Consider the following 56718-nt stretch of genomic DNA (forward strand, 5'->3'; position numbering starts at 1 on the left):
CGTCGCGGTTCGGGGGGAGTACGTAAACGCGCTCGAACGGCGATTCCTCGATTATGTCGGGATCTGATACGTCGTTACCTTGGGTCATATAGTCGGACATTTTTTGTTTTAGTTTGCTAATGTGTTCGCTCGCCGGTTCGTCGTCAATGGTGATCTTAATCACGCAAATCACCCGTACGGAAAACCGCGCGTGGATCGGTGGCTTCGGTGTGATTGTTCCCACGCCTGATGTCCGAAGTGAAGCTAGCCGCGTCCCCAAACCTTGAGATCGACATTAAGGGACTTGGATTTCTCGAAGCCACCGGGCAAATAGCCTCACGGTGATTTGCCAAAACCCCGATCATCGGCAGATACATCTATTCAGTCACCTCCGTGAACCATGTGAACCCCGTGTGTACCTCTCTGGCCAAAGATTCACGGAGTAAAACCGCAACACGGGAGCCGTATTGGCATGCCGCGTGAACCATGTGAATCTTATTAGCACATGACCGGAGGGGGTGGCCCGAACCGTGTGTATCTCTCTTGTTTACAACCACCATATCCATATCCAAGAAAGGTACACAAGGTTCACACAAAAGACTAACCGGCCTCACGTCATGCGGTTTTGTGGTGTGAACCATAGCGGCCAAAGGTTCACAGAGGTTCACGGGGTTCACACGTTCCGGGTTCATAGGCCACCTCTTAGCACACGGTAACCGCTATCCGTCTTTTCTAGGAGTCGCGTCTCTGTGGCCAAGTCGTCTAATGCTGTTCGGGTGTTCTCCTCTCCCGCGCCAACAAGTTCCGCAACTTCATCCGGGCTGGCCGTTGCTCCCGGACCATAACGCTCTTCTTTGAGTTTGTCTTTGATCCGTGTCTTCAACCGTCTAGTATCGACTGAACCGCCGGGGTTAGACGGTTGAGGATCGGCTTCCGCGCTATCGCTAGACTCCCACTTGAGGTTATGCTCCTCACAGAGTTGCTGAAGTTTGGAACCAAGCTCCGGATCTTGTATTACTGTTCCGTCGCGCTTCCGTTCTTTCTCAAAGTCTAGTCGATCACGGATATGGCCAACCCATGAAGCCGACTTTTCAACCCCGCATACGTCCTCATATTGATCTACAATATCGGTGTATGGAACAGCAACAGCCGCAAACGGATCGCCGTCCGTGAGGATCGTCGTCTCCTCAATCTCTTCAAGTGCCAAGTCCCGCAACACTTGGACAAATCGGGCGTCTTCGCTGTTCGCAACGGCTTCCTGATCGTGTTCACACACGGCGTTTATGAACGGCTCAAAGGAGTCTAGTTCGTCCCAGAGGATAGCAACGGTAATCAGGGAGAGTAACTTTTCGCGCGTTCTCCCGGTGATATTGTTGGCCTCAAGATAACCGTAGGCTCTATGTTCAGCCTCTTCCCATTCGTTACTGTTCAAGAGCCGAAAGCGGGCATATAACAGCCGGTTCCGAATCTCCTTGGCCCGCGTGTCGTCTAGTGTTGCGGGCATATCCCGGTTCTCCGGTGAGGATCGAACTTGGATACACCGATTAACAATATCATCCTCCGGGGTGTATTGAGTCGCTATCGCTATGTGAGAGAACGGATCAAACACTTTCGGCTCAAAGCCGGTGTGTGACTGTTCCGCCCGTGTGACGATTTCTCCCTCTTTTTGTCCCGCTCGAACCACATTATCAAGCTCTCTCTGTTCATCCGGGCCTAAGCCGTGATATTCGCTCACAAAGTAGGAAACATCATATGCGTCAATCATGCGGAACATGGAAGCCGGAGTCGCGCTCGCGGCCACAACCGCCCGATACGACACACGGGCTAACGTGTTGAGGAGTCGCGTCTTTCCGCCCGTTGTTTTGCCCATTAGCATGAGGTGAGGGACAAAGGTGAGATTAGGCCGGAGCCATGTCGAAAGCGCATAGGCTGTTAGGCCGTTGTAAATCTCTGGCTCCTTTGCGTCCCAATGATCACGGATGAACGCTCTTACATCGTCCCACAAGTCGCTGTATCCCTCTTTAGCGTGATCGCCCGGAGGATACCACATATCGCCCGCTCGAACAGCCGCCTGAACTTGAGCCGGTGAAAGTTCTCCTTCGTGTTCCCAGCTTCCCTGTTTGTCACAACCCTCACATTCGTTAGGCGGGCTAACCTCGCCGTTCTGGGGTGGGTTCTCATTTACTGTACCACATGAGTGTCTCCAAACCCCCAGATTCACACGCTTGGCTTGATTCGGGATAATCACCTGAATCGATCCATCGTCATGTACGACGGGTTCAGCTGGCCCGGTGAGATTAACGTCGGTGTGGCTCCCGTCGTCGAGGATCTCGATCGCGCCTTGGCCCGCCAGCCTATCAAGCGGGATATCCTCCTTCGGGCCTTTGTATCGGTTTCCAATACGGTTTTTATGAGTCTCCGGGATCGGAACCGACTGATCTTTCACCCGATATTCAACCGTAGTATTATCACTATCCGACTCGTACTGTTCGGTGACGGCTTTCCCCCCGTCGTTGCGGGCGTTGCTCCCGCCCGCACTTTCGTTTTGACTCATTCGTTAGTTGTGACTTTCAGTTAGTTCGAGGAGCGCTTCGGCGTGATCGGCCATAGGATACTCCGACTTTGCCACCCGCTCCAAAGCCTCACGTTTGGCTTCAATCGCCGTTAGCGCGTCGTGAGAGGCGTTCGCTGTCGGCTTGGAGTCGCTGGGGCTTTCGGCTTGAGACACTATTCAGCCCCCTCAAGCGGTTTAACGTCAATCTGTACGATATCGCCGTATGAGAGACTAAGCTGTTCACGTACTGGCTCCGGGACCGTAACCCGTCCGTCTTTGAGAACGCGGGCGGTCGCGCTTCCTTTGGTACTCATCTACGTTTACTTACGACCGTTGTATTTAATAGTAGTCACACCGTGACATCTTTTATATGGCCGGAGATATCAACCGGGAACAGCATAGCTTACTACGATCAGACTGGCGAGCATATCTCAAGGAGGGGCTGGGAACAACCGATAACGACCGGAAGCTTCGAGAACGGATCAGGGATCGTGTCGTAACTGGCTTATACGACGTTGCGATTCTCAATCAATACGCCCGTGACGACGATATCAAACAGATCTTTGGGCGATTGTCTAATGACCTAACAGAGAACACCGAACAATCCGATATCGTCAATGGGGAAGATAGGGAACTACCCGAAACGCACTTTGTCGCCGCTAGCGCGTTAGTCTCGCTCGCTTGGCGCGGACTCCGTGAATGTGGTATCGATAGGGATCGGATATTCAATCAAGTAGTGGTTCGTAGTATAGAAAGGGCGGAAGCGGATTATCAAGGCGTTCCTCACGGGAGGATTGAATCCGACATCTCTCTCTCAAAACTTGAGACACATGGTGATGTTGAAGAAATGGATCCGATTGATAAATGGAAGCGGGGGCTTGGCCTCACTGGAGAGGATTTACGCACGCTTCATAACCGCGTAAGCGATCACCCGGAGGTGGAAACTACTTCGGGCGAAGATATTGGAGAGTTGATTGACGAATACCTAGTTAAAGGCGACGGTCGAAGCGACTAATCTTCTTGGAGTTTCTCAATTAGCGCTTTCTTGATAGCGGGATCCTCAAGTAGTTCATCAACATCTTCAATGTCGTCTATGGCTTGGCTATCGCCCGCTCTCCCAGCCTCCTTGTAAGACTCCTTCATATCGCTCTCAATTTGGTCCTTAGCGCTTTTTGCGTCCGGGGTGTAGACTGTTCCACACCGCGGGCACGCTTTCGCGTCCGGACCAAGCGGCTCCCCACAATGGCAAATGTCGGGTGAAAGACTGCTTTTGTCGTCTGGCTCCCGAATCCCTGCAGCCTCCTCGGCGGCACGAATGTGATCCTCATCGGAAAGATGCGAATACGTCGTTTCCATAACGTCCGAATCCGGCGCGTGGCCGATAAGGTGTTTCACCGTCGCATCGTCCATCTTGTATTCGCGTTTTGCGATCGTCACAAAGTTGTGTCTCACCGCGTGGGGGTTGAGCGGCTTATCAATCCCCGCCTCCTCCTTGAGATTCTTTAGAGCGTACTGCATGGTATTCCGGGATACCATGCTGTCGGGTTCGGGGTTGCTATACCGTGGTTTCGGCGTAATGAGGTACGCATCCGGATTATCAGGGAAGGGGTGATATCGCAACCACTCACGGATCGAACCAACAGCACCCAAGAGCGGCCGTTTTGTGCCGTTCTCATCGGCACCTTTCAACCCGTCACTATCCGTATTCAGGTAATACACTCCCTCATCAAGATCCACGTCTTTGAGCCGGAGTGACCGAATCGCCGTGTTCCGTTGCCCGGTGTATAGCAACAGGTCAAAAATCGCTAAGTCCCGAGGGTGGTCGGCGGCGTCCCTGATGTTCGTAATCTCCTCTTTGGTTAGCATATCCCGATCGTCAACGTGGGTCTTATCGCCGCTAATCAGGGTGATATCGTTCGGGTCGATCCCCAAGTCGGTATGATATCGGTAGAACCGACGGACGCACCCTTGCTCATTCCGGATCGTGTTATTTGCTAAACCGCCGTCCTTCACGTCCGGGTGTCGCCCGGTCCGCAAGTCGGTCATCAACTGGTTGATATCCTGTGCCGAAGCGTCACTCAACGACGTGTTGTATGGGTCGTACTGCAGGCGTTCGGATACGCGCTTGAGGTGTTGCATCCAGTATAGCAACGTGTTGGCCTTTTTCGGCTTGGTGTCGTTGGCGTATTCCCCGGTTGACGGCAAGGAAACCGTCATGTTCTCCGGATCGAACGCGTTACATAGCTCACGGATGAGATCGGCGTCGGACGCGATCACCTCTCCGCGTTCAACTCCTCGCTGTAACGTCCCTTGCGCTTCCCGGTAGTTCTCCCGCGGTGTCGTCATACTCAATCCAATTCAAGCGCACCGTCTTATATCTGTGGGGACTTTGCTCAAGGTAGTGTCGGTAGTGTACCACACCCACTTCATGTGCAACCGGACGTTCATCCACCAGTACGAGTACCTCTGGCCGTACCTGCGTGATCTGTACGGGACGCCGGGCATCACAGAGACGGTGAACATGGACCACATCAAGGAACACTACTACACGACCCACCCGGACGTGACGCCGACCGGGATCATCGCGCGCGGCCCCGACCTCGACTGGGACGCCCCACACGACCGTGACCGGCTGACGGGATCGCCACCGACGCCTCACGCCGGCGACTGAACCCGCGAAAACGGCCGAACGCGACCGTAACGGTCGGTTTTAAAACGACCGTGAGCGGCTGCGACGATAGGCTATAAATGAACGATGCGGTGGCAGCAACACTACTCGTTGCCTTATAAACGGCCACTACACCGTGTTGCGAGCCCCGTCCCCGATATCGATCACCGGGCGTCCCGTAGCGACCGGGCGCTTCAGGCGAGAATCCGTCCGGAAAGCGAGTTTCCGACGGACTCCCGTTTATATATTACTGGCCGACTCATGCCGTCGGAAGACGACCGGTACCGCTTATAAGAGCTCGTCGAACTCTTTGTACCGGGTGATCTCGACGCCATCGTCGGTGACGACGGCGACGTTGATCCCGTTGCCGGACGCCAGATCCCGCTCGACGGCGGACTGGATCGCCTTCGCGGCGATGGTCTTCGCCTCGTCGACGGTGACGTCGTCGTGGTACTCCTGTTCGAGGACACCGAGTGCGTACTGCGACCCGGAGCCGGTGACGGTGTACTCCTCCTCGGTCGTGCCGCCGAGGGCGTCGATGGAGTAGATGTGTGCGCCTTCGTCGTCGACGCCGCCCAGGATCGGCTGGACGATGAAAAAGGCCCCAGTCCGGAGCAGGTTGCCGGTGAGCGTCGAGAGCGCCTCCATCGACATGTCCTTGCCGCGGCGAGCCTCGTAGAGGTTGCTCTCGGCTTTGAGCGTCGAGATGAGGTTCTGTGCGGCCGAGACGGAGCCGGCGATGGTGAGGGCACCACGGGGGTGGACCTCCTCCACCTTCTGGACGTCCTTCGAGGAGACCATGCCACCGAGGGAGGCGCGCATGTCCGTCGCCATCACGACGCCGTCGCCGGCGCGGATGCCGACGGTGGTGGTCCCGGTCTTCATTTCGCCCTCGCCGTCGGCCTGTGCCGCACGGCGCTCGCTGTGTTCGAACTCGCCGAGTTCCGGCCCGAAGACGGGCTGGTCGCGGCCGAGTTCGACGGATGGACCGTCCGAGAGATCGTCAGTCGGTGTTCGCATTAGCGGCACGTTCGCTCCTCGCGCCCATAAAGGCAGCCTTTCGGGGACCGACCGCCGGTTCCGATGCCCATATCCCGGGCAGGCGGAGTCGCAACTCGTTGGCGGGAACGACTGGGTCAAAACGGCGGGTCTCGTTCCTACTCGTCGACGTTCTCGTACGCCTCGCCGGTGGTCTCGACGAGTCGGTGAACCGGGACGTTGATACCGAGCCGGTCGCGGGCGAACACGGCGACGGGGAACAGCGAGATCCCGATGGCGATGGCCGCCTGGTGGAGACCGAACAGCGTCGTCGAGCGGATGCGGTCGAACATGGGTCTTCGATACCTCCCAGCAGAGACGTATATATAAGCCTTGTGTGCGGCAGATCGGGGTTTTCCCCCGCAGTCATGCGGTTTGTAAATCGTTTCGGACGTTCGAAACGTTCTCCGATACGGCCGGTGAGACGCGTATCTCAGGCCGAGTTCATCGGATTCGTTTCCATAACTTATGTGAATCCTCTGTCGGGCATGCGCCTACCTGTGGCGCGGATGAAGAGTCGACACACGGCCGGGTAGGGGATCGAACGGGATATTACAGTCCGAGCGCGTATCCGGTTCCGTGCAAAACGTCACCGACCGGACGCGAAACCCGTTCGGCATGGCACCGGATTGCCCCTCGTTCGTTCCCGGATACGGCGACGCGAACGCCGACTTTCACGTGATCGGCGATCACCCCGGGATCCACGGCGGTGTCGACGACGGGATCCCGTTTACCGGGAACGCATGGTCGCACGTCCTTCTCAACGCACTCGTCGACGCCGGACTGCTCGCCGAGGCCGACCCGGTACGGACGGATCGGACGTACCTCTCGTACCTCCACATGTGCGTTCCCGAGGGAGAGCCGACCGACGACGACTACGACGACATGGAGCGCTTCTTCGACGCCGAACTCCGTGCGATCGCCGCCCACGTCCTGTTGCCGGTCGGGGCTCGGGCGACCGAACACGTCCTCGAATCGTACACCGCACGGGCGTGGAAGACCGAGATCGACATGGACGCGCTTCACGCCGAGGAACTGCTCGGCTCGGGATGGCTCGTCCTCCCGATAAAAGAGCCCGCGGCGTGGACCGACGGCGACGCGGAGCGGTTGGTGGCGGCACTCCGCGAACTCCGATCGACCGACTTCCGGCGTGAGAGCGACCTCGGCCGGTTCATCGCCGGAAGCGACCCCTACCTCGTTCGGTGAGCCGGAGTCGTTCACGTCGAGCCCCGTCGATCCGAACCCCCTGACTCGGGCGACAATCGAGAACCGTCGAATTCCGTCGATCCGAACGCGACGTATCTTTACGATCGGTGTCCTCGTCGATCATATATCCGACGTTCGTCCCGATAACTCCCGATCGGAGAGGTTATATTTGTCACTACTCCGTGGATTTTATACGATACCGGTCTATCAGTAGGTAGACGCCCCGATCGAACGGGCGTCGGCCGCAGGACTGGTACTCCAACGCGGCAGCTTGGTCAGTTCCGGCCTCCACGGGCCGGTTTTTCCCGTCACGACGAGTTTCGTAAGCGGCGGCGGCGAGAGACCGAAGCGGGCGGCGGGCGACCGTGCTCACGTCGCGAGCAACGACTCGATGTACTGGCCGACGTGGTCGTCCATTCGCCGTTTGAACCCGTTCTGTCGTGCGAGCCGATCGATCTCTCGGGCGACGTACGTGCCGTACTGGACCGCCTTCTTGTCCGCGCTCCACACCGGCTCGGGGAGACGTTGGGCCGCGGTTCGACGAAGCGCGACCTTCCGTTGGTCGGGGGTAGCGAGGAGTTCGCCGGGCAGTCGGAGCGCGGCGTCGACGACGCGGTCGTCCAACAGCGGTGCGAGGGGCTCGACCCCGGCGGCACGCAGCGCGAGGACGTCGCGTTCGAGCTGGGCGGGTAGCGTGTGGACGGTCTCGGTGCGCGCACCCCGGACGGTGTCGGCGTCGACGCGGTGGTCCTCGGCCGGTTCGACCACCTTGCTGTACCCGCCGAACAGCTCGTCCGCTCCCTGTCCGACCGCGAGTCGGTCGACCCCGTCGTCCGCGGCGGCCTCCGCGGTCAGGTACAGCGGGACGGCGATGTTCAGGTCCATGGGGTTCCGGCGGCCCGTCGCGGCCGCGATCTCGGGGATCACCCGGCGGAGATCCTCGTGTGTGATCTCGACGACACGTACGTCGAGACTCATGGTCTCCGCGGCCGCGCGTGCGGCGGCGACGTCGTGACACGCCTCGAAGCCGGCGACGTAACACGGTGCGTCGGGGACCGCGCTCGCGACGAGCCCGGAGTCGACGCCACCGGAAAAGGCGACCGCGAGCCGCCCGTCGGAGTCCGTCCCGGTGTCGGTTCCGGGGCCGGATCCGAGGTCGACCAGCGCCCCGTCGATCGCGTCGTCGACGGCCGTCTGCGCGACGGCCGGATCGTCGGGCCCCGACGTCTGGAGCGACCAGATCCGCCGGATCTCCGGGCCGGCTCCGGGATCGACCCCGGTACCCGTCTCTGCGTCCGACACGACCGACCCTGCCGGAACCGCCACGGGATCGTCGAGTCCCGTCAGGTCAAACCCCCACGCGCTGGACCGGATCGGGTCGTCAGCGTCGCGCTCGACGAAGAGGGGTTGTCGTCCGAGGACGTCGCGGACGAGCACCGGGGCGATTTCGTCCGGCGGATCCGCGAGCAGTCCGGCGAACCCGCACGTTCCGGGGAAGGGGTCCCCCGTCCGGATCGCGTCGGCGACGAGCGCGGCGGACGCGCCGCGGAGTCGGTCGTTGGGTTCGGCATCAACGGTCTCGTCGCTCACGACTCGACCACCCGAATCACCTGAGCCCGTTGACGGCCCGGAAGGCGCGTCGTTTCGCCCCGCCGGCGAACTGGCGGATCGAGACGCGCCACGGCGTCCGCTTGCCAACGACGCTTGTCCGCCCGTCAGCGATCGCGGACAGGATCGCCTCCGCGGAACGGTCGTCCGCGCCGACCTCGGTGACCGCCTGCCCGACCATTTCGGAGATGTGCGCGTCGCTGCCGGCGGTCATCGGGAGGTTCCGCCGGATCGCAAACTTCTCCGCCTGTCGGTTCGAGCGCCCGGTGAACAGCCGGGAGTTATACACCTCGATGGCGTCCGCGCTCGCGAGCTGCTCGTCCGTGATATGCGCGGCGACGCCGTGGCGCGACTTCTGGAAGGGATGGGGGATCACGGCGATCCCGCCCTGAGCGTGGATCCGGTCGAGCGTCTCATCGAAGGGGAGCCCGCTCTCGACGATCTCGTCGATACCGAACGCGAGCACGTGGCCGGCCGCACACGTTACCTCCATGCCGACGATACCGACGAGTCCGTAGTCGGCGGCCATCTCGGCCGCCTCGATGCTGGCGTCGATCTCGTCGTGGTCCGTGACGGCGAGCGCGTCGAGCCCGACCGCGGCCGCCTGCTCCAAGAGGAGTTCGACCGGGTCGCGCCCGTCGTGGGACAGCTCGGAGTGGGTATGCAGCTCGACCGATAACACGGGTGTTCGTTCGTGGCTAGCAGTAAAAAGCGACCCGGTACGACGCGCGAACATGGCCGGGGATTGATACGGTCTGCCGGTAAACCGATAGGCATGGTCTCCCGCGATACGAAGGTCCACCTCGGAACCGTCGGGATCACCCTTCTGGTCCTTTTGAGTGTTGAGTACGCCGGACTGCTGCCGGAGTCCGAGTCCACGATAGGAGTCATTGCTCTCGCGTCGTACGGCGCGATATTCGGCGGCGCACACCTCTATCTCGCGATCCGCGGCGACGACGGGATGGTGCCGGCGGCGGCGCGGTGGCGGTACGTCGCGACGCTCGCCGTCGTGTTGGTGGCAGGGGTCGTCTACGTCGTTGCCGGCAGTGTCGTCGTCGGTCCGGTCACCATCGGGACGGTCGCACTTGCCGTCGCCGGCGTCGCGGCTGCCACGTACCTCGTGACCGAGTCGATCGACGCGTATCGGTCGTCGTCGGTATAAGTCATTGCTGGCGCGGTGAACACGTCCGAAGCCCTCGGCTACCCCGTCGAGTCCGACCCTACACCAAAACCGCACCGCACCTCACGCCTCCCCAGCCTCGTCGGGCGGCCTCGCTTCGCTTCGGCCGCCCGACTCCCTCGCGGTCCGCTCGCGCCCTGATAAGGGCGCTCGCGGGCGCGCCCGTTATCAGATCCGGATGAGGTCGACGTGGCGGAAGCCGGGACCGCATCGTCGACGTGGCGGAAGCCGGGACCGCATCGTCGACGTGGCGGAAGCCGGACCGCATCGTCGACGTGGCGGAATCGGAAGTGCGTCGACCCACAAGAACACCCTTAAGAGGAGTGACGGCGAGTGGTTTCATGGGAACAGCACAGCTGCGGATCCGACGCGCCGGGGTCTTTTCGCCCACGGCTTGGGAACGTAGCAGTGCACCGCCGCCTCCGACGACGGGGCCGAGGCGTCCGCTCGCGCGGTCGTCTCCCGAAGTCGCTCGCGTTCGCGAGCGGTTTCGGTCACGCCCCCTCGCGCGGAGTCGCGGTCACGTCTCGCGGTTGTGCCGTTCCAATTTACAACAATGGCACGAATGCACACGCGCCGTCGCGGGTCGTCCGGTTCGGACAACCCGGCGACGGACGAGAACCCGGAGTGGAGCGACGTCGACGCCGAGGATATCGAGTCCCGCGTCGTCGAACTGGCAGAACAGGGCCACGATCCCAGCGTCATCGGCATCAAACTCCGTGACGAGGGCGTCAAGGGCGTCCCGATCCCGGACGTCAAGCTGGCGACCGGCAAGAAACTCACCGAGATCCTCGAGGACCACGACGCGGACGCCGACGTTCCCGAGGACATCCGCAGCTTGATGGCCCGCGCGATCCGGCTGCGCGAGCACATGGCCGACAACGGACAGGACCACCAGAACAAGCGCGCGCTACAGAACACGGAAGCGAAGATCCGCCGCCTTGCGGACTACTACCGCGGCGACGAACTCGACGAGGAGTTCAGGTACACCTACGAGAACGCCGTCGAGCTGCTGGAAGAGTAATCCGATACACACACCGATCATCCCACTCGTGACCGAAACCGCAACCGCCACGCCCACGCCCGACGCGCTCGCCAGCGTCCTCGCCGACGCGCCGTTCGTCCGGCTCGTCGCGACCGACGACGGCGACGCGGTCGCGGCCACGGGGCTGCTCGCCGGAGCGCTCCGGGAGCGTGCGGTGCCGTTTCAGGCGCGAGTCTCGCGTGACCCCCTCCCCGAGACGGGCGACGACGAGGTCGCGGTGACGGTCGGCGTCGATGCCGGCCCGCACTCGCTCCCGGGAGGGGGCTGCCCGGCGAGCACGACCGCCTTCGCGGTCGCTCGCGAACTGGGCGTCGATCCCGACCCGGTGGTCGCGCTGGCCGGCGGCGTCGCTGCGGGGTCGATCCCCGGCACCGACGGCACGGGCGACGCGCTCGAAGCCGCCGAGCGCGCCGCCGACGTTACGAGACGTCCCGGTGTCGGGATCCCGTGTGTGGATCTCGCGGACGGACTCTCGGCCTCGACGCTGCTCCGAACGCCGTACTCCGGCGATCCGGAGGCGACGCGGGCGACGATCGCGACGCTCGGCCTCCCGGCGACGCTCGACGAGGACGCGCACCGACGACTCGCGTCGTTGGTCGCCGTCGACGTCGCGGCCGCGGAGGGGGCGAGCGATCGGGCGGCCTCGGCGGTCGAGCGCGCGCTCCGACCGTACGCGATCGCCAGCACGACGCCGGGCGCTCCGTTCGAGACGGTCGGCGGCTACGCAGACGTCCTCGACGTCCTCGCGCGCGAGGAGCCGGGAGTCGGCGTCGCGCTGGCGATCGCGACCGACCCCGGAGACGGGCTCGTGAGCGCCGCTCGCGACGCGTGGCGCGCCCACGGACTGGCGGCACATCGCGCGCTCGACGCGGCGACGACCGGCCGATACGACGGCTGTGTCGTCGCCCGGGTCGACGCGCCCGCGTCGACGATTCCCACGATCGCCCGGATCGTCCGGGACTTCCGGTCGCCGGAGCCGGTCGCGGTCGTTCTCGACGAGTCGTCGGGGCGGATCGCGGCGGCCGCGACCGAGTCGATGGGGCTCGGCGATGTCTGCCGGTCGGTCGCCGCCGAACTCGGCGGCGAGGGCTGGGGGGCGGACGCACGCGGCGGAGTCGATACGACGGCCGACCCGACGGACGCCCTCGCGGCGCTCCGGGAGGCACTATGAGCGACGATCCCAAGGGATCCGAGACGACGGCAGACCCGACGGAGCGGTCGGAGCCGACGCGGACCGCGACGGTTCACACGACTCACGCGGACGCGGGGGTCGTCGCAGCCGCGCTCGCGCCCGACGACACCGAGTCGATGTCGGTTGCCGTCGACGGCGACACGATCGAGGCGCGGATCGAACGACCCACGACCGGCGGAGTTCGGTCGACGGTCGACGACTACATCGTGAACTTGCGGGTCGCTGACCGGGTGATCGAGAGCACGGAGACGAACGGGGAGACGACGAACGAGGAGACGACGAACGCGACGAACACGAACGCGAACGACACCACCTATACCAACACATGAGCGAACGATCAGTATCCAAGAGCAGAGGACAGAAGCGCTGGTACGACGTACTGGCACCGGAACAGTTCGACCGACAGGTTCTCGGCGAGACGCTCGCCGAGGAGCCCGACCAAGTGGTCGGCCGAACGATCACGACCACGCTGGGCGAACTCACCGGCGACTCCGGCGCGAACAACACGAAGCTCACGTTCAAGATCACGGACGTGGGCAGCGACACGGCCTACACCGAGTTCGTCACGTACGAACTCACGCGCGATTACCTGCGCTCGCTCGTCCGCCGCGGTGCCTCGAAGGTCGAGGCGTCGATCACGGTTGTGACGACCGACGACTACCGGATCCGCGTCCAGCCCGTCGCGCTGACGACGAAGAAGGCAGATCGCTCACAGGAGAAGGCGATCCGCCGCGTCATGATCGACAAGGTCCACGCCGCCGCCGAGGAACGCACCTTCGAGGCGTTCGTGGACGCGATCATCGACGGCAACCTCTCGTCGGCCATCTACGGCGAGGCGAAGACGATCTATCCGCTGCGTCGCGTCGAAGTCCAGAAGCTGACCCTCGAAGCGCGCCCCGCGGAGATCGCCGCCGAGGAGGAGGCGGCCGTCGATGTCGACGCCGACGAAGTGGCCGTCGACGACGAGTAACGACCGTCCGAGCGAACCGCAGTTCTCCGTTTATTAGTCGCGTAGCGGCGTCGCTGGAATAGTGTGGGAATCAGCGCGGCGGCGCGCGCCCCCAAGCGCCTTATAAATAAGCGACTGGGGCGTTTGCGGTGTTCACCGCCGACCGACGGACGACCAGCTATATGAGATCGCTTCACTCCACCTCCCGCGTCAACTGCTCGCGGTACGGCTCGAACCCCTGCTTTTCGTAGAACGCCCTCGCTCGGTCGTTGTCGACGGCCACGTCGAGGCGCATCTCCGTACAGCTGTGATCGCGGGCGTCGGCCGCGGCGCGCTCGATCAGTCGATCGGCAAGGCCGGATCCGCGATACGGCTCCCTGACGTAGAGGTCGCCGACGACGAGTCGATCGGGACGGTCGAAGACGGGTGAGCACTCGTCGACACTCGTCAGGACGTGGCCGGTCAGTTCGATGTCGGGGTGTGTAGGGGATGCGGTCGCCGGGTCGAGGCCGTCGCTCTCGACGACGACCCACGCACGGTTCCCCTCAGCTTCGAACCGTTCGCGATAGAACTCGACGTTCTCTTCGATCAGTTCCTCGTCGGGGCGGTCCGCCAGCGCGTGTGCGTCAACGCTGGCTGCGAGTTCACGGTGATACGGAAGCCATAGCTCAGCGACAAAGCGTCGGAGAGCCGCCTCGGTCACCGGGAGTCGTCGGATCTCCATACGGCGTTCGTCTCGGGGGTGGACGAAAATTGTCCGGGATCGAGGTCCGACCCCGTGGGACCGAACCCGTCCGAACCGAAACCGTACGAGACCGAGATCGCGCCGGCTACGCGTTCGGTGGCGTGACGAGGGGCTCGATCTCCTCGTGGTCGAACCGGGCGAGGATCTCGCCGTCGATCGTTTTGAAGTAACTGGGGAGAACGCCCGCCTCGGCGGCCGACTCGGACATCCCCTGTGCCATCGTCATGTCGTACGAACAGGGGACGAGGATCGCCCGGTGTCCCTCGGGGTCGATGAGCTCGATAACGACGAACATGACCCCGTCGACGGACGTCCCGTACACGAGGTACTCGGAGAACGCGTCCGAGTCGTACGCCTCGGTGAACCGGTCGGCGAAGTTGTTCGGGAGCACGTGCATCAGACCGAACCGGTCGTGGTCGTTCATATCCGTGCTGACCGTGTCGGTGTGGGCGGCCATGACGTACGTCGCCTCCCACCCGTCCTCGCGCCGGTCGTCAGCCAGCATTTGCGCCTCTTCGAGGGTCCGTTTCCACGCCTCGGTGTGTCCCTCGCCGAGGCTCTGCCGACGGCTGACGAACCGATCGACTTCTTCTGATGCCATCGTTGTGTGCCCCTCGTCGGGGGCACGGCATAACTCTTTTCGAGGACGTTCGAACTCAGACGACGCCGAACCCGACTTCCATGACCAGCGAGACGAGGAGCGTGAGCACCCCGGCGAGGAACGTCTTCCCCGCCGGTCGGACCCGGTCCGTCGGCGGTGGAACGCGGATCCACCGAACCGGCGGCACCGCGCGAACGACCCGCTGGAATCGCGTTCGTCGAGTCCCCGACAGCGACTCTCGCTCGGGATCCCTGCGCTTCGGCCACAGCCGGACCGTCGCGTAGCCGACGAGAAGCCAGCCGCCGAGAAACGTTAACGTCTTTCCGCGAACGAACTCGCCGCCGGTCGCGATCCCGAGTACGATCGCGGTCGTCGTCACCACGACCGCGAGAACGAGCGCGTACCCCACCGCGTCGACCCACACGCGAAGCCGGTGCGATAGTCGGGCCGACGTGCCGGACATGTCAGTGTCGGTCGTCGAGGACGGGTGCAGGTTCACGGAACCCGTCGTCATGACGGTGGCAGTAGCTCTTCCGGTCGTTCTCGCCCACGGTATAATACTCGGGATCTATCTCCTCGTCGCTCCCGTCGGGATCGACACCGTCACAGATGCTCCCGAACTCCTCGTCGAGGGCATCGAGTGCGCGGCGTTCGTCGTGGTCGCCCGCGATGTCGGCGACGCGCTGGAGGACCTCTTCGGCCTCCGGCGGGACGTCGAGCCCGCCGAACAGCTCCTCGTACGTCTCGTCCATGGTCGCGAATCGCGTCTCCATGTCGAACCGTTCGCGGATCCGCTCACGGACCGATCGAGTAGCACGCATCCGTTCCCTGAGTATCTCCCGTAGCGCGTTGATCCCGTCCCAGACGTCGTCGTCCAAGGCCTCGTACGCCTCCGGGCGTATCCGTGCCGGACACCGCGTGCTGAACGGGCAGCCGCTCGGTGGGTACCGCGGATTCGGCGGCGTCCCGTGAAGCGTGATCCGGTCGCGCCGTTGGGTCGGGTCGGGTCTCGGGATCGCCGACAGCAACGCGTGCGTGTACGGATTGGCCGGATCGTTGAACAGCTCCTCGGTCGGCCCGATCTCCATGATGTTCCCGAGGTACATCACCGCGACCCGGTCACAGATGTGCCGGACAACTGAGAGGTCGTGTGCGATGAACAGATACGTGAGATCCAGTTCGTCCTGTAGCTCCTCAAGCAGGTTGATGATCTCCGCCTGTACCGAGACGTCGAGCGCGCTCACCGGCTCGTCGAGCACGATGAACTCCGGGTTGAGCGCGAGGGTCCGGGCAATCCCGATCCGCTGGCGCTGCCCGCCAGAGAACTGATGCGGATACCTGAAGTAGTGTTCCGCCGCGAGCCCGACCTGATCGAGCAGTTTCTTCACGCGGTTCCGCCGCTCTCGGGGTGTCTTCCAGTCGTGTACGTCGAGCGGTTCCCGAACGATCTCCCCGATCGTCATCCGGTCGTTGAGGCTCGAATCGGGGTCCTGAAACACCATCTGGGCGTTCCGTCGCCACTCGTACAGCTGATCACCGGTGAGCGAGGTGATGTCGGTGTCGTCGAACAACACCTCGCCACCGGTCGCTTCCTCCAACTGGATCAGCGTCCGACCGAGCGTCGTCTTGCCGCAGCCGGACTCGCCGACGAGCCCGAGGGTCTCGCCCCGATAGATGTCGAACGAGACGCCGTCGACCGCCTTGACCGGGGGGTTGTCGAACAGCCCGCCACCCTCGTAGTACGTCTTCAGGTCGCGGATGCTGACCATCGTGTCCCGACCTCGACTCCGTTCGTCGTCGTTCCGTTCCCCGTTCGGGGTGGTTTCGATCGTGTTTCCGCTCATTCGCCATCACCTCCGTGACTGCGGCCGCCATGTCTGGCCACCGCCTCCGCCGTCGACACGTCGTCCGGGTACAACAGACAGGCGGCCGTATGGTCGGCCTCGCCGTCCGCCTCGACCGGTATCGGGACAGGATGTACCTCGTGACACTCGTCGAAGGATTTCGGGCACCGCGGGGCGAACCGGCAGTACGTCGCCGGTTCGTTCGGCGTCGGTACGCTCCCCTCGATGGTCGAGAGTTTCTTCCCGCTCTGGTGGCCGGGGATCGATTCGAGCAACCCGCGTGTGTACGGGTGTTTCGGGTCCTCGAACAGCGGAACGACGTCCGCCGACTCGACGACCTCTCCGGCGTACATCACGTTCACTCGATCAGACACGTCCGCGATCACGCCCATATCATGCGTGATGAACATGATCGCGACGTCCCGCGACTCCTGGATCTCGGCGAGGAGATCGAGAATCTGTGCCTGTATCGTCACGTCGAGGGCGGTCGTCGGCTCGTCACAGATCAGCACCTCTGGCTCACAGGCGAGCGCCATCGCGATCACCGCTCGCTGGCGCATCCCTCCGGAGAACTGGTGGGGGTACTCGTTGACCCGCCGGCTGGCGTCCGGGATCCCGACCGCCTCGAGCAGTTCGGCCGCCTCCTGTGTCGCCGCCTTCCCGCGGATCCCTTGGTGTTGTCTGAGTGCTTCCTTGATCTGGTTTCCGACCGTGTACACCGGGTTGAGGCTCGTTAGCGGGTCCTGAAACACCATCGCGATCCGACCGCCACGCATCTTCCGCTGTGGCTCGCCCGACAGACGACTGATCTCGACGAACCCGCGCTGGATTCCCGCAGCGGAGTCCGCCGACCCGTCGGTAACGAACACGCACTCGTTCCCGCTCGTGAGCCCGAGTTCGTCGGTGTACCCGGCCGCCGCGACGTCGACGAGCGGCACCGAAGCGGGGTCGGCATAGCCGAACTCCTGAGGTGTCGCTGCCGTCGACGCGAACAGTTCTTCCGCGTCGTACGTCGCTTCGAGGTCCGCGACGTCGACCGTCCGCTTCGGGAACTCGTCCGCGAACGTCCGGACCGTATCCATGTCGCGGTAGCGAACGCTGCTGCCCCGAAGCACGCGTCCGGGAGACTCGATGAGTCCCATCAACGACCGGGCGGTAACGCTCTTGCCGCTGCCCGACTCGCCGACGATACCGACGGTCTCCCCGGGGTCGATATCGAAACTGATCCCGTCGACCGCTCGGATCGTTTCCTTCTCGGTGAAGAAGGCCGTCTGGAGGTTTCTGACGTCGATGATCGCGTCGTGGGCAGTTGCGGATCCCGCGTCGGCCGCGCTCGATGGCTCCACAGTCCGTTCGATGTCGCCGTCGGCGGCCATCAGGCACCACCCCCAGCGGTCGCGGCCTCACTCTCCTCGACATCGGCCTCGGGGTCGATCGCGTCCCGGATCGCGTCGCCGAGCGCGTTAAAGGCGACGACGACGAGAACGATCGCGATCCCGGGAATGGTTGCGACGTGCCACGACGAGGTCGCGACGTACGACTGTCCGCCGTCGATGAGTCGTCCCCATTCGGGCGTCGGCGGGTTGATGCCGAGTCCGAGGAACGTCAGCGCGGCCGTCGAAATGATGACGCCGCCGATCAGTAACGATGCGTAGATCAGGATGTATCCCGCGATGTACGGAGCCATGTGTTTTCTCATCGTTCGTAACGGTGTCTGTCCGTAGCTCTTCGCCGCGTCGACCCACTCCTGTTCGGCGACCTGTAACGAGGGCCCACGTATCGCGCGCCACATCCCTGGCCAGTACGCGAGGGCGAATATCAGTGCTAACAGGAATCCGCCGTCAAGCGGCTGGGCGATCGGATGGTTGCTCTCTTGGAAGATCACCGAGAGCAGCATGATGAGCAGCAGCGCCGGGATCGCCTGTATCGTGTCACTCGCCATCACGGTCGCGATGTCGGTGATACCCTTGTAGTACGCGGCGAGCAGCGACAACACGACCGCGATGAGTGCGCCAAGACCGATCGCCGTGATCCCGATTATGAGCGACGTACGCGCACCGTACGAGAGGTGTGTCATCATGTCCTGTCCCCTCGCAGTCGTCCCGAGCGGTGCCCATCTGTCGTAGGTATCATAGCTCATCGGGCTGACGGTGCCTTGGCCGTCGGACCGACTATCGAGGTTCGCGAAGACGTGCGTAGTCGACTCGACCTCGCCGTCATCGGTGAGATACTGGAAGTCGTGCGCGTTCGGCTGGTAGATGTTGTGTTCCGCTTGAACGGGGCTGACCGCCGGTGCCCACAACGCGAGAACGACGAACAGGAGCACGATGGCGAGTCCGAACAGCCCCCAATAGTTGCCCTTGAACCGTCGGATCGTGTCGTCGGCCGGCGTCCAGTCCGCCTGTCGGTAGTGAGTCCGATAGATCTCGAACCCCTTCCAGCCCCAGACCAGACAGACCATCGCGTAGAGGAACACGAGCGTGAGACGGATCGCCCACGCGATCGCCGGTGAGAGCCCCATGAAGGTCCCCTCCCACCCGCCGTCGGGGGCACGATACCCTTGATTGGGGATCGTCTCCCGACTCGTGAGTGCGGGAAGCGAGGACGCGAGCGAGTCGACGCCGCTGGAGACGAGCGCAGTGACACCGCCCACCGGCGAGAGTGCGAACAGCGCGGCACCTCCGGCCAACACGAGAGCCAATACGCTCCGTTTCGTCCACCGGCGTTGGTACCGAGTCAGATCCAGCCCCAGTACGTCGACCGCTCGGTCGGGGACTCGCCCCGCGAACGGAATCGACACGAGCAACAGCATCACGACCGCGGTTATCGCCGTTGTGATGCTACCGACGATACCGCCCGCCACCCCGGCGACGTTTCCGCCGACGTACCCCGGAACGCCGGCGAGGCCACCGGCGAGATACGAGACGATCCCGATCAGTTGACCGAGCCCTGCGAACGCGCGACCGATCTCAAGCAGGACCAGAATCGCCACGCCGGCGAGCCAGATGAGCGCCGGGCGGGGATTCTTTCTGATCAGGTCCACGAACAGTTCGTCGTTTTCCTCGTCCTCATACGTCTCCTCGACGTTCGTCTGTCTCGAGCTCATTTTTCATACCCCACGCGCGGGTCGATGACCGTATATAAGAAGTCCTGGAGGATGTTCAAAAAGAGGATTATCAGGGTGAAAATGAACAGTAGCGCACCGGCCATGGGGAGATCACCCTGCGTGATCGACTGGAAGAAGATCCTCCCGAGACCGTTGATGTTGAATATCTGTTCGACGATCACGGAGCCGCCGATCAGGAGGAACGCCTCGCTCGTGATCACCGGCAACAGCGGGATCAGAGAGTTCCTGAAGATATGCTTCCAGACGATCACTCGGTTAGTCAGTCCCTTCGCCTTCGCCGTCTCGACGAAGTTCGAGTTGATCGTCTCGAGCATGGCAGTCCGACCGATCCGCAACTCCGCCGCCATCGACGCGGACCCGAGGATCAGCGCGGCCGGTAGAATGAGCTTGGTATCGATCGCCAAGGCCGTCCAGTCGGCCACGTACGGGACCGGAACAAAGAGGAGATCGGTCGTCGAGATCCAGTCGAGATCCGGCGTCCCGGTGATGCTGATGCTCCGTGCCGTGAAGTCGGGACCGAACGTGTACCAGTCGAACCCGAACGGCCCGCCGCCGTCCCGGGTCCGTCTGAGGGCGGCCAGCGCCAACACACAGAGCCAGAAGTTCGGGAGTGCCTGCCAGAGTATCCCGCCGAAGGACGCCGTGTAATCCCCAAAGGAGTTCGGATTGAGTCCGGCGTAAAAGCCGAGGGGGATCCCGATGAAGAGCGGCAGCAGGATCGCCCAGAACCCCAACCAGATCGTCGCGGGAGCGGAGCTGATAACGATGTCGAGGATGTCACGCTCCGCCTGAACGACCCACGACTGACCGAAATCGAAGGTCAGGAAGCTCATGACGAAGTCGGTGTACTGCTCCCAGAGCGGGTCGTTGAGTCCGAGCCGTTCCCGCATGAGCTCCGCGTCCGTCCCGTCAGCCTCGGGACCGAGTCGGGCGGCGACCGGATCGATCGGTCCCATCCGGAGCATGACGAACAGGAACGACAGCACTAAGAACAGTACTGGGATCGTGAGGAGGACACGCTTAATGAAATACTCCCACCGAGTCATCTCGACTCACTCCCGGAGTATCGTATTGAACGTTTTCTGGAGATTACTGTATGCATGCGTCAGATCGATGTGTGGAGGATGTCGGTTACCCGGCTAAAACGTTTTGGAAATGAAAAACGTCGACCGGCTTACTGCTCTTCTTCGAGCTCGGTGTGCCAGTTGAGGTAGAAGCCGTTGGTTTCTCCCGGCATCCCCTCGGTTCGGGTGTTACGCGGCTCGAGCTGGAACGACCCGTACGGAGCGGCGGGCCAGCTCCAGATCCACCCGAGCGTGTACATCTCGAGGTCACCGTCCTCACCGCGGTTCTGTAACACCGAGAACTGCGAGACGTCGAGGTCGATGTCCGCGCCACTGCCGCTGAGTAGGTCGCGAACGAGTTCACCGGCCGTCTCGAACGCGACGTCCTCGTACGTCGTCAGGGTCAGTTCCGCGGGATCGTCAGCCGTGTATCCCGCGTCCGCAAGGACTTCCTGCGCGCTCTCGAGGTCGCTTTCCCCGCGGCTGTACGGGTAGTCGTCGACGAACGCGTCGTAGCCGTCGGCACCCGTGGGCCAGATGCCCGGGGGCAGGAAGCTGAACGCCGGGGTACCACGACCGGCGAACACCTCGTCGACGACCTGCTGTTTGTCGAGGACGTACGCGACCGCCTGACGAACCGGCGCGTCGACGTTCTCCGCGTTGAACCCGAAGTAGTACGTACTGAGCTCCGAGATTCCCACGTAGTTCACTTCCTCGTTCAGTCCGCCCGCCGGCCCGTACGTCCCGACCTCACGGTTCCGGTCGTCGGTGTCGGCGTCGACCGCGTCCTGATCGTAGAACGGCGTCGGGATCTCGAAGATGTCAGCGTTCTGTTCGAGCGCGTACGTCCAGATCGCGTCGTCGTTCTCGATGATCTCCCAGTTCAGCGCCTCGACGTCCGCGACGTCGCCGTAGTAGTCGTCGTTTCGGACGACACGAACGTCCTCGTCGGCGTTAAACTCGTCGAGCTCGAACGGACCGGTTCCGTTCGCGACCTCGGTAGTGAACTCCTGATGGGAGACTTCACCGTCGTAGCCGTCGATGTCGCCGACGTAGCCCTCGGGGATCACCGCGAAGCTGCTGTACGCGATGACGTCAAGCACATCGGGGTTCGGGCCGACGAGCTCGATCTCGAGAGTCTGATCGTCGATGACCTCGACCGCGAGCGAGTCCGGGACCGGGCCGTCGTCGTCCATCTCGACGTCGATGCCGAGCCCGACGGGCTGGTTGAGCGTGAATCCGCGGCGTTCAGTGTTGGGTGACTCCACCGACCGACGCCAGGAGTACTTCACGTCGTCCGCGGTGACGTCCCCGCCGTCGTGGAAGGTCGCGTCGTCGCGAATGGTGAACGTCCACGTCGTGCCGTCCTCGGAGACCTCGAACTCGTCGAGGAGTTGGTTCTCGACCTCGGGGACCCCGTTGGGGAACTGCGAGAGGTTCTCGTAGATCTGCGTGATGACCCGTGAGGAGGCGGTGTCCGTCGACATGATCGGGTCGAGCTCGTCGAACGTGCTGTTGATCAGGTTGAGCTCGTCCTGCCCGTCGACCTGCGTGTTGTTGTGCTGTTGCCAGTGATCGCCGAGCGCGCCGGTCAGCGGTACGTCGACGTAGTCGTACCAGAACAGCTCGGTGAAGCCGTGATAGATCGGGACGAGGACCGCGTCGTCACGGACCGCTTCCTCCATCTCGACGTACGCGTCCTGTCGGAGCCCCTCGTCCTCCGGAAGCGGGTTGTCGACCGCACGCTCCCACGCGGCCTGAGCCTTGTCAGCGTTGGTTCGCTCGGCGGTTCCTTCCTCGTCGTCCCCGTCCTCGGGGTCCTCGTCTTCGATGTCCCCGTCTTCGGGATCCTCCTCGTCGGCACAGCCGGCGAGGGCAACCGTTGCAGTTCCGCCGAGCAGCCCGAGCATACGACGACGGCTCGTGGCTTCATCGTCCGGTTTTCTGTCTGATTTCCGCATACTCCTATCTTTTAGTGAACCATCTTAAAACCTTCTCGACGTATCGGTAAGCGGTCCCTGAGTTTTTCAGTCGTCGATAGCGTACTCGGATCACACGGTTCGTGAACCGCTTGGGGGTTGAGCCCCGAGGCACTCGCCTTGCTCATCCGTAGCGAGTGGAGACGAAACCTTGAAGCGCCGTTCGGGCGGAAAGAGGGTATGGAACTGCGGGTCATCGAGAAGACCGACACGGAACTCCGTATCGAGATCGCCGGCGAGGACCACACGTTCATGAACGTTCTTAAGGGGGTGTTGCTGGAGGCCGACGACGTTGCCGCCGCAACGTACGACATGAATCCCGAACAGTCCGGAGGCCAGACCGAGCCCGTCCTCACCGTGAAATCCGAGACGGTCGATCCGCTCGACGCGTTGGAGACGGCCGCCGAGTCGATGACCGACCGGACGACGGCGCTCCGGGACACGGTGACTGCCGCCTGAGAACAGTCACGGGGGTTCCCGATCGTTCACCGTCGGCTCGTTCCGACCCAGGTCACTTTTTCACGCTCCGTGAGTCCTCTCAGTCCGCCGTTTCTCTCGGTCGTTCCGACGGAGGGCCATACCTAAGTACCGACTCGCCAATGGTGAGAGCATGTCACCGAGCGTTCTCATGCTGGGGTGGGGATACCCGCCGAACATCACCGGCGGGCTGGACGTCCACGTCGGGGAGCTGTTCTCCGGGTTACGAGACGAGTACGACGTCGACGCCAGGCTGGTGTTGCCGGCGGAGCTCGCCCCGGAGGACGAGCCCGGCGTGGAGGGCGTCGAGACGGGCGAGGGCGATGTTGCCACCCGCGTCGGCCGTCTCAGCGACCGATTCGTCGAACTCGCGCCCGACTACGACGTGATCCACACGCACGACTGGTTCGGCTACGGCCCCGGGCGCGAGGCCGCGCGGGCGTCTGACGCGACGTGGGTCTCGTCGTTCCACTCGCTCGCGAGCGACCGCAACATCGACCCGCCAAAACGCGAAGTCGAGACGGAGCGCCGGCTGGCGAACGCCGCGGACACGAATATCTCCGTCAGCGAGATCGTCCGGGAGGACGTCAAGGAGCTGTACGGCGCGGACTCCCGCGTCGTCTACAACGGGTTCTCGAAGCCAGAGTTCTCCGGAAAGGACGTGCGTGCCGACCTCGGCATCGACGGCGAGATGCTCTTCTTCGTCGGTCGTCATACCGACCAGAAGGGGATCTCACACCTGCTGTACGCGATGAAGAAGCTCCGCGGCCGCGACGTCACGCTCGTCGTCGGCGGCTCCGGCCACCAGACGGAGCAGCTGAAGCGGTTCTCGGAGCTCGTCGGGATCGAGGAGGACGTCGAGTTCGTCGGCTACGTGCCCGAAGCCGAGTTGGGCGACTACTACGCCGCCTCGGACGCGTTCGTCTCGCCGTCCTTCTCCGAGCCGTTCGGGATCACGATCACGGAGGCGCTGGAGGCGGGAACGCAGGTCGTCTCGACGCGGTGTGGAGCCGCGGAGATCCTGCCGGAGGACTGTTTGGTCGAGGTCACGCCTGACTCCGAGTCGATCGTCGACGGGCTCGTGACCGCGCTGAACCGGGAGTCGCTGCCGGAGTACGAGCGCCGCGACTGGTCCGAGGTCGCCGGCGACACGCTGGAGATATACGAAGAGGTCGCGTAGCCGACGCCTAGTTCTCGCGATACACGTCGATCTGCGCAACTGGCTCCGGGTGTCGGATCCGGAACCCGTCGGCCGTCTCGATCACGCCCCGAGTCGTCTCGACCGCGCCACGGTACGGCGTCCCGTCGCCGTCCCGTGGCTCCTCACCGCTGTACGGAGACGTGTACGGCGAGGCGTACGGGGAGTCGTCGAGGGGTTCATCGAAGCTCTCCGGCGGGAGGTATATCCGCTCACCGTCGTCGGAACGAACGATCACGGCCACGTCTCGTGTCCCTGTCACGTCGATGACCGTTCGGTTCTCCGTGACGCGCGTGTCGATGCCGACTTCAGGGGCGTCAATGTCGTCCATGTCGCTCTATGTGGGCGGGATCGGATTAACTGTGCCGACGCGAGTACGGGTCCTGTCGCCTCGTGGTCGCCCCTGGGTGGTGTGAACCCTTTTGTGCGGTCGCGTCGAACTTCGCACCGATGGACGTCAACAGCCATGCCGAGGAGCTCGCCTCCGACCTCGGCGTCGACAAAGCGGAGGTCAAAGCGGACCTCGAGAATTTACTGGAGTACAGCGTCCCGATAGACGAGGCCAAACAGAGCGTGCGGCGGAAACACGGCGGCGGTGGCGGCGGATCGAGTCCAACGCCGGACGCGGTCGATCTCGCGAACATAACCATCGACCACGGGAACGTCACCGTCACCGCCCGCGTGCTCACGCGCGGGACCCGAACGATCCGGTATCAGGGCGACGACCTCACGATCCGCGAGGGCGAGTTGGCGGACGGAACGGGGACGATTTCCTACACCGCGTGGCAGGACTTCGGGTTCGAACCCGGCGACTCCCTGACGATCGGCAACGCCGGCGTCCGTGAGTGGGACGGCTCGCCCGAACTCAACCTCAACGACTCGACCACGGTCGCCATCGCCGACGACCCGGTCAACGTCGACCACGAGGTCGGCGGCGACCGCGACCTCGTTGACATTGCGGCCGGCGATCGGGGACGCAACGTGGAGGTCCGTGTACTCGAGTGCGAGGAGAAGACCATCTCCGGGCGGGACGGCGAGACGGAGATCCTCGAAGGGGTCGTCGGCGACGAGACGGCCAAGCTCCCTTTCACCGACTGGGATCCCTCTCCCGAGCTGGAGCCCGGCGCGGACCTCCGGATCGAGGACGTGTACGTCCGCGAGTTCCGCGGCGTCCCGTCGATCAACCTCACCGAGTTCTCGACGGTGACTCTTCTTCCCAACCCGGTCACCGTCGCGGACGACGCCCCCCGACTCTCCGTCGCGGACGCCGTCGACTCCGGCGGGATGTTCGACGTCGAGCTCGTCGGGAACGTCCTCGAAGTACGTGACGGCTCCGGACTGATCGAGCGCTGTCCCGAGTGTGGGAGAGTCGTCCAGAACGGACAGTGCCGAAGCCACGGTGCGGTCGACGGCGAGGATGACCTCCGCGTGAAGGCGATCCTCGACGACGGGACCGCTACCGTCACCGTCGTGCTCGACGACGAGATCACGGCGGAGGTGTACGGCGGTGGCCTCGATGACGCCCTCTCAGCGGCAAAAGACGCGATGGACAAGGACGTGGTCGCGGACGCCATTGCGGAGGGCCTCGTCGGTGGAGCATATCGCGTCCGGGGGAGCCTCTCAGTCGACGAGTACGGCGCGACCCTCGACGCGACCGCGTTCGAGGTCGCGGACGACGACCCCGCGGACGTCGCTCGCGCGGCCCTCACAGAGGTGCGAGGATGAGCGACGACGGGCCCGGGACTCGCGAGGTCGCCCACCGGCTGTTCGCCGCGGAGTTCGACGACGCCTCGCTGTCGTATTCCGAGAGCGACGAGGAGCGCGCACCGAACTACGTGGTCACGCCGACGGGCGCGCGGGTGAACCGGCTGTTCGTCGCGGGCGTGCTCACGGAGGTCGAGCGCGTCAACGACGAGACGAGCCGCGGTCGGGTCGTCGATCCGTCGGCCGCGTTCGTCACCTACGCCGGGCAGTACCAGCCGGACGAGGCGGCGTTCCTCGAACGCGCGGGCCCGCCGACGTTCGTCGCCCTGACCGGCAAAGCGCGGACGTTCGAGCCGGAGGACTCCGACCGGGTGTTCACCTCGGTTCGCCCGGAGAGCCTCAACGAGGTCGACGCCGACGTCCGCGACCGGTGGGTCGTCTCCGCGGCCGAGGCGACGCTCGACCGGCTCGCCGTCCTCGCAAGGGCTCTCGACTCCGACCTGCGGGGTGAAGAGCTCCGCGCGGCCCTCGAGTCGGGCGGCGCGTCCGCGTCGCTCGCGGCGGGGATCCCGAAAGCGATCGACCACTACGGTACCTCGACCGCCTACGTCGAGGCGATCCGCCGGCTCGCGGTCGACGCCCTGGAGTTGATCGCTGGCGATCGCGAGGAGGTCCGGACGCCCGACATCGCCCCCGGCGAGGGTGGCGACGCCTCTGTCGGTGCCCTCCCCGATACCGACGTCCGGATCGCGACGGACGCTCCTGCCACGCACGTCGACAGCGAGAGCCTCGACGAGTCCGGCGAGGAGCCGGAAGTCGTCGATGACGAGGACGCCGGCAGAGCCGACGATGAGGGCCTGGACGGACTCAACGACGACGGACTCGGCGGTGACGACGGACTCGACGATGACTCGGACGCGGCGGTCCCGGCAGCGGAGACCGCGACTGGAGACGAGACCGAAGTGATGACCGGGACCGAAGCCGGATCGACCGAAGCCGGATCGACCGAAGCCGGATCGACCGAAGCCGGATCGACCGAAGCCGGATCGACCGGGACGGAACCGACGCTCGACGCGATCGATGACGGGAGCGACGACTTCGGCGACGACGAGGTCGGCGCATTCGACGATTCCGAAGGCAGCGACGGATCCGACATGTTGGGTGATACTGGGGGCAACGACTCCGGACTCGGGGATTTCGACGATGGCTCCGCGGAGCCCGACCTCGACGACGGGCTCGATGCGGAGACCGAGGACGGCGAGGGCTCGACTGCGGACGCCGACGCCGCAAGCGAGATGTACGAGCTCGACGACGAGGAGCGCGAGGAGATCGAATCCGAGTTCGGCACCGACTTCTCGACCGGCGGGGAGGTCGGCGATCCCGGCGAGGCCGACATCGACGTTCCGGATCCCGAGGAGCTATCGGAGACGCCGGACCCGGGCGAGACCGCAGAGACGCCCGGGACCGACCCCGGCGATGCGGACGGCGACACCGGCGGTGACGCCGACGACAGCGACGGGGACGCTGACGACAGCGACACCGGGGAGGACGACGACATCGACCTCGAAGCCGCCGCCGTCGAGACGATGACCGACCTCGACGACGGAGAGGGCGCGGACCGTGCCGCCGTCGTCGAGGCGGTGGCCTCGGAACACGGGGCGGACGAGTCGGACGTCGACGACGCGATCCGAGACGCGCTAATGAGCGGGAAGTGTTACGAGCCGGCCGACGGAGTGCTCAAGCCGATCTGATGGTCCCGGGTGAGCGGGTCGCCGTGGAGCCGGTCGTCGGCGAGCCGGCGGCCGTCGCCGACCTCGGGGGCGAGCGTGCGCTGCTCGTCGCCGACGTTCACGCCGGCATCGAGGTCGGCCTGCGCTACGAGCGCGGCGTCGAGTTGGACAGCCGTGCGACGGAGCGCCGCGAGCGACTGTGCCGGTTCGTTCGTGAGACCGACGCCGACCGGCTGGTCGTGCTCGGGGATCTGGCCCACCGGATCGGCGCGCCAGAAGGGGACGAGCGCGAGGAGATCGAAGAGCTCGTTCGGGCGATCACCGACCGCGTTCCGATGACGCTCGTGGAGGGAAACCACGACGCGGGCGTCGCCGAGGCGTTCGCGGACGTGGTCGACGTGGTCGGTCCGGGAGGCGCGCTGCTCGATCACGACGGTGTCGACGGTGACGATATCGACGGCGACGGCGGAGTCGCCGTCCTTCACGGGCATACGTGGCCCGATCCCGAGCTACTCGATGCCGACGTGATCTGCATGGGCCACGAGCACCCGCAAGTCAGGCTGGAGGACTCGGTCGGCGGATCGCGCGTCGAGCGCGCGTGGCTTCGCGGGGAAGTCGATCCACGGGCGTTTATCGAGAGCCGCGGAGAGAGGGACGCGGATGCGATCGAGGACCCACCCGAACTCGTCGTCTTCCCCGCGTTCAACGAGCGGTCCGGGGGGACGTGGGTGAACGTCGAGGGGCAGTCGTTCCTCGCACCGTTCCTCCCCGGCGCGCTCCCGGCCGGCGACGCCTACCTGCTGGACGGGACACGACTCGGGGAGTACCGACGGGTGTGACCGGATCGACTCGCTTCCGGCGTCTCACTCCTCGACCGGACGGAACCGGAACCCGTCCCACGACTGGCTCTCCGGCTCACGGATCCCCGCTCCGGGCTCGCGGAGCTCGTCGGCGTGGACCGGCTCGACGCGGTCCTCGATGGCGACGTCGAAGGTCTCACCGGAATCGTCCTCGCGCTCGGCTATCTGTCCGAGGGCGCGAACCGGTGGCCCGTCGTAGTCGTCGCCCATCTCGAACTCAACGATCGCGAGGCTGTTCGGCTCCCGCACCCCGGGCGGCGTCGCCGTCGACATCGTCCACGTGATCACGCGTGCCTCGTGCTCACGGAGGTCGACCGTCCCCACCCGTTCGGTTCCGTCCGGGCCGACCGGGTGTGGCGGGTACGACACCGCGCCGCCCGCGTACTCGGCCGCCTCGAAGATCGGTTCCTCGCCGCTTCCTGCCGTGTCGGATGCGTGGTCGCTCATTGGGTGCCCTCCAGGATCGTCGTGGTCACGCAGTTGCCGAACCCGCCGACGTTACACGCGAGGCCGGTGTCGGCCTCGACCTGCCGCGGACCGGCGTTTCCGGTGACCTGCTCGTATATCTCGTACACCTGTGCGACGCCGCTGGCTCCCAGCGGATGCCCCTTCGATTTGAGGCCACCAGAGGTGTTGATCGGTAACTCGCCGTCGCGGTCGGTGACGCCCGCCTCGACCGCCTTCCATCCCTCGCCCTTCTCGAAGAAGCCGAGGTCCTCGCTCTGGAGGAACTCGAGAATGGTGAACATATCGTGGAGCTCCGCCACGTCGACGTCGTCCGGCCCGATGCCGGCCATCTCGTAGGCGATGTCGGAGGAGTCGGCGACGCCGCCCATCGTCGTCGGGTCCGCGCGCTCGTGGACGACGTGGGTGTCGGTCGCGCCGCCGATCCCCGAAACCACGGCGTACTCGTCCTCCGGGACGTACTCGGCGGCGACGGACTCAGGGCAAAACACGAGCGCCGCGGAGCCGTCCGTGATCGGACAGAAGTCGTACAGCCGGAGGGGGTCGGCGACGACCGGCGACTCCAAGACCGTGTCGAGGTCGACCTCCTTTTGAAACTGCGCGTGTGGATTGTCGACGCCGTTCCTGTGGTTCTTGACCGCGACCTTGCCGAGGCTCTCACGGGGCGCGTCGTACTCGTCGAGGTAGAGGCGCGCGGTGAGCCCGGCGAAGGATGGGAGCGTGACGCCGTGTTTGTACTCGACCGGGTGCGTGAGCGACGCGATCACGTCGGTCGCTTCCGCGGTCGTCCGGTGGGTCATCTTTTCGCCGCCGACCAACATCGTACAGTCGCTCGCGCCGGAGGCGATCGACTGCCACGCGGCGTACACTCCCGCCCCACCCGACGAGGAGGTCTGGTCGATCCGGGCGGTGTACGCGGGCATGGCACCGAGGTCGTGGGCGAGCGCGTTCGGGACGCCGGTCTGTCCCTCGAACTCGCCGCTGGCCATGTTCGAGACGTACAGGTGATCGAGGTCGCCGCCGCCGATACCGGCGTCGTCGAGCGCGGCTTCGCCCGCCTCCGCGAGCAACTCGTTCACCCACGCGTCACGCTGCCCGAACCGGGTCATCGACGCGCCGATTATCGCTACGCGTTCCATATCCGTGGGTCCGCCGGCGGCACCTAAAACGTACCTTTCCGTAGTCGAGCGCTCCGGGCGGGCGGAGGGGTCCCGCGGTCAGTCCGCCGGGACGGACATCAGTCCGCTGGCGTCGGCGTCGGTCCCCGCTCCGACTCGGCGACCGTGACGTCGGCGAACGCCGCCCGACGGGCGTAGAAGAAGTAGACGTACGGCACCTTCGCCAACACGTCGAGGAAGACGTATGTGAACGCGATGCCGACCGCGCCGGCGAAGCCGAGCCCCTCCGGCCCCATCAGCCAGACGAAGGGGTACGCCAGCCACAGCAGGCCGATGTGGTTCTTGAGGAGGCTGAACAGCCCGAGCTGTGCCGGGTCGTCGGGGACCGACCGCGGGAACACCACGTACAGGTAGACGAACAGGCCGATGTGGAACGCGCCTGACAGGGCGAACAGCGCCCACTTGAGCGTCCCGTCTGCCACGACCGCAGCGGCACCGAAGGCGATCATCAGCGCGTCGGCGATCATCACGCCCGCGATGGCTCGGCGAGAAGCGCCGGCCACGTAGCCGACGAACCCGACGAGCAGGGGAGTCGTGACGAGCCAGTCGATGTACCGGAAGCCGACTAGTTCCGTTCCGTTAATCGTCGTCGTTCCGATCCCGAGCGCCATCGCGACGTACGAGAGTCCGGCAAAGCCCGGAATGACCGCCAGTGCGGCGAGGCGTCCCCGATGCTCAGATCCTTCGAGGCTACGGTACAGCGCCGCGGTGATTCCAACACCGACGAGGAAGGCGGCAGCGGCCACCCAGTACGCGACCGAGATGGGGTCCGTCATCGCTCACCCCCATCCGTCGTGGCCGGCGTTCCGACCGGTCCGGCGTCGAGGTCGGTGGAAGTCGTTCCGGACTCGACGGTAAAGGTCGCGACACGGTCCTGAAGCGTCGTCACAGCGTCCTGCTGGAACGCTCGGAGCGAGTCGGAGACCCGCTCGACGACCTCCTGCCCCTCCTTGATTTCGGTCGCCGCATCGGTCGCGGTGTCGGCCGTTTCGGTGCTGAGTTCGGTGATCGAATCGACCGACCCCGCAGTGTCCTGAACGGTATCGGCCTGATCCGCCGTGGTTCGCCGGATCTCCTCGAGTGACTGGTTGATCTCCTCCGCGGAGTCCGCGATGGTCTCGATGTCCGTCAACGTCGACTCGACGGTGTCGGTTCCGCTCTGGACCCGTTCCTGCGTCGACCGGATGGATACTGTCACTTCCTCGGTCTGGTCCGCGATTTCGTCTATCATCTCGTCTATCTCGTTCGCCCGCGACTGCGTCTCCTCGGCGAGGCTCTTCACCTCCTCGGCGACGACGCTGAATCCGCCGCCGTCGATGTCTCCGCCGGCTCTCGCAGCTTCGATCGACGCGTTCAACGCCAGCATGTTGGTCTGTTCGGCGATCTCTCCGATGATATCGACGATCTCGGTGATCTCACTCATGCCGGATTCGAGGCTCTCGACCCGATCGACCGCCTGTTCGGCCTCTGCCTCCACTTCTGCCATCTCGTCGAGTGCGGCCTGTGAAGAGTTTCGTGCGTCGCTGCTCGCCGTTGCGACCTCCTCGCTCCGTTCGGAGAGGTCGTCGACCGTGGCAGCGATCTCCTCGGCGGAGGCGCTGACAGCGTCGATGTCGGCCGCGATCGACTCTAACTCCTCGTGTTGTTCCTCGGCCTGTGTTCGGATCGTCGAGGCGGTCCCAACCGCGCCGCCGACGCGCTGTTCGACCTCCGTGCTCATCTGAGCCATCTCGCCGGCGTCCGTCTCGATCCGATCGGCCATCTCGGTGACCGTTTCGACGGTGGCCTGTAGGTCGTCCATCATTCGGTTGAAGGACTCGCCGACCGTTGCGAGCGCCTCGTCGCTCTCGTCGACCTCGACTCGTTGGGTGAGATCGCCCGTTGACGCCCGCTCCATCACCTCACCGTACCGTTCGGCGGTCCTTCGGTATCGGTCGGCCATCTCCGTGGCTTCGGTTTGGGCGTCCGACAGCTCCTCCTGTGTGCGTTCCATCTCAACGAGTCGCTCCTTGAGCGAGAGGCGCATCTCCTCGATCGACCCGGCCAACTGGCCGAACTCGTCGCTCCGGGTCGACCTGACCTGACTGTCAATGTTGCCGCGGGCGACGCGCTCGGTCTGTGCGCCAATCTCGGTGACGCTGGCAATCGTTTCGGCCGCGTTGATCGAGCCGAGCGTCAACAGTCCGGCGACGGCTGCCACGATAGTCGCGTTAACATCGTTTGTGACCACCCCGACGATGATAATAAACCCCCCTGTGGCGATATAACCAGCACCGAGTTTTGCTCCATAGCTGTTTTTCACCGCTGCTATCGGCATACGCTTACATCGATAACCAGAGTGATAAACCGCCGCCCCAATCTATCAAAGTCGATAATTCGGTCTGAAATAGCTAGTCACTCCGCCCGACGCCCAGCGTGACCGGGATAGTCGCGCTCGAATCGCGAGCCGATCTCCTCGCGGTCGATCCGGATGATTACCGGGCGGCCGTGAGGACAGGCGTACGGATTCTCACAGTCGTCGAGTCGGTCGAGTAGGTCGAGTACTCGCCCTTCTGTCAACGACGTGTTTCCGGTCACGGAGGGGTAACACGCGAGGTCGGCGAGCAGTTCGTCGACGACAGCCGTCACCGGTTCCGGTATCGTCCCATTGCCCCCTGCGCCTCCCTCGCCACGTCCGATGCCGTCGGCATCAAGGGTGCCATCGGCTTCACGCTCGCTCTCGGCGTCCACAGCGTCGGAGACGAACGCCGAGAGGGCGTCACGGAGGAGTTCGGGGTCGAGCGCCGCGTCGAACACGGCGGGGACCGCCTCGACGACGACCTCACGGTCGCCCGCACGCTCGGCACGGAACCCGATCTCGGCGAGGTCGTCAACGAACTCGCCGAACAGCGAAGCCTCCCGCGCAGTCAACTCGATCGACACCGGCTCGGCGAGCGCTTGTGCCGGCGCGCCGTCGGCGAACTCGCGTTTGAGCCGCTCGTAATTCACCCGCTCGTCGGCGGCGTGTTGGTCGATCAACACGAGCCCGTCCGAGGCCTCGGCTATCACGTACGTCTCGTGGAGCTGACCGAGCACGCGCAGGCGGGGCAGCGACTCGAACCCGCGTTCGTCCGCCGTCTCGTTGCCGGCGAGCGTGCGCTGGTTCGTGGGTCCTGACGTGGGCTCCGACTGATGTCCGTCTCGGATCGATGTCCCGGGAGATGACTTGCCGCGAGTTGGCGGATGCGACTCCGACCCCGACCGTCGTCTGGAAGGCTGACTCGCTGCGTCCTCGCCATTGCTCTCGGAGGCCGACCCCGTCGTATCAGCCGAGTTATTCGTGATCTCGACGCTGTTCGTGGCGTCAGAAACGCCGTCTCCGACGAATCCGGCGTCCTCATCCCCGACTTCCCCTCCGTTGGCGGAGCCGACTTCCCCTCCGTTGGCGGAGCCGACTTCCCCTCCGTTGGCGGAGCCGACTTCCCCTCCGTTGGCGGAGCCGACCTCCTCATCTTCGGCGGCGGATTCGACTTCCTCATCTCCGGCAGGTCCGACCTCCTCGCCGGCGGCGTCACGAGGTTCGGGTCCGCCGCCGATTCCCTCAACCGACCACGCGTCCGCGTCGTCGGGTTCGAGTCGTGTCGCGGACCCTTGTGGGTCGGGTTGTTCTGTCTCAGCGCTACCGTTCGTCTCCGTTGTATTGCCAATTCCCGCCCCGCCGACCGCCTCGGTGCCAAGGGGCTCAGGGTCGACGGCGGCCTCGTCCGGGGCAGACTGTCCGCGTGGAGCGCCCGACCGGATCAGTCCGTGATCGAGCAGGGCGGAGCCAACAGCGTCCTCAACCGCAGACCGAACGGCAGCCTCCTCGTCGAACCGGACCTCCAGCTTTCTTGGATGGACGTTGACATCGACGTCGTCCGGTGGGACCTCGACGAACAGGACGGTAAACGGGTATCGGTCCGGCGCGAGCTGTCCGTCGTAGGCATCGAGGACGGCCTCCCGGAGACTGCTCGCGGTGACGTACCGACCGTTGACGTATGTCCCGAGATAGTCGCGGCTCGCTCGGGTCGTCTCCGGATGCGAAACCAACCCAGTGACTCGGATGACGGACGGTGAGCCGTTTTCCGTCCGGGCGTTCAGACTCGACGAGTCAGCGCTCCCCTCATCCGGACGCCAGTCGACATCGAGCATTCCTTCGGCGACCTCTCTTCCGTACACCGCCAACACCGCCGAGCGGAGGTCGCCGTTCCCCTCCGTAGCGAACGTCTCCCGACCGTCGTGTTCGAGCGAGATGGCGACATCGGGGTTCGCGAGCGCGTAACTCGTGACAACGGTGTTGACGTGGTCGAACTCGGTTGTCACCCGCTTGAGAAACTTCTTCCGCGCAGGCGTGTTATAAAACAGGTCGTCGACCTCGACGACGGTCCCCGTCGGACAGCCTGCGGGGCGCACCTCGCCGACGGAGCCACCCTCGACTGATATCTCCGCGCCGGCGTCCGCGTCGGGCGGCTTCGACCGGACCGTGAGTCGGGAGACACCCCCGACGGTGTACAGCGCCTCGCCGCGGAACCCGAGGGTGGCGACGCCGGCGTCCAGATCGTCGATGTCGCCGATCTTCGAGGTGGCGTGTTCGGCGACGGCGGCTTCGAGCTGGTCGCCTTCGATCCCGACGCCGTCGTCGCGGACGCGGATCCCCTCGGTGCCACCGGCCTCGACACTCACGGCGACGCGGCTCGCGCCCGCGTCGAGGCTGTTCTCGACCAGCTCCTTGACGACGCTAGCCGGCCGCTCGACGACCTCGCCCGCGGCGATCCGCTGGATCGTCCGCTCGTCCAACCGTTCGATCTCGGGCGGCTCCATTGCTATCACGTACTCCGGCGAGCGCGTACTTCAAACCGTTCCCCGTTTCGTCTATCCACGGCACGCGGCTCGGGCCGGACGGGTAAACGCCCGGAATCGGTCGATCCGCGACGCCGTCAGACCCGACTCACGGCGTGGCGGGTTCGGGGTCCTCGGTACGGAAAAAGACGTCTTCGCCGGTCTCGGGGTCGAACAGGTGGAGGTCGGAGTCATCGAAAGTGATCCCGACCGTTTGATCCGGTTCCGGTTTGATCTCAGGCCGGGAGCGGGCGAGGAAGTCCTCCCCAAGCGTCAGGTGGACGTAGTTGTCCGAGCCGATCGGCTCGACGACTTCGACGGAGGTCCGCACGAGTTCGCTTCCGTCAGGGTTCTCGATCACGGTGACGTTTTCGGGACGGATCCCGAGCGTGTACGACGAGTCATGGAGTGTATGCCCGCGGAGGTACTCCTCGCTGAGTTCGATCTCGAAGCCAGCGCTCTCGTTTGTCAGTGTGGTTGACGAACCGGACGTGTCGACGTCGACATCGATGAAATTCATCGACGGTGAGCCGATAAAACCCGCAACAAAGCGGTTAATTGGGTTCTCGTACACCTCGGTCGGCGCACCGACCTGCTGGAGCTTTCCGTCGTTGAGTATGGCGAGTCGATCACCCATCGTCATCGCCTCCTCCTGGTCGTGAGTGACGTACATCGCCGTGACGCCGAACTCTTTCTGGAGCTTCTGTATCTCCGCGCGCATCTCCGTCCGGAGCTTAGCGTCGAGATTCGAGAGCGGCTCGTCGAACAGGAACACCTCCGGCTCGCGTGCGATGGCGCGGCCGAGCGCGACACGCTGTTTCTGTCCGCCGGAGAGCTCGTCGGGCTTGTCGTCGAGGAGCTCCGCAATGCCCATCATTTCGGCCATCTCTCGGACGCGGTCGTGGCGTTCCTCCGTCGTCATCTCGGTACTCATCTTGAGGCCGAACGCCATGTTCTCGCGGACGGTCTTGTGCGGATACAGCGCGTAGTTCTGAAACACCATCGCGACCGGACGGTTCTTGGCGTGGATGTCGGTCACGTCCTCGTCGTCGAAGCTGATTGTCCCCGAAGTCGGTTCTTCGAGTCCGGCAACCATCCGAAGGGTAGTCGTCTTCCCACAACCCGATGGCCCAACGACGGTGACGAACTCGCCGTCCTCGATTTCGAGGTCGATGTCGTCGACGGCGACAATGGTTCCCCTATCGAACTCCTTTCTGAGAGCGTCGAGCGTGACTTCCGCCATTTCCATATACGGAGGTGCCCTGCTATATTAGTCCTTCGGCAATTTTTCAAACAGTGATGTAATATCTCATCCTAAATATAAGTATAACGAACGATCCAAGATATTAAATGTGTGAAGATAGAATTCATCGTTTGTTACGAGCCATGAACGCAGACAGACGGACACTACTCAAGACGATCGGTGGATCGAGCGCGCTCGCGGCGTTCGCGGGCTGTGTGGGAGTTGACGACGGTGAGGATGACGACGACGAACCCGGAGCCGACGCCGACGGCGGCGTGGCCTCGATGTGGATCGACATGCAGGAGGCCGAAGAAGCAGACTTCAGCGACGACGTTTCGCAGTTCGGATCCGAAACCGACCACGTCATCGAAGTCGAAGAGCCCGGTGGCGAGCTCGACGAACAGCTCGACACCGCGATCCCCGCCGGCGACGGCCCGGATGGTTGGATCTGGGCACACGACTGGATCGGCCGGTTTGCCGTCCGCGAGGAGCCGCGCTTCCTCTATGACGCCTCCGACGACGTTGACATCGACCTCGACGCGTACACCGCACCCGCTCAGGAGGCGATCCAATTCGACGGCGGGCTCTACGGCCTGCCGTTCGCCTCCGAGACGGTGACCCTGTTCTACAACGAGGACATGGTCGACGAGCCGCCGGAGACGTTCGACGAGATGATCAGCGTGATGGATGACTTCCACAATCCCGAGGAGGGTGAGTACGGCCTCTCGTATCCGGTCACCGACCCGTACTTCGTGAGCGGGTTCCTCCAAGCGTACGGCGGCGACATCTTCGACGAGGCGAACCTCGAAGTCGGCCTCGACGCCGACGAAGTGAAGCAGGGTCTCGGCCGGCTCGAGGAGCTGTTCGACTACGTTCCCGCCGACCCCGGCTACGAGTCACAGATCGTCGCGTTCGCCGACGGGCTCGCGCCGTTCGCGATCAACGGGCCGTGGGAGATCGGTAACCTCTCCGATGAGATCGAGAATCTCGGCGTCGCGGAGCTACCGACGGTCGACGGCAACCACCCACGGAACTACACTGGAATCCAGACGATCTACTTCAGCGCCATGCTGGAGGACTCCGGACAGGACGCGGTCGACGCGCTCACCGAGTTCGCCGAGTGGTACACCACCAGCGAGGATGTCATCACCCACAACGCCGACCGGCACAGCTACATTCCGGTGCTTGCCGATGTGGTCGAGGGGAACGACCTCTCGCCGGAGGTCCAGGCGTTCGCCGAGCAGGTCGACAACGGTGTCCCGATGCCGACACACCCCGACATGGACAACGTGTGGGACCCCCTAGAGGAGGCGCTAACACGCGTGTTTAACGGCGACCAAGGCGGCGACGAGGCGCTCGACCAGGCCGCCGAGGAGATCCGAGACAGCCTGTAGACGCGTTTATATCATCTATCATGGCCACCTCAACCGGAACCGGGTCGAGTTCCAGCCCGCTGTCGCGGATCGCCGCCGCACTCCCCTTCACCAGACGCGACTGGGGGATCCTGTTGGTGATTCCCGGCGTGGTGTTGTTCTCGGCGTTCATGCTCTACCCGATCTTCTACCTGTTTTATATCTCGTTGACCGACGCGACCTTCGCCGGCTCCGTGATCGGGGGCGGAGCCGAGCTGATCGGGCTCGACAACTACGTACAGCTCCTGACCGACTCGCAGTTCTGGACATCGATGTCGATCACGTGGGCGTTCGTCGCCGTCTCGCTGGTGATCAAGGTGTTCGTCGCCGTCGGCATCGCACTGTTATTAAATCACGCGCGTGTCGCCGGCAAGCGCTACATGCGCGCGGCGGCGATCGTTCCGCTTGGCTTCCCCGCGATCTTCACGATCACGGTGTGGCGCGGAATGTTCAGCGACGCACGGTTCGGCGTGTTCAACGTGATGCTCGACTACTACAACACCGCGATTACCGGCCTGTTCGGCCTCGTCGACGTCGCCGTCTTTTTCACCGCGGTGGCGGTCCCGACGTTTCTGCTCGTCGAGCTCCCGGTCGGCTTCCTCAGCGGTCGCTGGTCGGCGTTTTTCGCGTACGTCACCACCGAAGTCTGGCTGGCGTACCCGTTTATGGTGATCATCATCGTGAGCGCACTCCAGGACGTTCCGCGAGAGCTCCACGAGGCAGCCATGGTGGACGGCGCCGGCTACCTCCAACGGTTCCGGACGGTGACGCTCCCGGCCATAAAGCGACCGGTGCTGTTCGCGGCGATTCTCACGGGCGCAACCTCGTTCCAGCAGTTCCTCATCCCATGGGTGTTCAATCAGGGGGGACCCGCACGACAGAACGAACTGATCATCGTCTACGGCTACCGTGAGGCGATCAGCTTCAACGAGTTCGGCCTGTCGGCAGCAATCCTGATCGTTGCCATCGCGTTCATCGGGCTGTTCATGTACGTCGCCGTCCGGTGGGGCCGTCTCGCCGAGGGGGTGGACGAATGATCGACGCGCTTCGCGGGGCGGCGGCGCTGCTCGTTTCCAAGCTCGTCCACTTCGTGACGGCTCCCAAGCGGTTCGTCGTCATGATCCAGCGGGCCGTCCACGACGTACGGACCGGTGAACGGACCGTATTCGACGTTGGAAAGAGCGTCTTCATGACGACACTCGGCGTTACGATGCTGCTCGTGCTGTTGTTCCCGTTGTACTGGATCACGGCGGCGTCGTTCGCGGAGGGCACCCGGCTGTTCAACACTGGGGGTATTTTCCCCGACCCGGCGACGTACAACCTCGACGCCTACCGGTGGGTTATCTTCGAGTCCGACTTCTTCTTTGTCGACGGCGACTGGGGATACCCACAGCTTCTCATCGGCGGTGGCGGGCTGGTCCCGCTCAGTATCGACTGGATCGGTACCGACACCGGCCCCGGCGCGCTGTTTAACAGCCTCTATCTCGTGTCGGTGACCATCGTCGCCGGCTTCGCGATGATCGTTCCGGGAGCGTACGCGTTCTCGCGCCGGAGCTTCATCGCGCGTAAGCGAATCCTCTACGGATACGTGCTGTTCACGCAGATCGGTGCCGGACTGTCGATCGCAACGCTTGTCGCGCTCTACTCGCTGTTTAGCGCGTACGGAGTGACGAACAACCTGTTCATTCTTGGACTGTTCTACGCTGCCGGCGCGATCCCGTTCAACACCTGGCTGTTGAAGACGTACATGGACAACATCCCCGTCTCCTACGAGGAGGCGGCGATGGTCGACGGCGCGAGCTTCCTCCAGACGATCCGGGAGATCATCATCCCGCTGACGAAGCCGGGATTGGCAGTCATCCTCATCTTCGTCTGGCTCGCCGGCTGGAACGAGTTCATCATCGCGCAAACACTGCTCAGCCCCGAGAACTATCCGCTCTCGGTCGAGCTGTACAACCTCGCGACAGAGGGTCGGTTCCAGACCCCGTGGACGCGCTTCGCGGCGTTCGCGAACCTGTTTGCGCTCCCGGTCGCGATTGTCTACTTCATGGCCCAGCGGTCGGTCGAAAGCGGCCTGTCTTTCGGCGGGATGGAAGGGTAACACAACACCCTCCCGGCAGCCGTTTTTATAACCGATCCGCGGCGATCCACACCGGGTGAGGCGCTCGGATCCGTTCCCGGTTAGTACCGAGGCGAGCGTGAGCGACGGCGGGAGTAAGTCTCGCAATACGGTTTGGTAGTTGTTTATAAGTGGGTTAGTGGTGTTGCTGGCGGCGATTTATATATGGGTGGTGCTGTGGTGACCGCTTCCATATCTCCAGCTGTCCATTTATAAACGGTTAGCGACGAATCGTCGGTGAAGACTTCCAAAGCCCCAGCCTGCTCCGGTCGAGGGGCTCGCTGCGCGCTCAAACGGGCTCGCTATGCTCGCCCGTTTCAGTGCTTGCGTCGTCATCAGAACGCTCCGCGTTCTGATCGGCTCACGAGAGCGCCGCTCTCGTGAACGCCCGTCTTCCCGGAGCAGGCTGCCCCTTTGAGTCCCACCCCGCACCGCACAGCACCCGCACCTCACGCCTCCCCAACCTCGCCGGAACGGTGCTCGCAAGCGCCGTTCCGGGCTCCCTCGCGCCGTCGGTTCGCGCCCTTTCAAGGGCGCGAACCGGGGCGCGCCACAGCATCGTCCATTTATAAGCGATCGTCGCTGTCGCTTACAGTCTGTTTAAATACGATCCTGCCACCACCGATGTGAGACACTCACTCCCGACATCGATCGTGGTTTGCTCTTCGCTCGCTTTGTTCGCGCTGCGTCTCACAGGATACGAATCCTGCGCGCATTTGCGGCTCACGGATTGTTCGCCGCAAAATGCGCGGGACCGGATTCGAACCGGCGGACCCCTACGGGATAGCGTCCTAAGCGCTACGCCTTTGGCCTGGCTCGGCAACCCGCGCGCAACACACCGTACACGGAAGCGATTCAAGAACCTAACGAACCGCGGGCGGACGAAAAAGCCCCGTGACAGGCGGGTTAGCAGTACTCACAGTTACAGTACTTTTCACACACTGGATTATCACAGTTCGCGCCTCGTGCGGAGCAGTGTTCGCGTCCGTGGCGGATCAATAAGACGTGAAGTGGATAGATCAGTTCGTCCGGGATCTGCTCGTCTAACACCTCGTGAGCGCGGCCATTAGAGGCCGATTCGGGAACGAGTCCAAACCGCTTCGAGACACGCTCGACGTGAGTATCGACCGCCATCGTCGGCTTTCCAAAGTGAAAATTCAACACAACGCTTGCGGTTTTCGGCCCGACGCCTTTGATATCCGTCAACCACGCTTTGGCATCGTTAGTCGCCATCGCGTCGAGAAACGCCAGCGAGTACGCGCCGCCAGTCTCCTCTCGGATCGCGGTCAGCGCACGCTGGATACGAGCGGCTTTCTGGTCGGGGAGTCCGGCCACACGGATCGTCTCTTTTAGTTCGTCGTGATCGGCGGCCTCAATCGCCGCGAAGTCGTCGTACCGGTCGAACAGCGCCTCCGACGCCCGCCGAGTATTCTCGTCAGCGACGTTTTGTGAGAGGATCGTCGTCACCAGTTGTCGGACCCCCTCACCCGGGTCAGCGGTCGGGTCCGCGCCGTGTTCTGCCACCCGATCGACGGGATCGTATAAGAACACGAGATCATCGTGAAGCTCGCGAACGCGCGTCTCGTTCCACGTCTGCGTCGACATACCATTACTACGTGTGAGAGCGACTTGAGGGCGGCGGCTGTGGAGCGGCGGTGCGGCGTCCACTCCACGGAGACACAGCCACGCCGACGCCGCTATTTATATACTGTCAGGGAATACGAAGGGGTGTGTATCGAGCCAGTGATCGCGTCGACAACGAGGAGTGGATCTCCCGGCTCGAAGCCGCGTGTGCGGAGCTCGGCCTCGACGATGAGGTCTGCTCGACCGCGACCGATGTGTTTCTCTCGGGCATCCCGGACGCCGACCGGTCGAAGGCCGCAACCGCCGCCGCAAGCCTCTACGCCGCCGCCCTGATTCGCGGGCAAGAGCGCTCGCAGTCCGCCGTCGCTGACGCGATGGATGTCTCTCGACTCTCCGTACAGACGCGCTGGAAATCCCTTTTGGAGGAGGCCGGCTTCTCTCCGCCGACGTGGTAATCGGCTCGGGACGCTGCCACACAGAACAGGTAACTCACCAACAGATTTATATATAATTGTAAAGTTTCCTTTACTGTAAAGCGTACTTTACGGAACGGACGCTTTACACGTCATGAACGAACACGAAATCTCCGCAACGAAACGGCTCTCCAGGCGGAAACGCTACAAGCAACTGATGTACGGTCTCCTCCTCGGGGGAATTCTCGCGCTGTGGACCGGGATGTATCTCGATCGGTTCCTCGTCGGCGTTCTTCTCTATTGGGGCGGCTTCTTCGGAATGATAGCCGTCTGGCAGCTCAGCTCTGTGACGCTGTACGACGAACGCGACACCGCCATCGAACGGAAGGCGAGCGACTACACGCTCGGCGTCTTCGCGTTCGTCTTCGTCCTCGGTGTTCCCGGTGGGATCGCCTTAGAAGCGGGTGGCATCCTCGAACTGCCCGCCGCCTTCGATGGGGCGATGTGGACGCTGTTCGCGATATACGTCGTCTTCGCCGTCGTCTACACCGTACTTCGACGGCGATCATGAGAAACGACGTCCGTGATCGACGGGCCGAGACCGGCGAGAGCCAGGCCGACCTCGCCGCCGCGGTCGGCGTCACCAGACAGAGCATCAACGCCATCGAGCGCGGACGCTACGACCCCTCGCTCGATCTGGCGTTCGCGCTTGCCGACCACTTCGACTGCCGAATCGAGGACCTATTCGATCCCGACGCGGAAGCCGCCGACGAGGAGTGAGCGTCCGATCCCGGGTAGCCTCACTTCGGCGTCGCGACGACTCCGAGGTGGTCCTCGTGGAACCGATCGAGACGCGCGGTTTCGAGCACCTCGTAGGCGTTCCGGAGCCGGTCGAGCGACCGCTCGAACACCGCCTCCGGCTCGGCGGTGGAGTCCTCGCTTCGCGCCTTGATCGCGAGCACCAATCGGCCGTCGTCCGCGAGGAACCGTGCGTTCCGCACCGCCACGTCCGCCTGTCCGCGGGTCGCGACATCCTGAACGATCGCGTCAACGCCGGACTCGACCACGTGCGCGTACGTCGTCGGCTTCCGGGCGTCCTTCAGGAGGGGAAAGAGTCGGTCCCGGGGCTCCGCGGCCTCGACGAGGTCCCGCGCCGGACGCGGCGCAAACTCCACCGCATACGTCGGCCCGGCGAAGTCGGCGACGTGGCTCACGGTCGTCCCACTCGCTGCGCCGAGGTACAGTACGGTCTCGCCACCCGTCAATCCGGTGTCGAACCCGAGTTCAAACATTCCACCGAGCTTCGAACGCTCGGGGTCCCACGCGCGCCAGTCGCCGTCCGTGGGCTCGCCGTAGACCGGCGGGCCGCGGGTCGCGAGTCGCGTCTCGTCCTCGAACTCGTGCCGTTCGACGCCATCCGGCAGGGAGCGATCACTCATCCGTGTCACCCCCGTTCGTGCCGTTCTCCGCTTCGTTGCCCTCGTCGTCTCCAGTGCTCCCGCCCTCGTCGCTTCCGTCCGACCCCGACCGCGCCCGGATCGTCGCCATCCGGGCGCGGAGGTCCGCGTGGATCGACTCCCGGCGTTCGCCGGAGTAGTGGTCGACGCGAGCCGCGAGCGTCAGCTTGCCCGCGAGCGCTCGCGCGGCCGAGCCGCGCTCCTCCGGGGGAGTTCCGCGGACGAACTCGTGGGTGTAGATGATCCCGTGTTTCGGCGACGGCGCGTGCCCGGAGAGGTGTGCGAACAGCGCGTCCTCCGCACCGAGTACCTGAACCGTTCCGGAGGGTTTCTTCGCCAGCGACTCCAGCCCGCCGGCGAGCGCGATCAGCCGCGCCGCGAGCTCCGGACCGGCCATCTCCGTCAGGTTGGGCGCGACCGCGGGCGCGAGCCGATCGATGGTCGTCGCGAGCGCGTCCCGCTCGTCCGCGAGCCCGACAACGCGCTCGGAGAGGGCGATCGCTCGACGCTCCAGCTCGCCCGACGGTTCCCGGCCGGCGACCGCTCGCGCGCCCTCGATCCCGGGATCGACGTCGTCAAAGAGGCTTCCGGACCACTCAGCGGCGCGTTCGGACAGCTCGTTGGCGACGCGCTCGCAGTCATCTCTCGCCCGCACGGCGTGGATCAGCTGTCGGTCGTCCGCGCGTTCCCGCTCTCTAACGCTCGCGCGGGTCGCTCCGGTCGTTGCGGCGTGGAGACGGTCGTAGTAGTCCTCCTCGTCGGCAGCGAACCCGGAGGCGACCGCGAGCCGCGGCCACTCCCGTGGCTCGTCGGCCGTTCCGTCCACGATTCGCGCGTGGGTCGGCTGGGTGGAATCGTCGACGTCCTCCGCCGGAAGACCGGCGAACCAGCCGTCACCGGGGTCGATCGGAGCGGCGGCAGCGGGAACGCCGGCGTCGGAAGCGCCGTCGTGTTCCGAGTTGGGATCAGTCATGACCGACGCTACTCGGTCCGGTCGTATAGACGTTCCCGAAGCGTCGTCCGAAGGGAGGGAGGGAGGTGGGCGGACGAGGACCGGGGCGAGGCCGACCGACGGCGTCAGTCGTCGGCCGGGTCGGCTCGGACGTCCGCGAAGACGCCGCCGGCACCCGTTTTGGCCTCGGCGAGCGTTGCGCCCGCGAGTCCGCCGACCGCACCGCCGGTGCTCGCCGCGTTCCGGCTCACGAGCCCGCCGACTGCTGCGCCGACCGCCGCTCCGACCGCCGCGTACTTCGCTCTCGATACTGCCGTAGTGATTCTGGATCCCATATCCGAGAGATATCGCCCAGATTACAAAAATCTGTCTGCCGTCGTGGTACTGCGGGAGTATCGGTGGCGGGCCGGTAGCTGGCGGCTCTCACTGGAGCCGTTTCGTCGTCTCGACGAGCGGGTGGCGGGCGTAGTCGACGATCTCGATGTCGGTAATCGCTTCCAACCCCTCCTTTTCGGCCGTCTTCGCCATGCCGAGTTCGACCGTCGTCCCGGGTACGATCACGTACGCGTCCATCGACTCGACCCCCATCTCGTGGGCGGCCATCACGCGGTGGTGGCCGTCGGCGAGGTGGAGCACGCCACCGTTGTCGATGACGACGAGCGGCTCGGCGAGTTCGCGTTCCAGCTCGTACTGCCGCCCCTCCAGCTCATCGGCGTACACCCGCGCCTGCGTCGGGATCAGGTCGTCGAGCGCGACCTCTCGGCGGCTCTCCGTGAGCTCGACGCCGTGGATCTGTTCGAGCGTCCGCATGAGCTTCCCCACCTTTCCGGGGGTCGCGCGCTCGATCTGGGATCGAACGACGTCCGTGTTGGAAATGATCCCGACGAGGTTGTCGGCGTCGTCGACGACGGGGAGCTTCTGGATCCCGGATCGGAGAATGACCCGTGCGGCGTCGGTGACCTTCATTTCGGGATGCGCGACTATCAGGTCGGTGGACATCACGGTGAACACCGGGGCGTCCTCGTCGGCGAGCAGCAGATCGCCGGCGGACACGAACCCTTCAACGGTCCGTCCATCGGTGACGGGGAACCCCTTGTGGCCCGTCGTTTCGACCATTCGTTCGGCGACCGACGAGACGGTGTCGTCGGGGGTTACAGTCTCGACGTCACGGGTCATGTACTCGCCGACCGTCGGCTTTCCGGTCATCGGATAACGTACGAGGTCGGTCGCATTAAAATCTGGGGGGTCACCGGAGCGCCGCGGCGGGCTCGTACTCCAGTCCCTCGCGAACGACGAACTCCAGCGCGTTGACGACGTAGTGGGCGACGACGACGACGAGAAGACTGCCCGTGTACACGAACAGCGTTGCGAGCGCGAACCCCAGAACGCCGGTGACGGCGATGCCGAGCCGGCCCTGCGCGCCGTGACCGAGACCGAAGGCGATTGAGGACGCGACCGCGAGGAGCCACGGGTCGATCTCGAACCCGACCGCGAACGCGCCGATCAGCGCGCCCCGGAACAGCGCCTCCTCGAAGAGGGCGATCACGGGGAGGACGACGACGAGCAGGAAGGCCCACCCTCGCGCGTCCGTCGGTGCCATCGCCTCGCGGAGCCGTTCCGGCGCGGTCGCGCCGACGCGCGTCCCGAGCGCCGCGGCGACCTCGTTGCCGGCGTAAAGCGCGACCCCGGCGGCGACTCCCCAACCGAGGACGAACGAGGCGGGCACCACGTCGAGGCCGAACGCCGACGCGGGGACGCCGGTCCACCACGCGACCGCGACGAGAGCCCCCAGCGCGACCCCCTGTGAGACCGTCAGGTTCGCCAGAAGAAGCGTTGTCGTGAGGGTCGGCTCTGACCGTCGATCCGGATCGTGAGAGACGGTGTCCGCGGGAGCAGCGGCGTCGGGGGCCGCGTCGCTGGCGGCGTCGGGGGCCGCGTCGCTGGCGGCAGTGGCATCGTCGTCGGCGGACGCGTCGGCCGGCTCGCCCGCGAGGTCGCTCGCGTCGTCGACGATCCGGATCCGTTCGAGCGTCCGCTGGGAACGGCGAGTGAAAGAGAGCAACAGAAGCGTGAGAGCGACGGTCGCGACCGCGAACGTCGCCCAGTCGGTCATTCGTCGCGGGAGCGATTACTGCGGGCTCGGACTGGAGGGCTTCGAGACCCCCTGCTCTTTCAGCGCCGAGCCGGTGATCGATTTGAGACGGGCGACGAGCGAGTCTTTCTCGGCTTCGCCCTCCAAGGCGATGTCGAGCACCTCACTGATGTGTGAGACGGGGATTATCTCCACCATCTCCTCGTACTCGTCCTCGATCATCACGTCCTGCTCGTTGGCGGCAGGGATGATGACCCGCGTACAGCCGGCCTTCGCCGCCGCCTCGATCTTGTGGGTGACGCCGCCGACCGGGAGCACGTCGCCGCGAACCGACAGCGAACCGGTCATTGCGAGGCTCTGATCGACGCCGACGTTCTCCAACGCGCTGATCACGGCGGTCGCGACCGTGATCGATGCGCTATCCCCGTCGACTCCCTGCTGGCCCGCTTGGACGAACTGGATGTGGATGTCCATCTCCGAGATGTTCTCGTCGGAGAACTTCTTGATGATCGCGGAGACGTTCGAAACGGACTCCTGGGCCATCTCCTTGAGCTGTCCGGTGGCGATCACTTCTCCGGGACCCTGCGAGGGCGCGACCTCGGCCATCACCGGGAGCATGATCCCGGAGTCCTCGCCCATCACGGCGAGCCCGTTGACGCGGCCGACGACGTAGCCGTCGGAGACCTGGAGCTCGTAGTCCTTGCGCCGCTCGATGAAGTCGTCGGCGAGCTGCTGTTCGATGGAGCGCGACCGCCCCTTCGCGGCGAGCACGTGCTCACGAGTGGTCAACTCGGCGTCCTCGCCGCGGGCGATGTCGCCCGCGACCCGGACCATGCCGCCGAGGTTCCGCATCTCCAGCGTGAGCTGGCCCTTCCGGCCGGACCGACGCTTGGCTTCGAGGATGACCTCCTCGACGGCCTCGGCGGTGAACTCCGGAAGCCGACCGTCCTTTGCGACCTCCTGAGCGATGAAGCGCACGTACTTCCGGCGCATGTCGGGAGTGTCCTCGATCGTGTCCTCCATGTACACCTCGTATCCGTACCCCTTGATACGGCTCCGGAGCGCCGGATGCATGTTCTCCATCGCGTCGAGGTTCCCCGCCGCGATCATGACGAAGTCGGTCGGGACGGGCTCCGTCTGGACCATCGCGCCCGAGGAACGCTCGGACTGACCGGTGATGGAGAACTCGCCCTCCTGGATCGCCGTCATGAGGTGCTGCTGGGAGCGGACATCGAGCGTGTTGATCTCGTCGATGAACAACACGCCCTTGTTCGCCTTGTGGATCGCGCCCGCCTCGACGCGGTCGTGGCTGGGCGTCTCCATCCCGCCGGACTGGAACGGGTCGTGGCGGACGTCGCCGAGCAGCGCGCCGGCGTGGGCACCCGTCGAGTCGCGGAACGGCGCGGTCTTCGTGTCGCCGTTGTTCACGAGCAGGTTCGGGATCATCGCGTCCGAGCCCCGGTTCAAGTAGCGGAAGACGAGGTAGACGACACCGGCCGCGATGATGCCGATGAGGATCTGGCCGACGATGATGAGCGCGTACGCCAACACGACGGCGACGATGATCCACATCAGAAGCGACCGCATCTGGTTGCGCTTGCGCGCCTCCTCCTTGTGGGCGTCGACGATCTGATCGCCTTTGCCCGCGGGCACCGTCCGAACCTTCGGCTTGTTGCCGTCGTCCGGGTTGTGATAGACCAGAACGTCCTGTAGCTCCTCTTTGGGGAGCAGCTCCGACATCGCCTTCGCGAGCATCGACTTCCCGGTCCCCGGCGAGCCGATCATCATCACGTGGCGGCGCTGCTTGGCCGCCTTGATGATCACATCGCGGGCGTGCTCCTGCCCGATGACCTGATCGACCAGCCGGTCGGGAATCTCGATCGCCGAGGTGTCGTCGATCTTCAGGCCGCCGAGCAGGTCGTCCTCGTCGGGGTCCTCCTCGACTTCCGCGCCTTCGACCTCGACCGTGCTACCGAGTTCGTCGATGCCGCCGTCGTCGACAGGCCCCTCGATACCGTCCTCGGAGCCGTCGGGCGTGGTCTCGTCGTCGATGTCGACCTCGTCGTCGATGTCGATCCCGTCGTCCCACGGGTCCTCGTCGTTCGACTTCCCGTTCGCACTCGACTCTCCGTTTTCCTCCCACTCGACGTCGTCTCCCGACTCCTCGCCGTCGTCCACGGTCACGTCGGGAGTACGGAAGCCGTCGTCGGACGGGTCCGGACGGTCCGGATCCGAGTCGGAACCGGCACTCGCCGGCGGTTCGTCCGGACGCTCGCCGTCCGGAACGGACTGCTCGTCGACGTCGGGATCGGAGCGGGGGTCCTCCTCGTCGGGGGGCACGCCGTCTCCGTTTTCTGCCGGATTTCGGGCGTCCTCGTCCGGCGGATCGTTCGGGTCCTTCTCGTTGCTCATAGAATCGATATCCGTTATCAAAGTGGAAGGGTCGGCTACTGATATACTTTCTCCCCGCGGATGTTCCGGACGCAGCGTGCGAGACACACGATATCGGCAGTATCCGGGCCAAAGAGCCGTTCAACCGGTCCCGCGGTGTTTATAAACCGCGGCACCGCTACTCCCGGGTATGCGGGGGTTCTACATCGGGCGGTACCAGCCGTTTCACGACGGCCACAGACACATGGTCGAGGAGATCGTCGACGAGGTCGACGAGCTCGTCTTGGGGATCGGCTCCGCCGGCGACTCGCACACGACGAGAAACCCGTTCACCGCGGGCGAGCGCGTGATGATGGTGACGAAGGCCGTCGAGGAGCTCGACGCCACGACGTACGTCGTGCCGATCGAGGATCTGGATCGGAACTCCGTCTGGGTGAGCCACGTCCGGAGCATGACGCCTCGGTTCGACGTCGCGTACTCCAACAATCCGCTCGTCGTCCGGCTGTTCGAGGAGGCCGGCGTGGAAGTTCGGGGCTCCCCGATGTTCCGGCGGGAGGTGCTGGAAGGGGCCGAGCTCCGCGAGCGGATCATCCACGGTCGCGACTGGGCCGATCTGGTTCCCGAGACCGTCGCGGACGTCATCCGTGAGATCGACGGAGCCGAGCGGATCCGCCGGATCGCGGAGACCGACGCGATTGAGGAGACGGGGGAGTGAGTCGGGGCGACCACCGATGATCACGCTCGCTTCCGACTTCGGGGCGCCGTATCCGGCGGCGATGAAGGGCGTCGTTCGTCGACGGAGCGACGCGGAGCTGATCGACGCCAGCCACGACCTCCCGCGCGGCGACCCGCACGCGGCGGCCTTCTGGCTGCGCTTCGTCCTCCCGGAGTTCCCGCCGGCCGTCCACTGTGCGGTCGTCGATCCCGGCGTCGGCACCGACCGCGCCGCGATCGTCGTTCTCGCGGGCGAGCACGCCGTCGTCGCCCCCGACAACGGGCTCGCGGTACCGCCGGCCCGGGCGCTCGCGGCGGCGACGGGAGCGGACTCGGAGGAGCTCGAAGTGTTCGAGATCGCGGTCGACGACCCCACGAGCGCGACGTTTCACGGCCGAGACGTGTTCGCGCCCGCGGCCGCCCGGATCCGTGAGGACGCGTGGACGGGGACGGGCGTCGACCGGGAGGCCCTCGCCGCGCTCCCGTCACTGACACCGGCGGACGAGTACGTCGACCGCCGTTTCCCGGAGCCGACCGTCGAGCGCGACGGAGAGGCGGTCGTCGCGGTCGCCGGCGAGGTCCTCGTCGTCGACGACTTCGGGAACGCGATCACGAACGTTCCCGCCGACGCCGTCGCGGCGGTGGAGCCGGGCGACCGGGTTCGGGTGAACGGTGGCGATCCCGTTCCGTTCGTGGAGACGTTCGCGTCGGTCCCGCAGGGCGACCGACTCGTGACCGTCGGCAGCCACGGCCACGTCGAGTGCGACGTCAACGACGGCCGAGGAACGGACGCGTTCGGAGTCGACGCGGGCGATCCGGTTCGGCTCTCGTTCGAGTAGGGTGGACGCGGTGAGCGACCGTAGGAGTGGATCGCTCATACAACCTTCGCGATCTAGTTATAAGAGGTCAGGATCGGGTCGAATATAGTCTTATAAATCGACTACGACACCCACTGATCGGGCCAAGGCTTGCTGTCGGCGCGCGCGAGAAGCGTGCGCGAGGGAGACCGGCGGCGGCCGCACTGCGGTGCGGTTTCGCGGCCGCCGCCGGTCGAGGCTGGGGAGGTGCGAGGTGCGGTACCGTGCGAGGTGGGGTTTTGTAGGCGAGTATCACCAGTACGCTCCCGGCCACTCATTAAATAGTATATAAGACGGACCGAAGCCGGACGTCGATCTTATAACTCGACGCCGGAGGGGATCAGGCTCTCGCTCCGGAGGAGGTTACCGTCCCGGTCGTACACGAGGAAGGTGTCCTGATCGTAGGTGACGAGTCGCTCGCCCTCGATGTCGATCTCGATCCGGAATCGCGCGTCGTCGCCGTCGGCGGACTCCCGGGCGGCACGGATGAACGGAAGGACGTCGTCGGCGGTCTCGTTGAGTTCGAGGACGAAGTCGCCGGTGTATCGGTTCGTTACACCCACGACGCCCTCGGCGTTCGCACCGTCCGAGAGGGGTTGTTGGAGCCGGAAGGCGACGTCGACGCTCTCTCCTTCGAGGAGGTCGCCGTCGGCACCCGAGAGGCGGTCCCGCAACAGCCCCTCCGGTCCGTGGAAGTCGATACGGACCAGGGGCGTCGTCGGTCCGTCGGCGTCGTCGCCGACGCCCTCGACCGTCAGATCAAAGTAGTCACGCCGCATCTCTTATATCGTCGTTAGTGGTCGGGCCGTATCAACGTAACGGGCGCGACAGACTCAGATCGGACGATCGGTGGAAGGTATTTAAGCCGAGGTCGTTCGTACATGGACACGACACGATGTCGGGGGACACACGAACGGGCGCGATGGAGGAGCGCATCGACGCGTTCCGACAGCGCCTCGAACGGACGTGGGAGATGCTTCAGGGCTCCGATCTCGAGGTCCGTCCCTTCCGCCCGGGTGAGGACGGCCCGCTTGCGTCCTTTTCGATTCCCCCCGAGGAACGCGAGATCGACCGGTACTGGGTGAACGCCCCGTACGCCTACGTCGTGATCACCTACCACGATCCGGAGAGCGCACACCGGTACTACACCGTCGAACCGGATCTCGACGGGTTCGAGCGATCGCTGCTGGACCGCGTCGCCGACGACATCCGCGATCCGCTGCTCTACCGGGAGGGAACCGGCCACACCGACGAGGCAACCCTCCGAGCCGAGTTGGAGTCGCTGCTTGAGGGGTACGGCGTCGACGTCGGGATGGGTACGTTCCACGCGCTCGCGTACTACCTCTACCGCGATTTCCGCGGGTTCGGGAAGGTCGATCCGCTCCTCAACGATCGCCACATCGAGGATGTCTCCTGTGACGGCTACGATCTCCCGATCTTCGTCTATCACGACGAGTACACGGACGTCCGGACGAACGTCTCTTTCGCGAAGGAGGAGCTCGACAACTACGTTATCCGACTCGCTCAGCAGTCCGGCAGACATATCTCGGTCGGCGATCCGATGGTCGAGACGACGCTCGCCGACGGCTCCCGGGCCGAACTCGCGCTCGGCGAGGAGGTGACCCCGCGTGGCTCGGCGTTCACCATCCGGCAGTACGCCGAGGAGCCGTTCACGCCGATCGACCTGATCGAGTACGGCACCTTCTCGGTCGAACAGATGGCGTACTTCTGGCTCTGTATCGAGCACAACAAGAGCCTCATCTTCGCGGGCGGCACCGCCTCCGGGAAGACTACCTCGATGAACGCCGTTTCGATGTTCATCCCGCCGCGTGCGAAGGTGCTCTCCATCGAGGACACCCGTGAGCTCTCCTTGTACCACGACAACTGGCTCTCCTCGGTCACCCGCGAGCGACGCTACGAGGGGACCGATATCGACATGTACGACCTGTTGCGTTCCGCGCTACGACACCGACCCGAGTACATCATCGTCGGCGAGGTGCGCGGTGAGGAGGCCATCACGCTGTTTCAGGCGATGAACACGGGACACACCACGTTCTCGACGATGCACGCCGACTCGATTGAGACCGTGATCAACCGGTTGGAGAACGAGCCGATCAACGTCCCGCGCGCGATGGTCCAGTCGCTGGACATGCTCTCCGTCCAGACCCTGACTCGGTCGAACGACGAGCGAGTTCGCCGTGCGAAAACGATCGGCGAGATCGGCGGGATCGACCAGCGGACCGGCGAACTCGACTACTCCTCGGCGTTCGAGTGGCGTGCCGACAAGGACGAGTTTCGCCGGAACGACTCGATGCTGTTGGAGGAGATCGCCGACGATCGGGGCTGGTCGCGGTCGGAACTCCTCCGAGAGGTTCGCCGCCGGGAGCGGTTCCTCGAGTTATGTCGCCGGCTCGGCGTGGCCGACTACCGCCGGTTCACGGCCCTCGTCAACGAGTACTACGCCGACCCCGGACGCGTGATGGATCGACTCAAGACGCGTGCTGAGGGCGACGAGAGCGGCGAAATAGACGTGACCGACGAGAGCGACGATATCGACGTGAGCGGCGAGAGCGACGCGGAATGATCGTCTTCGTTCCGCTCGTCGTCGCCGTCGCGGCCTGTGTGGCGCTGGCCCTGCCACGGGTCTCTACGCGCGCGGATCTTCTCGCTACGCGGGTCGCGCTCTCGTTTTTCGGCGAGTACGTCGCCGAACACGGCCGGAGACAGCGAGAGCGTGATCTCCTCCGTGCCGCACACGTCGGGGGGACCCATCGGGTGTACGCCGCACGAACCATCCTGTACTCGGCCGTGTTCGGCGTCGCGGGCAGCGTCATTGGCGTGTACCTCGCCGGCGGGATCCTGACGGCGCTGGACGTGGGCGAAGCGGCCCTCGTCGACGCTCTCCCCGGGTCCCTCTCGTTTCTGGCCGCGGTCGCCCGACTGACCGAGGTAGGGCTACTCGAACTGTTCGTGCTGCTTCTCATCTCCTCAGCCACCGTCGGGTCAGCACTCGCCGTCGGAACGTACTACGGGCGCTGGGCGGTGCTGGGACAGCGGGCGACCGCGCGAGCGGCGGAGATAGACGCGACGCTCCCCCGGACGGTCGCGTTCGTGTACGCGCTCTCGCGGTCGGGGATGGCGTTCCCGCGCGTAATGGACACGCTCGCCGAGAACGAGGCAGTGTACGGCGAGGCCGCGACCGAGCTGTCCGTCGCCGTTCGGGAGATGAACGCCTTCGGTACCGACGTGTTGACCGCGCTCCAACACACCGCACGGCGGACCCCGAGCGAGGATCTCTCGGAGTTCGCCGAGAACCTCGCGTCGGTGCTCGGTACCGGACAGTCGCTGTCGACCTTCCTCGAGGGACAGTACGAGCGCTATCAGGAGGAGGCGGAGGCGAAACAGCAGCGGTACCTCGAACTGCTCTCGACGTTCGCCGAGGCGTACGTGACGACGCTTGTGGCCGGCCCGCTCTTCTTCATCACCATTCTCGTCGTGATCGGCCTCGTCCTGGACGACACCCTCCCGCTGTTGCGCGTCGTGGTCTATCTCGGCGTGCCACTCGCGACGTTCGGGTTCGTCGTCTATGTCGACAGCATTACCCAAGGGATCGGAGGTACGGAGAGCGTCACACGCTCGGACCCGCCGGACTCGACCGGCGAGACACAGCTCCCGGACGGGGGGTCCGTCGCCGACCGGTGGGCGGCGAGTCGGGAACGGCTCGACGCCTACGACCGGCTCGAAACCGTCCGCGAGTGGGTCGAGTCGCCGGTCGAGAAGGTCGTCGACTCCCCACGATCCGTGTTCGCCGTCGCCGTGCCGCTCGGGGTCGTTGGGACGGTCGTGGCCGTCCATCCGATCACGTGGGGGGCCCCGACCGCGGTCGCCGCGCAGGTCGAGACGGCCGTCGTCACCGCAAGCGCGCTCGTCCTCACCGCCTACGCGCTCGTCTACGAGGTCAAGAAGCGGCGGATCCGACGGATCGAGTCCGCGATTCCGGACTTCCTCGACCGGCTCGCCAGCGTCAACGAGGCCGGTACCTCCGTCGTCTCCAGCCTCCGTCGGGTCGCCGGGTCGGACCTGGAGGCGCTGACCGCGGACGTGCGTCGCGTCCGGGTGGACATGGACTGGGGTGCCGACGCCACGTCGGCGCTCCATCGTCTGGACGGTCGAGTGGCGTCGCCGATGACATCGAGAGCGGTCGTGTTGGTCACGAACGCGATGCACGCGAGCGGCGACATCGCGCCCGTGTTACGGATCGCCGCCGACGAGGCGCGGGCGACGTGGGCACTCCGCCGGGAGCGTCGACAGGTAATGTTGACGTACCTGATCGTTATCTACGTCTCCTTTCTGGTGTTTCTCGGCGTCATCGCCGCCCTCTCCGTCTCCTTCATCCCCGCGATCGAGGAGGCCACTGCCGGGGCCGGGGGGACGTCGACCGAAGTCGGCGGCGGACTCGGCGGGATCGCCGGCGGATTGGGCGAGATCGACACGTTCGCCTACGAGCAGGTGTTCTTCCACGCGGCGGCTATACAGGCGCTGTGTTCCGGGATCGTCGCCGGCCAGCTCGGCGAGGGATCGGTCGCCGACGGCGCGAAACACGCCGCTATCCTGTTGATCCTCACGCTCGTCGCCTTCGCGGTCATGGGCTCGGTATAAGTGTCGTCGCGATTGAGGCCCCGTACATGGATCTCCAGTCGACGTACGACCGGATCGCCGCACATTTTTCCGAAACTCGGGCGTACGCGTGGCCGGAGGTCGAGTCCTTCCTCGCGGACCGCGAGGGGGAGCGCGCTATCGACATCGGCTGCGGAAACGGTCGGCACACGGAGCTACTGGCCGAGCACGCGTCGCGGGTGGTCGGCCTCGACCTCAGCCGGGCGCTCCTCGACGAGGCGGCGTCGCGAGCGCGGGAGCGGGGGTTCGGGGAGGCGGCAACGTTCGTCCACGGGGACGCGGCCGCGTTGCCGGTTCGAACCGGGACGATGGATCTCGTCGTGTACGTCGCGACGCTCCACCACCTCTCGTCGCGGGCGGCGCGGGTCGAGAGCCTGAACGAGTTGGCGCGGGTCATGCGGCCGGGCGGGGTCGGGCTGGTGAGCGCGTGGAGCACCGCCCACGACCGATTCGACCGGACGGAGGGGTTCGACACCACCATCGACTGGACGCTGCCGGGCGGGGAGACGGTACCGCGATACTATCACGTCTACGCGCCCGAGGAGTTCGAAGCGGATCTCGCCGAAAGCGACCTCGCGGTCGTCGACGCCGAGGTCTCCAGCGGGAACTGTTATGCCGTGGTCCGGAGCGACCAAAGGTAACGGAGGGTAGTGGTCCGTCTGCTCCACCGTTCGACCGTTTCGCCACCGACGGTTCGACCGTTTCGCCACTGACGGTTCGACCGTTTCGCCACCGATAGTTCGACCGTTTCGCCACCGACGGTTCGACCGTTTCGCCACCGACGGTTCGACCGTTTCGCCACCGGCCGTTCACCCACGGACCGTCCTTTCGCCGGTCGTGTCCAGGTCGCTCGCGGCTCCGCGTTCCGACCGACGAGAGGAACCTAGTTCTCATGTATGATACTCCTGGGGAAGGATTAAATACCACGTCTCAGCCTCAAAGAAACGATGGCCTCCACCCCGATCGAACGTCTTCTCCACCGGCTCACGCCGGGGTTCATCGCCCGCAGTTATCTCGCAAAGTTCACCGTCGTGACGCTCCTCGTCGTCGCGGCGATCGGCGCGGTCGGCGTCGTCACCTACGCGGAGACGACGGATCAGCTCGAAACGGACGCACAAGAGGACTACACGGCCGTCGCGGAGCTCGGTGGCACGGATCTCGACGTCTGGGCGAGCGAGCGACGGACGGACCTCCGTGACACCGCAACGGCGGATGAGATGGACCAGTCCTCGGACGAGATCGAATCGTATCTACGGGGGAGCCACGTCGTCACCGGGAGCGAGGTCGTAGCCTTCCACTACTACGACCATCTCAACAGGAGCGTCAGCGCGTCAAGCGAGGATGAAGGGGGATCGGCGGTCGTCGAGGCCGACTGGTTCGGCCTCAGCCTCGTGTTCGGCGACTCCGTGTACACCAGCCCGACGTACGAGGTCGACGGCGAACTCCGAGTCGCGTTCGTGACGATGACGAGCAGCGGGGACTACCTGATCATGGAGATGGCACTCGATCCCGTGCTCGCCGACCTCCGAACCCCGACCGCCGGCAGCTTCACGACCGTC

At 64.6% G+C, this 56718-nt stretch carries 54 protein-coding genes, 1 tRNA gene and 1 pseudogene (1 of these 56 only partly in view); 25 read left to right on the forward strand and 31 right to left on the reverse strand.

The genetic code is table 11. The features are described 5' to 3' along the window. Together J2751_RS08420 and J2751_RS08425 are read right to left on the reverse strand one after the other, a co-directional pair. On the reverse strand, window positions 1-223 hold a 223-nt coding region (locus tag J2751_RS08420; RefSeq protein ID WP_209485100.1), incomplete at its 3' end, for a hypothetical protein. 444 nt (window positions 224-667) lie between these two features. Further along, complete coding sequence (locus J2751_RS08425) at window positions 668-2533, reverse strand: hypothetical protein (RefSeq protein WP_209485102.1); 1866 nt, start codon at window positions 2531-2533, stop codon at window positions 668-670. 370 nt (window positions 2534-2903) lie between these two features. On the opposite strand from J2751_RS08425, the gene J2751_RS08430 reads away from it, so the two are divergent. Next, the gene (locus J2751_RS08430; protein WP_209485104.1) at window positions 2904-3548 is read left to right on the forward strand and encodes a hypothetical protein; all 645 of its coding nucleotides are present in this window, start codon (window positions 2904-2906) and stop codon (window positions 3546-3548) included. On the opposite strand, the gene J2751_RS08435 is transcribed toward J2751_RS08430, so the two are convergent. Beyond that, on the reverse strand, window positions 3545-4879 hold the full coding sequence (locus J2751_RS08435; RefSeq protein WP_209485106.1) for a site-specific integrase: 1335 nt from the start codon (window positions 4877-4879) through the stop codon (window positions 3545-3547). The two genes, J2751_RS08430 and J2751_RS08435, sit on opposite strands and share 4 nt — an antisense overlap. 61 nt (window positions 4880-4940) lie before the next feature. Between J2751_RS08435 and J2751_RS08440 the strand changes: the two are divergent. Continuing rightward, a pseudogene (locus tag J2751_RS08440) lies at window positions 4941-5204 on the forward strand (glutathione S-transferase family protein); the annotation flags it as partial. A gap of 285 nt (window positions 5205-5489) precedes the next feature. On the opposite strand, the gene psmB reads toward J2751_RS08440, so the two are convergent. Both psmB and J2751_RS08450 read right to left on the reverse strand, forming a co-directional pair. Further along, entirely contained in the window at window positions 5490-6221 is a 732-nt protein-coding gene (psmB, locus tag J2751_RS08445; protein WP_209485108.1) for an archaeal proteasome endopeptidase complex subunit beta, read from the reverse strand. Between the two features lie 137 nt (window positions 6222-6358). Beyond that, window positions 6359-6532: a hypothetical protein gene (locus J2751_RS08450; protein WP_209485110.1), complete on the reverse strand. Its 174-nt coding sequence runs from the start codon at window positions 6530-6532 to the stop codon at window positions 6359-6361. Between the two features lie 286 nt (window positions 6533-6818). On the opposite strand from J2751_RS08450, the gene J2751_RS08455 reads away from it, so the two are divergent. Further along, the gene (locus J2751_RS08455; protein ID WP_209485112.1) at window positions 6819-7445 is read left to right on the forward strand and encodes a uracil-DNA glycosylase family protein; all 627 of its coding nucleotides are present in this window, start codon (window positions 6819-6821) and stop codon (window positions 7443-7445) included. Window positions 7446-7814: 369 nt separating this feature from the next. On the opposite strand, the gene J2751_RS08460 is transcribed toward J2751_RS08455, so the two are convergent. Together J2751_RS08460 and J2751_RS08465 are read right to left on the reverse strand one after the other, a co-directional pair. Continuing rightward, a complete protein-coding gene (locus J2751_RS08460; RefSeq protein WP_209485114.1) occupies window positions 7815-9035 on the reverse strand; it encodes an asparagine synthase C-terminal domain-containing protein in 1221 nt (406 codons plus the stop codon). 16 nt (window positions 9036-9051) lie between these two features. Then, window positions 9052-9735, reverse strand: a complete 684-nt coding sequence (locus J2751_RS08465) for a PHP domain-containing protein (protein ID WP_209485116.1) — start codon at window positions 9733-9735, stop codon at window positions 9052-9054. Between the two features lie 93 nt (window positions 9736-9828). On the opposite strand from J2751_RS08465, the gene J2751_RS08470 reads away from it, so the two are divergent. From J2751_RS08470 to J2751_RS08490, 5 genes are all read left to right on the forward strand, one after another. Beyond that, window positions 9829-10215 (forward strand): hypothetical protein, encoded by a 387-nt coding sequence (locus tag J2751_RS08470; protein WP_209485118.1) that lies wholly within the window; start codon window positions 9829-9831, stop codon window positions 10213-10215. A 574-nt stretch (window positions 10216-10789) separates the two neighbouring features. Further along, window positions 10790-11257: a 30S ribosomal protein S15 gene (locus tag J2751_RS08475; protein WP_209485120.1), complete on the forward strand. Its 468-nt coding sequence runs from the start codon at window positions 10790-10792 to the stop codon at window positions 11255-11257. 28 nt (window positions 11258-11285) lie between these two features. Beyond that, window positions 11286-12449: an exonuclease RecJ gene (locus J2751_RS08480; RefSeq protein WP_209485122.1), complete on the forward strand. Its 1164-nt coding sequence runs from the start codon at window positions 11286-11288 to the stop codon at window positions 12447-12449. After that, on the forward strand, window positions 12446-12799 hold the full coding sequence (locus tag J2751_RS08485; RefSeq protein WP_209485124.1) for a KEOPS complex subunit Pcc1: 354 nt from the start codon (window positions 12446-12448) through the stop codon (window positions 12797-12799). The genes J2751_RS08480 and J2751_RS08485 overlap by 4 nt, the downstream gene beginning before the upstream one ends. Continuing rightward, entirely contained in the window at window positions 12796-13440 is a 645-nt protein-coding gene (locus tag J2751_RS08490; RefSeq protein WP_209485126.1) for a 30S ribosomal protein S3ae, read from the forward strand. Before J2751_RS08485 ends, J2751_RS08490 begins: the two co-directional genes overlap by 4 nt. Window positions 13441-13612: 172 nt before the next feature. On the opposite strand, the gene J2751_RS08495 is transcribed toward J2751_RS08490, so the two are convergent. From J2751_RS08495 to J2751_RS08530, 8 genes are all read right to left on the reverse strand, one after another. After that, entirely contained in the window at window positions 13613-14143 is a 531-nt protein-coding gene (locus J2751_RS08495) for a GNAT family N-acetyltransferase (RefSeq protein WP_209485128.1), read from the reverse strand. Between the two features lie 106 nt (window positions 14144-14249). Further along, complete coding sequence (locus J2751_RS08500; protein ID WP_209485130.1) at window positions 14250-14765, reverse strand: DUF7529 family protein; 516 nt, start codon at window positions 14763-14765, stop codon at window positions 14250-14252. Between the two features lie 55 nt (window positions 14766-14820). Continuing rightward, the gene (locus J2751_RS08505; RefSeq protein WP_209485133.1) at window positions 14821-15228 is read right to left on the reverse strand and encodes a DUF7555 family protein; all 408 of its coding nucleotides are present in this window, start codon (window positions 15226-15228) and stop codon (window positions 14821-14823) included. Between the two features lies 1 nt (window position 15229). Next, window positions 15230-16609, reverse strand: a complete 1380-nt coding sequence (locus tag J2751_RS08510; RefSeq protein WP_245202690.1) for an ABC transporter ATP-binding protein — start codon at window positions 16607-16609, stop codon at window positions 15230-15232. Continuing rightward, on the reverse strand, window positions 16606-17985 hold the full coding sequence (locus J2751_RS08515; RefSeq protein WP_209485134.1) for an ABC transporter ATP-binding protein: 1380 nt from the start codon (window positions 17983-17985) through the stop codon (window positions 16606-16608). The genes J2751_RS08510 and J2751_RS08515 overlap by 4 nt, the downstream gene beginning before the upstream one ends. Then, on the reverse strand, window positions 17985-19715 hold the full coding sequence (locus tag J2751_RS08520) for an ABC transporter permease (protein ID WP_209485137.1): 1731 nt from the start codon (window positions 19713-19715) through the stop codon (window positions 17985-17987). Before J2751_RS08520 ends, J2751_RS08515 begins: the two co-directional genes overlap by 1 nt. After that, entirely contained in the window at window positions 19712-20782 is a 1071-nt protein-coding gene (locus J2751_RS08525) for an ABC transporter permease (protein WP_209485139.1), read from the reverse strand. The genes J2751_RS08520 and J2751_RS08525 overlap by 4 nt, the downstream gene beginning before the upstream one ends. A 128-nt stretch (window positions 20783-20910) precedes the next feature. Continuing rightward, window positions 20911-22710, reverse strand: coding sequence for an ABC transporter substrate-binding protein (locus J2751_RS08530; protein WP_345777154.1), 1800 nt, complete (start codon window positions 22708-22710; stop codon window positions 20911-20913). A 249-nt stretch (window positions 22711-22959) separates the two neighbouring features. Between J2751_RS08530 and J2751_RS08535 the strand changes: the two genes are divergently transcribed. Both J2751_RS08535 and J2751_RS08540 read left to right on the forward strand, forming a co-directional pair. Continuing rightward, window positions 22960-23238: a DNA-directed RNA polymerase subunit L gene (locus J2751_RS08535; protein ID WP_209485141.1), complete on the forward strand. Its 279-nt coding sequence runs from the start codon at window positions 22960-22962 to the stop codon at window positions 23236-23238. Window positions 23239-23407: 169 nt separating this feature from the next. Next, complete coding sequence (locus J2751_RS08540; protein ID WP_209485240.1) at window positions 23408-24436, forward strand: glycosyltransferase family 4 protein; 1029 nt, start codon at window positions 23408-23410, stop codon at window positions 24434-24436. A gap of 7 nt (window positions 24437-24443) precedes the next feature. Here J2751_RS08540 and J2751_RS08545 read toward each other — a convergent pair whose 3' ends face one another. Continuing rightward, window positions 24444-24785 (reverse strand): DUF7510 family protein, encoded by a 342-nt coding sequence (locus J2751_RS08545; protein ID WP_209485143.1) that lies wholly within the window; start codon window positions 24783-24785, stop codon window positions 24444-24446. 119 nt (window positions 24786-24904) lie between these two features. Here J2751_RS08545 and J2751_RS08550 point away from each other — a divergent pair, with 119 nt between their 5' ends. Genes J2751_RS08550 through J2751_RS08560 form a run of 3 tightly spaced genes read left to right on the forward strand, consistent with a single transcriptional unit; the run spans window position 24905 to window position 28727 of the window. Beyond that, a complete protein-coding gene (locus tag J2751_RS08550) occupies window positions 24905-26179 on the forward strand; it encodes a Single-stranded DNA binding protein (RefSeq protein WP_209485145.1) in 1275 nt (424 codons plus the stop codon). Next, window positions 26176-27909: a hypothetical protein gene (locus J2751_RS08555; protein WP_209485147.1), complete on the forward strand. Its 1734-nt coding sequence runs from the start codon at window positions 26176-26178 to the stop codon at window positions 27907-27909. The genes J2751_RS08550 and J2751_RS08555 overlap by 4 nt, the downstream gene beginning before the upstream one ends. Beyond that, on the forward strand, window positions 27909-28727 hold the full coding sequence (locus tag J2751_RS08560) for a metallophosphoesterase (RefSeq protein ID WP_209485149.1): 819 nt from the start codon (window positions 27909-27911) through the stop codon (window positions 28725-28727). Before J2751_RS08555 ends, J2751_RS08560 begins: the two co-directional genes overlap by 1 nt. 24 nt (window positions 28728-28751) lie before the next feature. Here J2751_RS08560 and J2751_RS08565 read toward each other — a convergent pair whose 3' ends face one another. The 6 genes from J2751_RS08565 to J2751_RS08590 form a co-directional block, all read right to left on the reverse strand. Then, window positions 28752-29195 (reverse strand): hypothetical protein, encoded by a 444-nt coding sequence (locus J2751_RS08565; RefSeq protein ID WP_209485152.1) that lies wholly within the window; start codon window positions 29193-29195, stop codon window positions 28752-28754. Then, complete coding sequence (locus J2751_RS08570) at window positions 29192-30352, reverse strand: thiolase family protein (RefSeq protein WP_209485153.1); 1161 nt, start codon at window positions 30350-30352, stop codon at window positions 29192-29194. The genes J2751_RS08565 and J2751_RS08570 overlap by 4 nt, the downstream gene beginning before the upstream one ends. A gap of 98 nt (window positions 30353-30450) precedes the next feature. Next, on the reverse strand, window positions 30451-31167 hold the full coding sequence (locus J2751_RS08575) for a bacteriorhodopsin (protein WP_209485155.1): 717 nt from the start codon (window positions 31165-31167) through the stop codon (window positions 30451-30453). Next, a complete protein-coding gene (locus J2751_RS08580) occupies window positions 31164-32591 on the reverse strand; it encodes a methyl-accepting chemotaxis protein (RefSeq protein ID WP_321168665.1) in 1428 nt (475 codons plus the stop codon). Before J2751_RS08580 ends, J2751_RS08575 begins: the two co-directional genes overlap by 4 nt. 194 nt (window positions 32592-32785) lie before the next feature. After that, window positions 32786-35230, reverse strand: a complete 2445-nt coding sequence (gene mutL, locus J2751_RS08585; protein ID WP_209485159.1) for a DNA mismatch repair endonuclease MutL — start codon at window positions 35228-35230, stop codon at window positions 32786-32788. Window positions 35231-35357: 127 nt separating this feature from the next. Beyond that, window positions 35358-36491 (reverse strand): ABC transporter ATP-binding protein, encoded by a 1134-nt coding sequence (locus tag J2751_RS08590; RefSeq protein ID WP_209485161.1) that lies wholly within the window; start codon window positions 36489-36491, stop codon window positions 35358-35360. Window positions 36492-36634: 143 nt separating this feature from the next. Between J2751_RS08590 and J2751_RS08595 the strand changes: the two genes are divergently transcribed. Genes J2751_RS08595 through J2751_RS08605 form a run of 3 tightly spaced genes read left to right on the forward strand, consistent with a single transcriptional unit; the run spans window position 36635 to window position 40004 of the window. Next, window positions 36635-37885 (forward strand): extracellular solute-binding protein, encoded by a 1251-nt coding sequence (locus J2751_RS08595; protein WP_209485162.1) that lies wholly within the window; start codon window positions 36635-36637, stop codon window positions 37883-37885. A gap of 20 nt (window positions 37886-37905) precedes the next feature. Beyond that, window positions 37906-38940 (forward strand): carbohydrate ABC transporter permease, encoded by a 1035-nt coding sequence (locus J2751_RS08600; protein WP_209485164.1) that lies wholly within the window; start codon window positions 37906-37908, stop codon window positions 38938-38940. Further along, window positions 38937-40004, forward strand: coding sequence for a sugar ABC transporter permease (locus J2751_RS08605; RefSeq protein ID WP_209485166.1), 1068 nt, complete (start codon window positions 38937-38939; stop codon window positions 40002-40004). Before J2751_RS08600 ends, J2751_RS08605 begins: the two co-directional genes overlap by 4 nt. A gap of 763 nt (window positions 40005-40767) precedes the next feature. Here the strand turns inward: J2751_RS08605 and J2751_RS08610 are convergent. Together J2751_RS08610 and J2751_RS08615 are read right to left on the reverse strand one after the other, a co-directional pair. Continuing rightward, window positions 40768-40852: transfer RNA gene (locus J2751_RS08610), tRNA-Leu, on the reverse strand. A gap of 76 nt (window positions 40853-40928) precedes the next feature. Continuing rightward, window positions 40929-41627, reverse strand: a complete 699-nt coding sequence (locus tag J2751_RS08615; RefSeq protein ID WP_209485168.1) for an endonuclease III domain-containing protein — start codon at window positions 41625-41627, stop codon at window positions 40929-40931. 125 nt (window positions 41628-41752) lie between these two features. Between J2751_RS08615 and J2751_RS08620 the strand changes: the two genes are divergently transcribed. The 3 genes from J2751_RS08620 (at window position 41753) to J2751_RS08630 (ending at window position 42799) form a co-directional block, all read left to right on the forward strand. After that, window positions 41753-42061, forward strand: a complete 309-nt coding sequence (locus J2751_RS08620) for a transcription initiation factor IIB family protein (RefSeq protein WP_209485170.1) — start codon at window positions 41753-41755, stop codon at window positions 42059-42061. A 112-nt stretch (window positions 42062-42173) separates the two neighbouring features. Then, window positions 42174-42590 carry a DUF2178 domain-containing protein gene (locus J2751_RS08625; protein ID WP_209485172.1) on the forward strand — a complete coding sequence of 139 codons (417 nt, stop codon included), beginning with the start codon at window positions 42174-42176 and terminating at the stop codon, window positions 42588-42590. Further along, window positions 42587-42799: a helix-turn-helix transcriptional regulator gene (locus J2751_RS08630; RefSeq protein ID WP_209485174.1), complete on the forward strand. Its 213-nt coding sequence runs from the start codon at window positions 42587-42589 to the stop codon at window positions 42797-42799. The genes J2751_RS08625 and J2751_RS08630 overlap by 4 nt, the downstream gene beginning before the upstream one ends. A 20-nt stretch (window positions 42800-42819) precedes the next feature. Here J2751_RS08630 and J2751_RS08635 read toward each other — a convergent pair whose 3' ends face one another. The 6 genes from J2751_RS08635 to lonB form a co-directional block, all read right to left on the reverse strand. Further along, window positions 42820-43458, reverse strand: a complete 639-nt coding sequence (locus tag J2751_RS08635; RefSeq protein ID WP_209485176.1) for a fibrillarin-like rRNA/tRNA 2'-O-methyltransferase — start codon at window positions 43456-43458, stop codon at window positions 42820-42822. Then, window positions 43451-44449 (reverse strand): NOP5/NOP56 family protein, encoded by a 999-nt coding sequence (locus J2751_RS08640; protein WP_209485178.1) that lies wholly within the window; start codon window positions 44447-44449, stop codon window positions 43451-43453. The genes J2751_RS08635 and J2751_RS08640 overlap by 8 nt, the downstream gene beginning before the upstream one ends. A gap of 104 nt (window positions 44450-44553) precedes the next feature. Continuing rightward, the gene (locus J2751_RS08645; RefSeq protein WP_209485180.1) at window positions 44554-44763 is read right to left on the reverse strand and encodes a glycine zipper domain-containing protein; all 210 of its coding nucleotides are present in this window, start codon (window positions 44761-44763) and stop codon (window positions 44554-44556) included. 88 nt (window positions 44764-44851) lie between these two features. Next, window positions 44852-45634, reverse strand: coding sequence for a CBS domain-containing protein (locus J2751_RS08650; protein WP_209485182.1), 783 nt, complete (start codon window positions 45632-45634; stop codon window positions 44852-44854). A 40-nt stretch (window positions 45635-45674) separates the two neighbouring features. Further along, on the reverse strand, window positions 45675-46541 hold the full coding sequence (locus J2751_RS08655) for a CPBP family intramembrane glutamic endopeptidase (RefSeq protein ID WP_209485184.1): 867 nt from the start codon (window positions 46539-46541) through the stop codon (window positions 45675-45677). 15 nt (window positions 46542-46556) lie between these two features. Then, window positions 46557-48932 carry an ATP-dependent protease LonB gene (gene lonB, locus J2751_RS08660; RefSeq protein WP_209485186.1) on the reverse strand — a complete coding sequence of 792 codons (2376 nt, stop codon included), beginning with the start codon at window positions 48930-48932 and terminating at the stop codon, window positions 46557-46559. 169 nt (window positions 48933-49101) lie between these two features. On the opposite strand from lonB, the gene J2751_RS08665 reads away from it, so the two are divergent. Both J2751_RS08665 and J2751_RS08670 read left to right on the forward strand, forming a co-directional pair. Further along, window positions 49102-49626, forward strand: coding sequence for a nicotinamide-nucleotide adenylyltransferase (locus tag J2751_RS08665; protein WP_209485188.1), 525 nt, complete (start codon window positions 49102-49104; stop codon window positions 49624-49626). A gap of 16 nt (window positions 49627-49642) precedes the next feature. Further along, on the forward strand, window positions 49643-50464 hold the full coding sequence (locus J2751_RS08670; protein ID WP_209485190.1) for an SAM hydrolase/SAM-dependent halogenase family protein: 822 nt from the start codon (window positions 49643-49645) through the stop codon (window positions 50462-50464). A gap of 335 nt (window positions 50465-50799) precedes the next feature. Here the strand turns inward: J2751_RS08670 and J2751_RS08675 are convergent, their stop codons facing one another. Next, a complete protein-coding gene (locus J2751_RS08675) occupies window positions 50800-51261 on the reverse strand; it encodes a DUF5793 family protein (RefSeq protein ID WP_209485192.1) in 462 nt (153 codons plus the stop codon). A gap of 116 nt (window positions 51262-51377) precedes the next feature. On the opposite strand from J2751_RS08675, the gene J2751_RS08680 reads away from it, so the two are divergent. The 4 genes from J2751_RS08680 to J2751_RS08695 form a co-directional block, all read left to right on the forward strand. Continuing rightward, complete coding sequence (locus tag J2751_RS08680; protein WP_209485194.1) at window positions 51378-53066, forward strand: type II/IV secretion system ATPase subunit; 1689 nt, start codon at window positions 51378-51380, stop codon at window positions 53064-53066. Then, window positions 53063-55141 (forward strand): type II secretion system F family protein, encoded by a 2079-nt coding sequence (locus J2751_RS08685; RefSeq protein WP_209485196.1) that lies wholly within the window; start codon window positions 53063-53065, stop codon window positions 55139-55141. Before J2751_RS08680 ends, J2751_RS08685 begins: the two co-directional genes overlap by 4 nt. Before the next feature lie 26 nt (window positions 55142-55167). After that, a complete protein-coding gene (locus J2751_RS08690) occupies window positions 55168-55800 on the forward strand; it encodes a class I SAM-dependent methyltransferase (RefSeq protein ID WP_209485198.1) in 633 nt (210 codons plus the stop codon). A 306-nt stretch (window positions 55801-56106) separates the two neighbouring features. Beyond that, window positions 56107-56718: the 5' end (the start) of a methyl-accepting chemotaxis protein gene (locus J2751_RS08695; RefSeq protein ID WP_209485200.1), read on the forward strand. 1875 nt of this gene lie beyond the right edge of the window; 612 of the gene's 2487 nt are visible here — the first part of the coding sequence; it begins with the start codon at window positions 56107-56109; the stop codon falls past the right edge of the window.

Source organism: Halorubrum alkaliphilum (assembly GCF_017873815.1).
Lineage (GTDB): Archaea > Halobacteriota > Halobacteria > Halobacteriales > Haloferacaceae > Halorubrum > Halorubrum alkaliphilum.

Bases quoted from the DNA above. Each gene is read 5' to 3' on its own strand.
- lonB (WP_209485186.1), bottom strand. From the start codon at position 48,932: ATGAGCAACGAGAAGGACCCGAACGATCCGCCGGACGAGGACGCCCGA.
- J2751_RS08475 (WP_209485120.1), top strand. From the start codon at position 10,790: ATGGCACGAATGCACACGCGCCGTCGCGGGTCGTCCGGTTCGGACAAC.
- J2751_RS08555 (WP_209485147.1), top strand. From the start codon at position 26,176: ATGAGCGACGACGGGCCCGGGACTCGCGAGGTCGCCCACCGGCTGTTC.
- J2751_RS08655 (WP_209485184.1), bottom strand. From the start codon at position 46,541: ATGACCGACTGGGCGACGTTCGCGGTCGCGACCGTCGCTCTCACGCTT.
- J2751_RS08670 (WP_209485190.1), top strand. From the start codon at position 49,643: ATGATCACGCTCGCTTCCGACTTCGGGGCGCCGTATCCGGCGGCGATG.
- J2751_RS08515 (WP_209485134.1), bottom strand. From the start codon at position 17,985: ATGGCCGCCGACGGCGACATCGAACGGACTGTGGAGCCATCGAGCGCG.
- J2751_RS08510 (WP_245202690.1), bottom strand. From the start codon at position 16,609: ATGAGCGGAAACACGATCGAAACCACCCCGAACGGGGAACGGAACGAC.
- J2751_RS08640 (WP_209485178.1), bottom strand. From the start codon at position 44,449: ATGACTGATCCCAACTCGGAACACGACGGCGCTTCCGACGCCGGCGTT.
- J2751_RS08675 (WP_209485192.1), bottom strand. From the start codon at position 51,261: ATGCGGCGTGACTACTTTGATCTGACGGTCGAGGGCGTCGGCGACGAC.
- J2751_RS08690 (WP_209485198.1), top strand. From the start codon at position 55,168: ATGGATCTCCAGTCGACGTACGACCGGATCGCCGCACATTTTTCCGAA.
- J2751_RS08550 (WP_209485145.1), top strand. From the start codon at position 24,905: ATGGACGTCAACAGCCATGCCGAGGAGCTCGCCTCCGACCTCGGCGTC.
- J2751_RS08630 (WP_209485174.1), top strand. From the start codon at position 42,587: ATGAGAAACGACGTCCGTGATCGACGGGCCGAGACCGGCGAGAGCCAG.
- J2751_RS08560 (WP_209485149.1), top strand. From the start codon at position 27,909: ATGGTCCCGGGTGAGCGGGTCGCCGTGGAGCCGGTCGTCGGCGAGCCG.
- J2751_RS08520 (WP_209485137.1), bottom strand. From the start codon at position 19,715: ATGAGCTCGAGACAGACGAACGTCGAGGAGACGTATGAGGACGAGGAA.
- J2751_RS08530 (WP_345777154.1), bottom strand. From the start codon at position 22,710: ATGCTCGGGCTGCTCGGCGGAACTGCAACGGTTGCCCTCGCCGGCTGT.
- J2751_RS08625 (WP_209485172.1), top strand. From the start codon at position 42,174: ATGAACGAACACGAAATCTCCGCAACGAAACGGCTCTCCAGGCGGAAA.
- J2751_RS08570 (WP_209485153.1), bottom strand. From the start codon at position 30,352: ATGGAACGCGTAGCGATAATCGGCGCGTCGATGACCCGGTTCGGGCAG.
- J2751_RS08615 (WP_209485168.1), bottom strand. From the start codon at position 41,627: ATGTCGACGCAGACGTGGAACGAGACGCGCGTTCGCGAGCTTCACGAT.
- J2751_RS08470 (WP_209485118.1), top strand. From the start codon at position 9,829: ATGGTCTCCCGCGATACGAAGGTCCACCTCGGAACCGTCGGGATCACC.
- J2751_RS08435 (WP_209485106.1), bottom strand. From the start codon at position 4,879: ATGACGACACCGCGGGAGAACTACCGGGAAGCGCAAGGGACGTTACAG.
- J2751_RS08565 (WP_209485152.1), bottom strand. From the start codon at position 29,195: ATGAGCGACCACGCATCCGACACGGCAGGAAGCGGCGAGGAACCGATC.
- J2751_RS08495 (WP_209485128.1), bottom strand. From the start codon at position 14,143: ATGGAGATCCGACGACTCCCGGTGACCGAGGCGGCTCTCCGACGCTTT.
- J2751_RS08500 (WP_209485130.1), bottom strand. From the start codon at position 14,765: ATGGCATCAGAAGAAGTCGATCGGTTCGTCAGCCGTCGGCAGAGCCTC.
- J2751_RS08425 (WP_209485102.1), bottom strand. From the start codon at position 2,533: ATGAGTCAAAACGAAAGTGCGGGCGGGAGCAACGCCCGCAACGACGGG.
- J2751_RS08680 (WP_209485194.1), top strand. From the start codon at position 51,378: ATGTCGGGGGACACACGAACGGGCGCGATGGAGGAGCGCATCGACGCG.
- J2751_RS08450 (WP_209485110.1), bottom strand. From the start codon at position 6,532: ATGTTCGACCGCATCCGCTCGACGACGCTGTTCGGTCTCCACCAGGCG.
- J2751_RS08650 (WP_209485182.1), bottom strand. From the start codon at position 45,634: ATGACCGGAAAGCCGACGGTCGGCGAGTACATGACCCGTGACGTCGAG.
- J2751_RS08485 (WP_209485124.1), top strand. From the start codon at position 12,446: ATGAGCGACGATCCCAAGGGATCCGAGACGACGGCAGACCCGACGGAG.
- J2751_RS08685 (WP_209485196.1), top strand. From the start codon at position 53,063: ATGATCGTCTTCGTTCCGCTCGTCGTCGCCGTCGCGGCCTGTGTGGCG.
- J2751_RS08430 (WP_209485104.1), top strand. From the start codon at position 2,904: ATGGCCGGAGATATCAACCGGGAACAGCATAGCTTACTACGATCAGAC.
- J2751_RS08535 (WP_209485141.1), top strand. From the start codon at position 22,960: ATGGAACTGCGGGTCATCGAGAAGACCGACACGGAACTCCGTATCGAG.
- J2751_RS08595 (WP_209485162.1), top strand. From the start codon at position 36,635: ATGAACGCAGACAGACGGACACTACTCAAGACGATCGGTGGATCGAGC.
- J2751_RS08525 (WP_209485139.1), bottom strand. From the start codon at position 20,782: ATGACTCGGTGGGAGTATTTCATTAAGCGTGTCCTCCTCACGATCCCA.
- J2751_RS08600 (WP_209485164.1), top strand. From the start codon at position 37,906: ATGGCCACCTCAACCGGAACCGGGTCGAGTTCCAGCCCGCTGTCGCGG.
- J2751_RS08490 (WP_209485126.1), top strand. From the start codon at position 12,796: ATGAGCGAACGATCAGTATCCAAGAGCAGAGGACAGAAGCGCTGGTAC.
- mutL (WP_209485159.1), bottom strand. From the start codon at position 35,230: ATGGAGCCGCCCGAGATCGAACGGTTGGACGAGCGGACGATCCAGCGG.
- J2751_RS08645 (WP_209485180.1), bottom strand. From the start codon at position 44,763: ATGGGATCCAGAATCACTACGGCAGTATCGAGAGCGAAGTACGCGGCG.
- J2751_RS08665 (WP_209485188.1), top strand. From the start codon at position 49,102: ATGCGGGGGTTCTACATCGGGCGGTACCAGCCGTTTCACGACGGCCAC.
- J2751_RS08505 (WP_209485133.1), bottom strand. From the start codon at position 15,228: ATGTCCGGCACGTCGGCCCGACTATCGCACCGGCTTCGCGTGTGGGTC.
- psmB (WP_209485108.1), bottom strand. From the start codon at position 6,221: ATGCGAACACCGACTGACGATCTCTCGGACGGTCCATCCGTCGAACTC.
- J2751_RS08540 (WP_209485240.1), top strand. From the start codon at position 23,408: ATGCTGGGGTGGGGATACCCGCCGAACATCACCGGCGGGCTGGACGTC.
- J2751_RS08575 (WP_209485155.1), bottom strand. From the start codon at position 31,167: ATGACGGACCCCATCTCGGTCGCGTACTGGGTGGCCGCTGCCGCCTTC.
- J2751_RS08635 (WP_209485176.1), bottom strand. From the start codon at position 43,458: ATGAGTGATCGCTCCCTGCCGGATGGCGTCGAACGGCACGAGTTCGAG.
- J2751_RS08605 (WP_209485166.1), top strand. From the start codon at position 38,937: ATGATCGACGCGCTTCGCGGGGCGGCGGCGCTGCTCGTTTCCAAGCTC.
- J2751_RS08545 (WP_209485143.1), bottom strand. From the start codon at position 24,785: ATGGACGACATTGACGCCCCTGAAGTCGGCATCGACACGCGCGTCACG.
- J2751_RS08590 (WP_209485161.1), bottom strand. From the start codon at position 36,491: ATGGCGGAAGTCACGCTCGACGCTCTCAGAAAGGAGTTCGATAGGGGA.